The 57,043-nt window shown below is 45.0% G+C and carries 46 protein-coding genes and 2 pseudogenes (1 of these 48 running past the window's edge); 17 read left to right on the top strand and 31 right to left on the bottom strand.

From position 1 onward, the window contains the following. The 4 genes and pseudogenes from J5566_RS06135 to J5566_RS06120 all read right to left on the bottom strand — a co-directional run. Positions 1–1,173: pseudogene (locus J5566_RS06135) on the bottom strand (hypothetical protein); the annotation flags it as partial. 19 nt (positions 1,174–1,192) lie between these two features. Beyond that, positions 1,193–1,735 carry a hypothetical protein gene (locus tag J5566_RS06130; RefSeq protein ID WP_153048448.1) on the bottom strand — a complete coding sequence of 181 codons (543 nt, stop codon included), beginning with the start codon at positions 1,733–1,735 and terminating at the stop codon, positions 1,193–1,195. Positions 1,736–1,817: 82 nt separating this feature from the next. Then, positions 1,818–5,078: a DEAD/DEAH box helicase family protein gene (locus tag J5566_RS06125; protein ID WP_208562538.1), complete on the bottom strand. Its 3,261-nt coding sequence runs from the start codon at positions 5,076–5,078 to the stop codon at positions 1,818–1,820. Between the two features lie 65 nt (positions 5,079–5,143). Next, complete coding sequence (locus J5566_RS06120; protein ID WP_208562537.1) at positions 5,144–7,051, bottom strand: Eco57I restriction-modification methylase domain-containing protein; 1,908 nt, start codon at positions 7,049–7,051, stop codon at positions 5,144–5,146. A gap of 222 nt (positions 7,052–7,273) precedes the next feature. On the opposite strand from J5566_RS06120, the gene J5566_RS06115 reads away from it, so the two are divergent. Both J5566_RS06115 and J5566_RS06110 read left to right on the top strand, forming a co-directional pair. Beyond that, on the top strand, positions 7,274–7,798 hold the full coding sequence (locus J5566_RS06115; RefSeq protein ID WP_208562536.1) for a hypothetical protein: 525 nt from the start codon (positions 7,274–7,276) through the stop codon (positions 7,796–7,798). Between the two features lies 1 nt (position 7,799). Then, positions 7,800–8,015, top strand: coding sequence for a helix-turn-helix domain-containing protein (locus J5566_RS06110; RefSeq protein WP_172066947.1), 216 nt, complete (start codon positions 7,800–7,802; stop codon positions 8,013–8,015). 31 nt (positions 8,016–8,046) lie between these two features. Here J5566_RS06110 and J5566_RS06105 read toward each other — a convergent pair whose 3' ends face one another. The 11 genes from J5566_RS06105 to J5566_RS06055 form a co-directional block, all read right to left on the bottom strand. Next, the gene (locus J5566_RS06105) at positions 8,047–8,718 is read right to left on the bottom strand and encodes an amino acid ABC transporter permease (protein WP_208562535.1); all 672 of its coding nucleotides are present in this window, start codon (positions 8,716–8,718) and stop codon (positions 8,047–8,049) included. 58 nt (positions 8,719–8,776) lie between these two features. Further along, the gene (locus J5566_RS06100; protein WP_208562534.1) at positions 8,777–9,658 is read right to left on the bottom strand and encodes a transporter substrate-binding domain-containing protein; all 882 of its coding nucleotides are present in this window, start codon (positions 9,656–9,658) and stop codon (positions 8,777–8,779) included. A gap of 95 nt (positions 9,659–9,753) precedes the next feature. After that, positions 9,754–11,202: an amidase gene (locus J5566_RS06095; RefSeq protein WP_208562533.1), complete on the bottom strand. Its 1,449-nt coding sequence runs from the start codon at positions 11,200–11,202 to the stop codon at positions 9,754–9,756. An 8-nt stretch (positions 11,203–11,210) separates the two neighbouring features. Continuing rightward, complete coding sequence (locus J5566_RS06090; RefSeq protein WP_208562532.1) at positions 11,211–12,038, bottom strand: lipoate--protein ligase family protein; 828 nt, start codon at positions 12,036–12,038, stop codon at positions 11,211–11,213. 116 nt (positions 12,039–12,154) lie between these two features. Further along, complete coding sequence (gene dnaJ / locus J5566_RS06085) at positions 12,155–13,291, bottom strand: molecular chaperone DnaJ (protein WP_208562531.1); 1,137 nt, start codon at positions 13,289–13,291, stop codon at positions 12,155–12,157. A gap of 541 nt (positions 13,292–13,832) precedes the next feature. Continuing rightward, a complete protein-coding gene (gene dnaK, locus J5566_RS06080; RefSeq protein WP_002943084.1) occupies positions 13,833–15,656 on the bottom strand; it encodes a molecular chaperone DnaK in 1,824 nt (607 codons plus the stop codon). Positions 15,657–15,913: 257 nt separating this feature from the next. After that, positions 15,914–16,426, bottom strand: a complete 513-nt coding sequence (grpE, locus tag J5566_RS06075) for a nucleotide exchange factor GrpE (protein ID WP_208562530.1) — start codon at positions 16,424–16,426, stop codon at positions 15,914–15,916. A 12-nt stretch (positions 16,427–16,438) separates the two neighbouring features. Next, a complete protein-coding gene (gene hrcA / locus J5566_RS06070; protein ID WP_208562529.1) occupies positions 16,439–17,473 on the bottom strand; it encodes a heat-inducible transcriptional repressor HrcA in 1,035 nt (344 codons plus the stop codon). 316 nt (positions 17,474–17,789) lie between these two features. Further along, complete coding sequence (locus J5566_RS06065) at positions 17,790–18,485, bottom strand: histidine phosphatase family protein (protein ID WP_053867451.1); 696 nt, start codon at positions 18,483–18,485, stop codon at positions 17,790–17,792. A 73-nt stretch (positions 18,486–18,558) separates the two neighbouring features. Further along, entirely contained in the window at positions 18,559–19,896 is a 1,338-nt protein-coding gene (locus J5566_RS06060; RefSeq protein WP_208562528.1) for a PFL family protein, read from the bottom strand. Between the two features lie 11 nt (positions 19,897–19,907). Next, the gene (locus J5566_RS06055; RefSeq protein ID WP_002941251.1) at positions 19,908–20,174 is read right to left on the bottom strand and encodes an ACT domain-containing protein; all 267 of its coding nucleotides are present in this window, start codon (positions 20,172–20,174) and stop codon (positions 19,908–19,910) included. A gap of 254 nt (positions 20,175–20,428) precedes the next feature. On the opposite strand from J5566_RS06055, the gene J5566_RS06050 reads away from it, so the two are divergent. Together J5566_RS06050 and J5566_RS06045 are read left to right on the top strand one after the other, a co-directional pair. Continuing rightward, the gene (locus J5566_RS06050) at positions 20,429–22,171 is read left to right on the top strand and encodes an ABC transporter ATP-binding protein (RefSeq protein ID WP_208562527.1); all 1,743 of its coding nucleotides are present in this window, start codon (positions 20,429–20,431) and stop codon (positions 22,169–22,171) included. Further along, positions 22,161–23,909: an ABC transporter ATP-binding protein gene (locus tag J5566_RS06045; protein WP_208562526.1), complete on the top strand. Its 1,749-nt coding sequence runs from the start codon at positions 22,161–22,163 to the stop codon at positions 23,907–23,909. Before J5566_RS06050 ends, J5566_RS06045 begins: the two co-directional genes overlap by 11 nt. A 136-nt stretch (positions 23,910–24,045) precedes the next feature. Here J5566_RS06045 and fni read toward each other — a convergent pair whose 3' ends face one another. From fni to thrC, 6 genes are all read right to left on the bottom strand, one after another. After that, on the bottom strand, positions 24,046–25,143 hold the full coding sequence (gene fni / locus J5566_RS06040; protein WP_208562525.1) for a type 2 isopentenyl-diphosphate Delta-isomerase: 1,098 nt from the start codon (positions 25,141–25,143) through the stop codon (positions 24,046–24,048). Continuing rightward, entirely contained in the window at positions 25,115–26,233 is a 1,119-nt protein-coding gene (locus J5566_RS06035) for a phosphomevalonate kinase (protein ID WP_208562524.1), read from the bottom strand. The genes fni and J5566_RS06035 overlap by 29 nt, the downstream gene beginning before the upstream one ends. After that, positions 26,223–27,260: a diphosphomevalonate decarboxylase gene (mvaD, locus tag J5566_RS06030; protein ID WP_208562523.1), complete on the bottom strand. Its 1,038-nt coding sequence runs from the start codon at positions 27,258–27,260 to the stop codon at positions 26,223–26,225. The genes J5566_RS06035 and mvaD overlap by 11 nt, the downstream gene beginning before the upstream one ends. Position 27,261: 1 nt before the next feature. Continuing rightward, on the bottom strand, positions 27,262–28,188 hold the full coding sequence (gene mvk, locus J5566_RS06025; protein WP_208562522.1) for a mevalonate kinase: 927 nt from the start codon (positions 28,186–28,188) through the stop codon (positions 27,262–27,264). 93 nt (positions 28,189–28,281) lie between these two features. After that, positions 28,282–29,568, bottom strand: a complete 1,287-nt coding sequence (locus J5566_RS06020) for an MATE family efflux transporter (protein WP_348002280.1) — start codon at positions 29,566–29,568, stop codon at positions 28,282–28,284. Positions 29,569–29,597: 29 nt separating this feature from the next. Next, positions 29,598–31,082 (bottom strand): threonine synthase, encoded by a 1,485-nt coding sequence (gene thrC / locus J5566_RS06015; protein ID WP_208562520.1) that lies wholly within the window; start codon positions 31,080–31,082, stop codon positions 29,598–29,600. A 306-nt stretch (positions 31,083–31,388) separates the two neighbouring features. Here thrC and J5566_RS06010 point away from each other — a divergent pair, with 306 nt between their 5' ends. Next, a complete protein-coding gene (locus J5566_RS06010; protein WP_208562519.1) occupies positions 31,389–32,189 on the top strand; it encodes a hypothetical protein in 801 nt (266 codons plus the stop codon). Between the two features lie 42 nt (positions 32,190–32,231). On the opposite strand, the gene adhE is transcribed toward J5566_RS06010, so the two are convergent. The 3 genes from adhE to J5566_RS05995 all read right to left on the bottom strand — a co-directional run bounded on the left by adhE (position 32,232) and on the right by J5566_RS05995 (position 37,301). Further along, entirely contained in the window at positions 32,232–34,883 is a 2,652-nt protein-coding gene (adhE, locus tag J5566_RS06005) for a bifunctional acetaldehyde-CoA/alcohol dehydrogenase (RefSeq protein WP_208562518.1), read from the bottom strand. Positions 34,884–35,204: 321 nt separating this feature from the next. Then, positions 35,205–36,488 (bottom strand): histidine--tRNA ligase, encoded by a 1,284-nt coding sequence (gene hisS, locus J5566_RS06000; protein WP_208562517.1) that lies wholly within the window; start codon positions 36,486–36,488, stop codon positions 35,205–35,207. Between the two features lie 111 nt (positions 36,489–36,599). Next, positions 36,600–37,301 carry a hypothetical protein gene (locus tag J5566_RS05995; RefSeq protein ID WP_208562516.1) on the bottom strand — a complete coding sequence of 234 codons (702 nt, stop codon included), beginning with the start codon at positions 37,299–37,301 and terminating at the stop codon, positions 36,600–36,602. Between the two features lie 287 nt (positions 37,302–37,588). On the opposite strand from J5566_RS05995, the gene rpmF reads away from it, so the two are divergent. Then, the gene (gene rpmF, locus J5566_RS05990) at positions 37,589–37,771 is read left to right on the top strand and encodes a 50S ribosomal protein L32 (RefSeq protein ID WP_002937589.1); all 183 of its coding nucleotides are present in this window, start codon (positions 37,589–37,591) and stop codon (positions 37,769–37,771) included. 15 nt (positions 37,772–37,786) lie between these two features. Next, positions 37,787–37,936 (top strand): 50S ribosomal protein L33, encoded by a 150-nt coding sequence (rpmG, locus tag J5566_RS05985; protein ID WP_002262412.1) that lies wholly within the window; start codon positions 37,787–37,789, stop codon positions 37,934–37,936. A gap of 40 nt (positions 37,937–37,976) precedes the next feature. Here the strand turns inward: rpmG and J5566_RS10525 are convergent, their stop codons facing one another. Beyond that, a complete protein-coding gene (locus tag J5566_RS10525) occupies positions 37,977–38,189 on the bottom strand; it encodes a FanG protein (RefSeq protein ID WP_432215589.1) in 213 nt (70 codons plus the stop codon). Positions 38,190–38,217: 28 nt separating this feature from the next. Here J5566_RS10525 and J5566_RS05980 point away from each other — a divergent pair, with 28 nt between their 5' ends. After that, positions 38,218–38,832, top strand: a complete 615-nt coding sequence (locus J5566_RS05980) for a CadD family cadmium resistance transporter (RefSeq protein ID WP_348002279.1) — start codon at positions 38,218–38,220, stop codon at positions 38,830–38,832. Positions 38,833–38,843: 11 nt separating this feature from the next. Then, positions 38,844–39,182 carry a Cd(II)/Zn(II)-sensing metalloregulatory transcriptional regulator CadX gene (gene cadX, locus J5566_RS05975; protein ID WP_000711078.1) on the top strand — a complete coding sequence of 113 codons (339 nt, stop codon included), beginning with the start codon at positions 38,844–38,846 and terminating at the stop codon, positions 39,180–39,182. 179 nt (positions 39,183–39,361) lie between these two features. Here the strand turns inward: cadX and J5566_RS05970 are convergent, their stop codons facing one another. After that, positions 39,362–39,949: an NUDIX hydrolase gene (locus J5566_RS05970; RefSeq protein ID WP_432215588.1), complete on the bottom strand. Its 588-nt coding sequence runs from the start codon at positions 39,947–39,949 to the stop codon at positions 39,362–39,364. A gap of 132 nt (positions 39,950–40,081) precedes the next feature. After that, complete coding sequence (locus J5566_RS05965) at positions 40,082–41,614, bottom strand: helicase HerA-like domain-containing protein (RefSeq protein WP_208562513.1); 1,533 nt, start codon at positions 41,612–41,614, stop codon at positions 40,082–40,084. Between the two features lie 254 nt (positions 41,615–41,868). On the opposite strand from J5566_RS05965, the gene J5566_RS05960 reads away from it, so the two are divergent. From J5566_RS05960 to J5566_RS05945, 4 genes are all read left to right on the top strand, one after another. Next, a complete protein-coding gene (locus J5566_RS05960) occupies positions 41,869–42,675 on the top strand; it encodes a formate/nitrite transporter family protein (protein WP_205031073.1) in 807 nt (268 codons plus the stop codon). Positions 42,676–42,854: 179 nt separating this feature from the next. Next, positions 42,855–43,181 (top strand): PadR family transcriptional regulator, encoded by a 327-nt coding sequence (locus J5566_RS05955; RefSeq protein ID WP_105111503.1) that lies wholly within the window; start codon positions 42,855–42,857, stop codon positions 43,179–43,181. Beyond that, entirely contained in the window at positions 43,168–43,923 is a 756-nt protein-coding gene (locus tag J5566_RS05950) for a DUF1700 domain-containing protein (RefSeq protein ID WP_208562512.1), read from the top strand. The genes J5566_RS05955 and J5566_RS05950 overlap by 14 nt, the downstream gene beginning before the upstream one ends. Continuing rightward, positions 43,920–44,990: a DUF4097 family beta strand repeat-containing protein gene (locus J5566_RS05945; protein ID WP_172023551.1), complete on the top strand. Its 1,071-nt coding sequence runs from the start codon at positions 43,920–43,922 to the stop codon at positions 44,988–44,990. The genes J5566_RS05950 and J5566_RS05945 overlap by 4 nt, the downstream gene beginning before the upstream one ends. Positions 44,991–45,060: 70 nt before the next feature. Here the strand turns inward: J5566_RS05945 and J5566_RS05940 are convergent, their stop codons facing one another. The 3 genes from J5566_RS05940 to J5566_RS05930 form a co-directional block, all read right to left on the bottom strand. Continuing rightward, positions 45,061–46,278 carry an ABC transporter permease gene (locus J5566_RS05940; protein WP_208562511.1) on the bottom strand — a complete coding sequence of 406 codons (1,218 nt, stop codon included), beginning with the start codon at positions 46,276–46,278 and terminating at the stop codon, positions 45,061–45,063. Continuing rightward, positions 46,275–47,168, bottom strand: coding sequence for an ABC transporter ATP-binding protein (locus J5566_RS05935; RefSeq protein ID WP_208562510.1), 894 nt, complete (start codon positions 47,166–47,168; stop codon positions 46,275–46,277). The genes J5566_RS05940 and J5566_RS05935 overlap by 4 nt, the downstream gene beginning before the upstream one ends. A 111-nt stretch (positions 47,169–47,279) precedes the next feature. Beyond that, on the bottom strand, positions 47,280–49,739 hold the full coding sequence (locus tag J5566_RS05930; protein WP_208562509.1) for a YhgE/Pip family protein: 2,460 nt from the start codon (positions 49,737–49,739) through the stop codon (positions 47,280–47,282). A 125-nt stretch (positions 49,740–49,864) separates the two neighbouring features. Here J5566_RS05930 and J5566_RS05925 point away from each other — a divergent pair. From J5566_RS05925 to J5566_RS05910, 4 genes and pseudogenes are all read left to right on the top strand, one after another. After that, positions 49,865–50,399: pseudogene (locus tag J5566_RS05925) on the top strand (TetR/AcrR family transcriptional regulator). Positions 50,400–50,484: 85 nt separating this feature from the next. Next, positions 50,485–51,468: an ABC transporter ATP-binding protein gene (locus J5566_RS05920; RefSeq protein ID WP_208562508.1), complete on the top strand. Its 984-nt coding sequence runs from the start codon at positions 50,485–50,487 to the stop codon at positions 51,466–51,468. After that, positions 51,461–52,240 (top strand): ABC transporter permease, encoded by a 780-nt coding sequence (locus J5566_RS05915; RefSeq protein WP_208562507.1) that lies wholly within the window; start codon positions 51,461–51,463, stop codon positions 52,238–52,240. The genes J5566_RS05920 and J5566_RS05915 overlap by 8 nt, the downstream gene beginning before the upstream one ends. Before the next feature lies 1 nt (position 52,241). Then, a complete protein-coding gene (locus J5566_RS05910; RefSeq protein ID WP_208562506.1) occupies positions 52,242–53,024 on the top strand; it encodes an ABC transporter permease in 783 nt (260 codons plus the stop codon). A gap of 46 nt (positions 53,025–53,070) precedes the next feature. Here J5566_RS05910 and J5566_RS05905 read toward each other — a convergent pair whose 3' ends face one another. Continuing rightward, positions 53,071–57,043, bottom strand: the 3' portion of a protein-coding gene (locus tag J5566_RS05905) for a discoidin domain-containing protein (RefSeq protein WP_208562505.1). The gene runs 1,328 nt beyond the window's last position; the window shows 3,973 of its 5,301 coding nt (coding positions 1,329–5,301); its start codon lies beyond the right edge, outside the window — the gene reads right to left on this strand; the stop codon is at positions 53,071–53,073.

Here is a 57,043-nt window from a genome sequence, read left to right as displayed (position 1 = left end):
TTCCGACCACTCTCTTGATTTTCCTAGTACGGTTTTTATTTTATCCAAAGGATAGGGAGGACGGTCTGCTGGAGCGGTAATGATAGCCACTACTGGAACATCTTTTTTTACAGCTTGCTTGCCAACTAAAACTTCCACCCAGTCTCCCCTTTCTATCGTTTGGTCAGGACAATAGTAGGTATAGGGTTTGCCGTCAACTGAAAATTGTACCTGGCAAAATCGTAGCATTTTATTCGGTTTCCATAAGAGAGCCGGCTCAAGAGGTCGTTTTTCAAAGTAGTGTACCTCATCTCTATCCCACCAGTCCTCCGTCATCCAGCTATTGCAATAAGGACAAAAATGTTCGTCATAATCATCTAAATAACATGGGGCTATACCACAAGATGGACAAGGCTTCCCATCCTCATCGATAAAACCATCTAATTCAACACCATTGATATAGAGACCATAGTCATCCTCCGGTTCATACACATGCGTTTCAACAGAATGCGGTACACAACTCAACCAGTCATCCAAAGGCAAAGAAAGAATACTATAAATCTTGACCTCACTCCATCTCTCCTTGAGAGATTGACCATCATAGATTTTTGCCTCAAAGAGCTCCTGAGCTGTATTAAATCTACCTCCATCTGGTAGATCTGACAAACCTGCCCAGTAGGGAGCTTCATTTCCTGAATATCCAATATATCGAAGAGTATCCTGATTATCTGTCTCAAAACGAAAAGCAGTCTCATCAACATTCATCCCCGCCTCAAATTCTTGCAAGAAATAATCATACTGCAAACGAGTAATGGCTGGATGCCCTACTGTAGTCGGTTTATGGGGAATTCCCAACTTAAAACTTTCTGCCGAGAAGGAAAAATAGCCATTTACAAGCTGAAATTGACAAGTAGTGCCATCATATAAAACTTCATAAATCCACCACCTCGAAAGTCCCTCCATGTCTTGCATTCTAAAATCTGTCACTCCCTGGCATTCCAAATCCCAAACCAAGGCTGGCGCATTAGAAGGACTTTCTGCTAAACAATCCTCCTCAATGGTTAAACGTAGACTAGCTGACTGACTATCATAGGAAAAAGAACCAATCAAATAATCATGAAACTGTCCAACAGATAAGAAATAATCAACCAATTTCCCAGGTTCGGTAATGTACCCTATTCTCTTTGTCCACATGATATTCTCCTCTCACAAATCACTCCTCATAATATCTCGGTAGGTCAAGCAAGGTAGCCCTGTCGAGCCAGTTATTCTTATTCTCCAATAAATAATACCAGACAATATGATCTGAGTCGGCCAGTGCTTCTTCAAACTCATATCTAGCCTCTACCCATCTTCCAAAGTCATCATCATCATCTAGTAAATAAATCTCTTCTTGGACACCATGATTCCAATAAAAGCGAGAAACATAGATACAATTTTCTTCAACCGCATACCACTCCAAGCTATGGTCCAGTTGAATAGCGGCTCTAATCGCAGCGATAGGAACATCACGTTTTGTCGCAAACTTTAGGACCATCAAGCCATCTGACCGTATCTTATGAGTGAAGCCATAACCATAATAGATGTATTCACCGAATTGTTCCCTATATTCACCAATATTTTTCACACAGACAAGTTTATTAAAACTAATATACGGTGGATCAATCCTTTTTTCGTCTATCGGGTAGTAATCTAAAAAGTAGGTTTCAAAAAAATCTTTGGAACAAATGACCTGTTGATAAACATAATTTGCCATAACATATCCACCCTCCATTCCTAGTTTTAGTATAGCACCTTATCTGAAAAAACTTGCCAAAAATGACAAGTTTTCCTTCAATTTACCCAAAAGATTTATCTATCAACTCCTGCATCCTGCCTTCTTTGGCATATGGAACAGTATCCACTTGTAAGAAGTTTTTCCGACTGATGGTGTCAGGTAGGGTGCCAAAGATGAACTCCAAAGCGATCTTATGGATAATAGCCGTTGGCGCAAAGCCATATACTTGCTCTTCCAAGATATGCTTGAGCCGATCATGCCTTTCTGGAAAGGCTGCTTGTAAGCCTTGGCTATTATAGAGGCGTTTGACCAACTCTGTGATATAGAGGCCTGACTTCATATAGAGGTCAATAAAGTTTTTGGATGGGTCGTCGAAGATACCAGGATTTTCCTTTTCCAACTCATCCACCATTTTCTGAACAAGCTTCTTCGGTGTGAAGATTTGGTTGGTCTTTTGAGGTGGAATATAGTCAAAGATGTCTTCTGTCCTATCTTCAAAATAGTTTGCCAGCTCTGCTTTTTTCCGTAAAAATTCTTGGATGGCCTGATCAAAGGTCGGCTGGTCAAAGAGGTGGCCGGCAAATTCAGGTCCACCATCACGCAAATAACGGAACTGGTTAAGGTTGATGCCCGTTACCTCGATAAAGACTTCATCTGGTACGTAGCTATCGAAGTTTGCTAGGGTCAGATGTTCATCGCCATAAGCCATGATGAAGCTTGGAATGGTGCGTGCAAAACCACGTAAGTGACCGCGAATCTCGTCCTCAGCCTGAGCCTTGGTGCGTTCTCGCTGTTTGACTTCCTGTTGTTTGACCAGATCATGCGGCAAATCCTGCACTTTTTCTGCCAGCCGTTGCCGTAACTCTGCTTGATGGGCTTGGTGCGCTTCTATCTTCTTGACTTGATAGGCCTGCTCCAGTTCCTCTTGTTGCTGACTATCCACCGTTTCCTTCAAGGCTTCTTGGTATTCATTTTCGAGATGAGCCTGCTGAATATCAAATTCTTTTTCGCTACGCTGGATGAGGGTCTCAATCTCCGTATGAATCTGTTTCTCAATTTGCTTACTTTCCCGATTGGTCAAGTCATAGCCAGCAGTTAGGTCTGCCACCAAGGTAGAAGATATTTCTTTCTGAACAGTTTTTACAAAAGCCTTGTCAACGGTTTCCACCTGGTCAACCATCTCTTCCACCGTATCCAACAAGTCATAAACTTTTGTCCCAAAAAGGACTTCCTGACGGTTGATGACCAAGTCTTCTGCCACCTGAACCTGTCCTTCTTCATCCACCTCAATATCTGGAAATTCAAGTGTGTCAGGTGCATGACTGATTTTCCCTTGTTGCTCAACAGGCAGTTCATCCAAGATGTCCAAGACCAGCTGACTAGCACGGAAAATACCAGCAATATTGTCAAATAGGAAGTTGGACATAAAGCCACGCTTGATGACTTCTGCTGCACGTATCTGGCTTGGAATGGTCATGACTGCCTGAGCGTCAATTTCCACCATCTTGCCTTCCCTATCTTCTGCGATAACTGGGAAGAAGTTGAGCAGGTTGCGGATATTTTCTTCTCTGGTTTGACTGGTTCCTGCACCGCCAGCAGTCGCTAGACTGAGATTGTTGGCAAAGTCACTAAAGAGTGACAGGGTTCGCTCAGGAGCAAAATCAAAGACATAGGCCCGCTCTTTGCGGTAAACCTTGTCTCCTTCCACCCAACTGTAAGGGTTTTGGGCACGAAAGGCAGCCTGCATATAGAGGGCTGGAGATTGAAGATTGCTCAGCATCAAGACTGCTGTCCACTCTGGAATGGTCACACCAGTCGTCAACTGACCGACAGATAGGGTGATGGTATAGTCATGTTCAGCAATGGCCTTCCTAACCATATCGAGTGATTTGCCATTTGCTTCAGTATCCTCAACTTCTCGTTGACTGGCAGAACCTGCAGCCAGCACAATCTTATACCGGTCAAAGGTTGGATGGTCTTCCAACAAGTCTTTCAAGGCCTTGGCAGAGGCCACTCGGTCTAATAGCCAAAAGCTGTGCTTGATTTCTCGGCGTAGCTCCCTAGTTGAAAATGGGTATTTTTCACTAGAGGTCAAGGTGTTCAGCCATTCTTTGACTTCTCTCTCATGGATAAAGCTACCTGATTCATTGGTCGCAAAAAATTCATTCAAGTCAAAGGCAAAATCAACCGTTTCACTACCAAAATCTGCACCATCTCGAACCCTGTCCGTGATCATCTTGGACATCTGGTAGGTAAACATGTTGAGCTGGGGAAGGTTTTCATAGGGATTTTCTTGCTCGGAGCTTGAGAGCCAATCTTGCTTGGCAGCCTGCTCATCCGCATAAGACCAGTTGTAAATCTGGTTTTCCGCAAACTTGCCCTTGGCTAGAGCCTTAAAGGGAGTCCCAGACAGGTGGAGGGTAAAGTTGCGCTGGATTTGGTGAAAGGCAACATCTGTTTTTTCCGTATCCACTCCTTCATGGGCCTCGTCAATGACCAAGAGATCCCACTGGGTCTTGGCAACCCACTGCAATTTATCATAAGCGCCGCCGAAGTATTTGGACCCTTTCAGATCCTGAAGGCTTAAAAAGGCGATTTCCTTAGCGTCTTCCTCGGTAAAGAGGAGTTTATGGAAGTCCTCTCGTGATAGAGCTGGTCTGCCCTTGAGGGAATCCGACTCCGAAACAAACTTATAGGAGGTCGATCCAGCTATAAACTGATGAAAATCATCAAACCAGGAATTGGCGATGGCTGGGCGGTTAGTCACAATCAAGACTCGGTCACAGTTGAGTCGTTTGACCAAGTCATAGGTGGCCAGGGTCTTGCCAAAGCGTGGCTTGGCATTCCAGAGAAACTCTTTCTTACGCGCGTCCTGATTGGTCTGGATATAGGTCAAGGTTTGCTGGACAGCTTCTTCCTGCTCCTGTCTGAGCTGGTAGTCTACCTGCTCCCCAGGCTGGTAACCTGAAACATCATGACGGACAAACCTGTCAAACAGGAGGTTGGCCTGTTCTGGATGGCCATTGAAATAAAACCACTCGGTCTTGGAACGGCGTTCGATGGCATGGAAGTTCAAAAACTGGTGGAAGTCATGGTCTTTGAAAGGCTTGCCTTTGTCAGGCTCTTCGATGTACCTAGCCTCTTGCTGCCACAAAATAGACGGCTCAATCCCCGCCGTGTGGGTCTGCTCCTTAATCCTCTGCTCCACCTGACGCTCGGTATAACCAATCTTGATCCAGCCGTCATTGGTCGTCACATGGGGTGTGGTATAGGCGTAGATTTTTGGAGAAATCTCTTCTGAAGTTTTAATCAAAACGGACATAGATTACCTACTTCTCTTTTATATATCTTACTCACTTCTCTTCGAAAATTTCAACATTCAAAAACTTAGTCCATTGGTCTGATGTTGGTTTCAAAGAAATCAATAACCTCTTGAGGGAAGTTAAACAAGGCATATAGCTGTGCGTCAATCTCCGCCACCGACTGGGACCAGTCAATGACTGAGCTTGACGCAAAATCAAACAGCGGTACATACTGCCAAGTTGAAGGAGGATTGTGTTGCGTAATCTTTTTAATTCCCAAAAATCCCCTAGCAAACCTTGTTTTTATATACTTCATACATGCTTCAGCCTCTTCTTTGGTTTGAAACTGACCAATAGATACAAACGTTTGGGAATACCCGATTAGGGGTTCCCCGATTAGGGGTTCCCCGATTAGGGGTGTACTTAACACTTCTCCTAAAGCTCCGCTACCATTTGATTCCGGAACAAGTATTTTATAGCATCTTAGATTTGGATGTTCCCTTAAGTAAGTACTTTTTATATATTTTGCTGTACGATTGTTTTTTATTCTACCGTATATTTGACAATATTCTTCATTAGTGTCAGGTTTTTCATCGAAAAATATCTCAGGATATCGATCAAAAATCGTAGAAGACACTGCCTTTCTATGTGATTCATCTGTTCTTGAGAGTAACTCCGGATTCTCTTCGAACATGACATCTGTTAGCTTATGACTATCTGCACCGTACATAATTTGATCCAAGGTTTGATTCAAATAACCAGATTTTTTCACAATTCGATAGGCTAAATCCAAAAGCGGAGATGAAATAAAGGTATCAATCGGTTCAAAAAAGCTGTCATTATCATGGTAAGTAATCACAACACCACCTTTAATATCGGTTCCAGGAAATACATTGCCACTTTTTAACTCATAGTAGCAAATTTTTAAATGCTCATCTTCAAGCATTTTCTTATTCCATTTTTTTGGAGTGGCTCCTGTATTTGCTAAAAAACGTGCCGGTGTGATAAGAACAGCCTTGTCCCCAATTTTATAGGATTCTTCCATGAATAAATTATAAATCGGTCTTGCTTGGGTATTGGCTCCTTCAATTTCCTCCTGATACGGTGGGTTTCCAATGACAACATCAAATTTCATAGGGCTTTCTCCTTGTGATAGACGCTTAAAATCTATCAACTCATTTGTTTTCCAATCTTTGATTTGTGCCTTTTGTGGCTGGCTGGTCTGCTCTGCTATTTCCTCAAAAAGGCTGAGTTGAACAGCTTCCTTTGCTTGCTGGGAGTAGGGGCTGGTATAGGTCAGGCCGTCCATCTGCAGGACATTGTAGGAAATAATCTGGGCAATGGTCTGTTTCTGGCTGGGGCTGGGTTCCTGGGCAAACTTGGCTTGGTAGTAGTCGATGAAGCTGGCTAGGAGGTTTTCACGCGCCAAGAGTAGGGAGTCTCCTTGATACTCATAACCGTAGGCGTTCTGGTAGGCGGTCACCGCCCCTTGGAACCAGACTTCTTCCTCATGGACTTCCTCAGATAGACGGTGGAGCTTGCGGTCCAAAAAACCGACCCGCTCCTCAAGGTCGAGGGCCTGTCCAGTCACCGTATCGTAGCGGGAGACCATGTAAGGGGCTTCCCCGCAGGTGATTTCCAACCATTTGAGGTTGAGGTAGGCCTCTAGGTCTAGATCTTGGAAGTCTTGGTCCACGGCATCAATCTGCTGTCTGACCAACCAAGTTGGGGTAAACACCTCTGCTCGGACCTTGGTGCGGTCTTTTTGCTCGTACTTGGACTTTTCTGAACGTGGCTGGATGAGGTTGGCATAGGGACCCGTCACTCTAGTAGGAGTGATTCGGTCATAAGCACCGAACCCTTTTCCCAGCAACTCATAGGAATGTGTAGCCCAAACAATGGACTTGTTGGTCGTTCGATCTTTCAAGAGGGTCCTAAGAAGACCAGAGGACTCTCTCGCTAATGTTTCTTCGCTAATATCTATGGTCGTCATAAGGCACCTTTTCTCTTTATTTAACTTCTATTATACCATTTCTTTACAAGTAATAAAATCGTTTTCAGGAAATATTGGATATATAAAATTCCTCGATCCAAATGTGTTATTAGTCGTTTTACTTTAATTCTTTTTAAAAAACGCTTGCATTTCAAAAATTATTGTTTTATAATAATCTTGAAGATAATATTATCATAAAACAATAATAATCGGAGGTTTGCTATGAAAACCAATCTACTCAAAACAGCTGGCATTGTGGCTGCTTGTGTTCGCTATTTCTTCTATTTCACCATTGCTCTTTATACCATCTTTACCTTGGCTGGTCTTGGAGGCGACTCCTTTGCGATAGACTCTTGGGAATACACCTTTAACAAACCCATTGACCAGATTGGTATCTGGCTCATCCTTTTAACAAGTGGACTAATCTTAATCGTCTTGGCGGCACTCAGTCACATTGCCCACTTGATTCAAAAGTTATGTAAATTGCTTCTGGAAGAAGATTATTTCGCTTCAGCTAGTCTGGAACTTTATCAGAAACTCTTCATCAGTTTGCTCGTCTTGACTGCTGGGCAATTTTGCCTAACCAGCTTGATTGCCTTGACAAATGCTACTGGTCCAAACAACTTCCTCAATCTTCGCTGGTCAGACTTTATCCTCAATGCCCTCTTCCTCTTCGCAACTTATTTTGTCTGGAGATTGGTTCAAAAAGGGCAACAATTAGCAACTGAGAACAGTGAGTTTATCTGATATGGACATGATTCGCGTAAACCTAGACAAGATTCTCAAGGACCGGCAAATGACCTCCAAGGACTTGGCAGAGCAAGTCGGCATTACAGAGGCCAACCTGTCCATTCTCAAGACAGGCAAGGCCAAAGGCATTCGTTTCAATACCCTGATGAGTATCTGCCGAATCCTAGACTGCCAACCAGGTGATATTTTGGAATATGTCCATAAAGACAACTAAAAAAAGAAAAAGCCTTAGGCTTTTTCTTTTTTTAGTAAGTCGCCAAGCGTTTTTCTAGCTTGAGTTGACTAAATGCATAAAGAGTACAGATGACCCAATAAATAAGGGCAACACAGATATAAACGGTCATGTAGTCAGACTTGGCTCCACCGACTATCTTGGCCTTATTGAAAATCTCTGGCACCGTAATCATAGCTGTCAGAGAGGTACTTTTTACCATATCTAAGAGAACATTACTCAATGGGGGGAGAGCAATTCGAAAGGCTTGGGGAATAATGATTTTTCGGTAAATCACATTGGTTCGCAAGCCCAGGGAACGCGCCGCCTCCCACTGTCCCTTATCAATGGCTGAAAGAGATGCACGAATAATTTCAGAAATATAGGCACTGGACATGGAAGTAAAAGCAATGATGGAAGCCGAAATAGCGTCAAGCTGTAGCCCCATGAAAGGCAAGCCAAAATAGATGAAAAAGAGGAGAACCATGAGAGGAATGCCCCTCATGAGAGAAATGTGAGTCATGGCCAGCCAACGTAATGGACCAATCTTAGACATACGCATCAGAGCTACAAAGAAACCGCAAAAGGTCCCAAGTGCAAACCCAAGTAAAGACAAGGCAAGGGTGTAAGGAAGCCCCTCTAAAATAAGCGGGATTGCTTCTACTGCCATTTCCGAATCAAATATTGCATTCCAATTTATCGTCATCTTTTCTCTTTCTTTTCAATTGAAAGAAAAGACTGCAGTGCAATCTTTTCTTCAGCTATTAATCGATTTCTACAACTGGTAATTTATCTGAACCTTCTGCAGGTGCTGTTAAATCTTGTCCTGCATAGTGTTTTTCAGAGATAGCTTTCAAGCTACCATCTTCTTTCATCTCCTTGATAACCTTATCCAGCTCTTTTTTCAGACTATCATCTTCCTTGCTCATAACAATCACAGATTCATTTGGATTGTATTTTACATCACCCATTTTTACTTTAATATCAGGGAATTTAGCAGTAATCACTTGAACCGCGATAACTTGTGTATAGTAGTCATTTGGAATAAAGTCTGTACGACCTGTTGATACATCACGTAGGTAGACATCATTCGTTACGTTGTCATAGATCACTGGCTCTGCACCTAGCTTTTCTGCAATTTTCATAAAGGTTGTACCAGCACCACCACCTGCTTTTTTACCTTCCCAGTCTGAAAGGTCTGCTGCAGTGATGTTTGAAGAACCATCCGCACGGACAATCATACCACTTACTGAGTACTTGTAGGCTTCTGACAAGTTGTATTTTTCTTTACGATCCGCAGTTGGTTGCAAATTGTTTACAGATACATCTACTTTTCCTGAATCAACAGATGTCAAAGCTTCCGCAACCCCGACTTCTTGAAATTCGATTTCAACACCCAATCGCTTACCGATTTCATTCATCATATCGACTTCATATCCGACCAATTCTTTCTGATCGTTGTAGTATGAAGTTGGAAATAGTGTCCCTGGAGTTGCAACCTTTAATACACCAGCTTCTTTAATCTTTTCCCACTGGGTTTGGGTTGCAGATGAAGACTCAGTCGTAGAACTGGTACTTGTGTTCGAGCACGCAACAAGGGCAACTGAAGACATCAAGAGAGCTGATGCTAGCAACTTTTTCAACATAAAAACAAATCTCCTTTTTTGTTACATTACTAACATTAAAAGGGTAACATATCCATCTCTATTTGGCAAGTATTTTATCTGAAAAATGTATTCCCTTACAAATTGAGTAAACCTGCAGCCTCCAAATGGTCCGCCAACTGCAAGAGAATATCCTCTCTTCCTTTGGCTGCTGTAAATTGAACACCGATCGGCAGGCCTTGTGGAGTCTTATAAGTTGGCAGACTGATAGATGGTTGTCCGGTGATGTTTGCCTGCTGGGTAAAGGGTGTCCAGGCCAGACTATCTGCAAACATCTCCCAAATCAAACGCTGCTGCTCTGCCATTGTCAAATCCTGTGTGTGCAACAAGCGGTACAACATCTCTTGCGAGTGAGTGAACTGGTCTAGCTTGGGAGCCACATCTGCCACTGTCGGTGTCAGAAGGAGATCGTAATGTTGGTGAAAGTCCGCCATGGTGGCACTATAGCGGTCCCAATCCTGTAAAACCTTTGAATAGAGCTTGGCGGGAACCGTTTGTCCACTCTGGTAAATGGCCCAGGTCATAACTTCCATGTCATCAACTGTCATTGGACGACCCATCTTCGCCTCAATCTCATCAAACATCTGAGCTGTTTCAACACTGTTCATCAGGTAATAGGCCTGCATGACTTCGACACCGTCCAAAATAGGACTTGTTAGCTCGGTAATCTGGTGCCCCAGTGCTTCTAAGTGAGGCAGAAGGGACAAGACAGCCTGTTTGGCATGAGCGGAAACCTGACTGCCAATCGGCGATTCCAAACTGTAGGCAATTTTCAAAGATTTATGTCGTGGTGCAAAGAGACTTTGCTCAGATAGGAGAGCCAGAGGAAAGGGAGCTTCCACCTGATAAGTCTGCATATGATAGAGGAGGCGTTTGGTATCGCGAACCGACTTGGTCAAGGCAAAGTTGCTGGAAGCTCCCTGCCAGCCACGATAGGAACTTGGTCCAACAGGGATGCGGCCTCGACTGGGTTTCAACCCAATCAAACCGTTGAAGGAGGCGGGAATACGGATAGAGCCGCCACCATCCGAAGCCGCCGCCAAGGGGATCATGCCAGAAGCCACCGCAGCTGCCGCACCTCCACCGGACCCACCTGCATTGCGGCTCAGATCTAGAGGCAACTTGACCGGACCATGTAGACTGGAGTCTGATATGTTCTTAAACCCAAACTCTGGCGTATTGGTCCGTCCCAAGATGATGAAACCAAGGTCCTTGAAAGCCTGCACCAATTTGTCTGTATGTCCTGCTCGGTAGTTTTGAAACAGCCGAGAACCTGCTGTTGACAAGTGCCCCGCTTCATTTTGCCCCAAGTCTTTCAACAAAAGAGGAACACCACCAAAGGGCTTGTCTTGAAAGTTCCCCATTTCTGCTTCTTGTAGGGCTTGCTCGTATTGCTTGCTGACGACAGCATTGAGTGCCGGATTGAGTTGCTCTATCTTGGCAATCGTTTCCTGTACCAGTTCCTTGGCAGATACTTGTTTTTGGTTGACAGCCTGAGCCATGGCTGTCGCATCTATCCACTCCATACTAACTCCTATATACCATATTTTTCCATAGACTGCTTAATAGTCTTTCCGAGCGCCATAAAATCAGCCATGTTGTCCGATGAGGGATAAAAGGTGGACAGACTAGCCCCGTTTTCAACCAAGACCTGCTCAATCCGTGTTTTCATCTCCTCCACCGTCACATCCTTACCGACCAGGTCTGACAGATTGGCCATCGAAGCTGGATTTACTTGCGGAAATCTGTCCGATACTTCTTGCGGAGCAAAACTTGCTGCATAAAAATTAGCCACCACTTGCCCACGCTTGACTTGATTGCCTGATAGGCTGATATAGGCAGAAATGGCAATGGCTTCTTGGTAAATCCGCTGGGCCAAACCAGCAAACTTCCGCCCCTTGATACTAAGGTCGTAGGTTCCAGGGCAGTAGGAAGTTGCCACCTCACCACTGGCCACCTCAAAGGGAAAATCTGAAAGCGCCTGGGTAATCAGGTCCACCATGACCTGATAAGACTCCCTCAAATCAACCTTGTGACCAGAAGGATTGGGTAAAATAAGAGAGACATTTAATATCCCCTCATCTGCTACAACCGCCAGACCGCCCAAACTCCGAATAATCGAACTGTATCCCGCCTGACCAATACTGGCTAAGCCCTTGTCCAGCTGAGCCACCTGACTGTCCATCATCCCCAGAATCACAGTTTGAGTCATAGGCCAAAAATGTAAGATGCCTGTATCCGACCGGCGATTGATCTCTCGCAAAAACACCTCGGTCCACACCAGTGGTCCTTGTTTCAAACCCGTCAAGCCAGATCGATCCTCATATTTTTTTATGGCTACATTCTCAACCCAAGCTTTCATGCCAACCTCGTCCACTTTTTCTATTTGTTATTGTATCACAATTATTTAATCCTGCAGAAAAACTCATCTACTTTTATGAACGAAAAAAGACTGGAAAAACCAGTCTATTCATGTGCTTACAATTCATCAAAGGCATCTTTTACCTTGTCGAAAAAGCCCTTTTTATGCGGTTTGACATCAATATTTCCTGCTGCCGCAAATTCTTTAAGAGCTGAACGTTGGCGGTCATTTAAACCCGTAGGAGTAACAATATTGACCGTCACATACTGATCACCGATAGCCCCGCCACGAACACTTGGCGCCCCCTTGCCTTTGAGACGGAAGGTCTTACCTGTCTGGGTCCCTTCCGGAATAACCATATCCACATCACCGTGAACAGTTGGTACATGGACTGTATCACCCAAGGCCGCCTGAACAAAGTTGAGGTTTAATTTATAATAAATTGTTGTCCCCTCACGCTCAAACTTATCTGAAGCCTGGACTTGAATGACCACATAGAGATCTCCGTAAGGACCTCCATTAAAGCCTGCTTCCCCCTGACCTGCTAGACGGATTTTTTGACCAGTTTCCACTCCTGCTGGCACTTTAACCGTAACCGTATGGGCTTGTTTTTCATGACCTGTTCCATGACAAGTTGTACATGGGTCTTTGATTTGTTTTCCACGACCATGACAGACATCACAGGTCATCTGACGGCGCATGGTTCCAAGTGGCGTTTGGGTGTCCACATTGATAATACCAGAACCATGACAACGGCCACAAGTTACTGGACTAGTACCAGGCTTGGCACCTGAACCTGTACAGGTTCGGCAGGTCGCTTCACGGTTATAGGACACTTCACGTTCCACACCAAATACTGCCTCTTCAAATTTGAGATTGACACGGTATTGGAGGTCATCCCCTTGACGTGGAGCATTTGGATTGCGGGTCGCACCGCCACCACCAAAGAAGCTTGAGAAGATGTCTTCAAAGCCACCGAAACCAGCTCCATCAAAACCACCAAAGCCACCAGCTCCTCCGCCGAAGCCTCCATTGGCACTCGCAGGACCAAATTGGTCATAGGCAGATCGTTTTTGAGGGTCGCTCAGAGTCTCATAAGCCTCTTGGACCTCCTTGTATTTATCCTCCGCACCCGGATCCTTGTTAATATCTGGATGGTATTTCTTTGAAAGCTTCCGATAAGCCTTCTTAATCTCGTCTGGCGAAGCATTCTTAGAAACCCCCAGACGATCGTAAAATTCAGTATTGTTCATAGTTTATGATACAAAAGGCGTTCAGAAAACCGTATGAAAATAGGAAACTGACGCAGTGTGTAAAACACACTAGGAAGTTTATCTTTTTCACTAGGTTTTTAGCCTGTGTTCGAATAAACGAACTTGTATTCCTTTCTTTGAAATATTGAAAGTAGCCCGTGTTCAGTTACGAACACTTTCCTTTCTGTAAAAGTTAGAAGGCTATTTACCCAAAAACAGAGGCTGGGTTGCAACCTCTGTGATTGGTATTTTTATAGACGAATGATTTCTTTTCTCAGGAAGATGAGAGCTGAGTTCGGGCTAAGAACCTTAGCCGCTCGCTTCTGGTTTTCAATCTCACGGGCTAAAACAGTCTCCCAAACCATTTACGACGTGAGAAAACAAAGTCGATAATACTTTGTTTTCGAGCCAGTAAGACACCTAGGTTAGCCGCAATAGCGGTAACCGTTAACTGATGAGCTACTTTTAGTAGCCATCAGCTTTGGTATCCTCGCTTCCGAATCTCTCGGCTCGGGCTAAAAACGTTCCCCGAACGTTTTTACTACTTCTCAGTAAACTCGCCGTCTACGACATCATCGCCTGCGTTGTTAGCTGTTTGAGCACCTTCTTGGCCTGCGGCTGCTTGTTGTGCTGCTGCAGCTTGTTCGTAGAGTTTCACTGCAAGGGCTTGAGCTTTTTCGTTGAGGTTTTCAAGCTTGGCTTTCATGTCATCCAAGTTGTTAGCTTCTTGAGCTGCTTTCAACTCATCAAGAGCTGCTTGAGCTTGGTCGCGTTCTGCGTCGAAGCCTTTGCCTTCCGTTTCTTTCAACGTTTTCTCAGTCGCAAAGATTGCTTGGTCAACATCGTTACGAAGGTCCACTTCTTCCTTACGTTTCTTGTCTGCTTCAGCGTTTGCTTCTGCATCTTTCATCATGCGGTCGATTTCTTCGTCTGTCAAACCTGAGTTAGACTGGATAACGATGGTTTGCTCTTTTTGCGTACCAAGGTCTTTGGCTTTTACAGAAACGATACCGTTCTTGTCGATGTCGAATGTTACTTCGATTTGTGGAATACCACGAGGTGCTGCAGGGATGTCTGTCAATTGGAAACGACCAAGAGTCTTGTTGTCTGCTGCCATTGGACGCTCACCTTGAAGCACGTGGATATCAACAGCTGGCTGGTTGTCCGCCGCAGTTGAGAAGACTTGTGATTTAGAAGTTGGGATTGTTGTGTTACGGTCGATGAGTTTTGTAAATACACCACCCATTGTTTCGATACCAAGTGACAATGGCGTTACATCAAGAAGAACGACGTCTTTCACATCACCAGTGATCACACCACCTTGGATTGCCGCACCCATAGCAACCACTTCGTCAGGGTTTACAGATTTGTTTGGCTCTTTACCTGTTTCAGCTTTTACAGCTTCTACAACGGCAGGGATACGAGTTGAACCACCGACAAGGATGACTTCGTCAATTTCTGACAAGCTGAGACCTGCATCTGAAAGGGCTTGACGAACAGGAACTTTTGTACGTTCTACAAGATCGTAAGTCAATTCATCAAATTTCGCACGAGTCAATGTCATTTCCAAGTGGAGCGGACCTGCTGCACCTGCAGTGATGAACGGCAAGCTGATTTGAGTTGATGTTACACCAGAAAGGTCTTTCTTCGCTTTTTCAGCCGCATCTTTCAAACGTTGAAGGGCCATCTTGTCAGCTGACAAGTCGATACCGTTTTCTTTCTTGAACTCTGCTACCATGTGGTCGATAATCTTTTGGTCAAAGTCGTCACCGCCGAGCTTGTTATCACCTGCTGTTGCAAGTACATCAAAGACACCGTCACCTAGTTCAAGGATAGATACGTCGAAAGTACCACCACCAAGGTCGAATACCAAGATTTTTTCATCTTTGTCAGTCTTGTCCAAACCGTAAGCAAGGGCTGCTGCAGTTGGTTCGTTGACGATACGTTCTACTTCAAGACCAGCAATTTTACCAGCGTCTTTGGTTGCTTGACGTTGGGCATCATTGAAGTAAGCAGGAACCGTGATAACCGCTTTTGTTACTTTTTCACCAAGGTACTCTTCAGCGTAGCCTTTCAAGTATTGAAGAATCATTGCTGAGATTTCTTGTGGTGTGTATTCTTTGCCGTTTGCTGAAACTTTTTCAGAAGTTCCCATTTTTGATTTGATAGAGATGATGGTATCTGGGTTGGTTACTGCTTGGCGTTTTGCCGCGTCACCAACGATGATTTCACCATTTTTGAAAGATACAACAGACGGAGTTGTGCGGTTTCCTTCTGGGTTTGCGATGATTTTTGATTCAGTTCCTTCAAGAACTGCAACTGCTGAGTTTGTTGTACCTAAGTCAATACCGATAATTTTAGACATATGTGTTACCTCTTTTTTATTTCTTTTAGTGATACTCTCCTTAAGTGGCGACGCCGTCAGAGCCCGCTTTTGCGGTCTCTTTGACTAAAGTTTGAGCCTCTAGTCTCAAACTTTGCGTATTTACCGCCACGGCGGAGAGTATCGAATGAGCTCACGATGTTCGCCAGCCCACAAGCTCAAGGCTTGTCTTTTTTTTACAATTTCATAGTTTTATGACATTTCGGTCAAGTTTTCTTTTTGGGGAAATAGTAGAGCGACTACTCCGACACTACCACCATAGCCGGTCTCAGCAAGCGTTCATGCAACTTGTAACCTTTTTGGAAGACTTGTGCAATGTGTTCTGCTGGGCAGTCGTCTGTGGCTGGAACTGTTTGAATGGCCATGTGAAGATTTGGGTCAAAGACATCGGTTGCGACTTCCTCCACCCCTTCTTCTTTGAGGGCTTGAATCAAGCTTTCCTGTACCATTTCCAAGCCTTTTTTGACATCTTCTGTCAAGCCTTCGACTTGAAGGGCACGCTCCAAGTTATCCAAACTTGGCAAGATTTTCTTGGCCAAGTCTTGTGAACGGTAACGCTGAATGGTTTGGCGTTCCTCGTTGGCACGGCGTTGGATATTTTGCATTTCAGCGTGGGCACGAAGGTACTTGTTTTCAAATTCCTCTGCACGCTCATTTGCCAAATCCAATTCCGATTTTTCAAGGGTTTCCACAACTTCTTCTGTTGCTTCAACCTCTTCTACGATTTCTTCGTTTTTGATTTCTTCTGACAAAGCATTCTCCTTCTAATTTACCTCATAATGATTACTACTTAGATAACGGTAGTAATCGGTTAATTTCATAAATAGGACGCGGCTGATGATATTGATCAAACTCATCTGCCTACGGTAATCCATGTCAACAGGACCAAGCAAACTCATCTGAGCCATGCCCCGATAGGGGATTGGAAAGCGATGATGAATGACTGTCACATCTGCTAGGGCAGGATCCCTGTGTTCTGCCACGGAAATGCTGGTCTGCTGAGCGGGAGCCAAACCCTGCCGCAACTCTGGTGCTAATAGCTGTGCGCTATCCAAGAGTTGGTAGGTAGCTAGATTGCCATAGGTCAGCGAGGCGACCTTTCCACTTATGAAGACCGATTCTTGGAAAAGATTGGAAAAGATGTAATCCATGAGATCCAAGACATTGTCCGTCGTGGTGAAGTAACGTTGCACCACCTGGGGAATCTCCGTCCGCAGCTTGTAATGGATTGCCAAGACCGTCTGTCCAACGAAGCGTTCATCCACCAGGCGTTTGAGGACTTCCAAATCCCTGATCAAAAAATTCTTGGGAATGGCAAACTGGACGGTGACTGGTTTGGACTGGTCCAAAGTCAAGACTGCCAGGGCATCGTGGCTACTGAGCTGCACGATGTCAAAGGAAGTCAGCTGCTGACTGGTAGGCTCCACATCTAAAATGACCGAAGTGTAGCCTGTCAAATTCGCTAGGACCTGACTGGCCCGCTCCAGGATGTCCTCCAGCTTGAAGGCTTCAAAGTCGAAGGCCTTAACCACCTGATAAACATCTTCTTCATTGATATGTTCCAGATTGAGCGAGTGGTTGACAAAGTATTGAAAACCAGCCCGACTAGGCATCCGACCACTTGATGTATGAGCCTTTTCTAGCAAGCCCAACTGCTCTAGCTTGGCCATATCATTACGAATGGTAGCCGAACTAGAAGCAATCATTTCCTGCAAGGCCTTGGAACCAACTGGCTCATGATGGCGCGTAAATAATTCAACAATCAGATTCAAAATATCATTTTGACGTTGGGTAATCATCTTCGCTCCTTTCATGAACACTGTTTTAGTTACGCTCAATGAAAATCGACAGTAGCCTAGGAAGCGAGGCCGAATGTAGAACTGTGGTTCACAAAGGCAAGCTGACAACGGATAGTGTTGATTTTTGAAGAGCGTTAGCACTCTATGATGTCGAGTGCTAACCTATATACTCCCATTATACGCCGAAAAAATGGATTGTCAAGAGAAAAAGACAAAAAATTAGCACTCTTTTACCTAGAGTGCTAAAAATCGGTCTGGAGACCTAGTAAAGTGATCTTCCAACAAAAAATCAGAGAAACCTCCCTGATTTTATATCTTATTTCCCTTGGGCAATCAATTCTGCTCCGCGTTTACGGTAGGAAAGATCCCCAACCGCCTCAATCAAGAGCTTGCCATTTTCATATTTGAGGACGGTGATTGAGCCGTTATCGAGAAAGACATTGGCACCACGCTCTGGCTCCAACAGATGAGCCAAGGTGGCAATGGTCATGCCGTGGCTGACCACAAGGGCATTGCCTCCGCCTTGTTTTTCCAAGTCTTGGGCGATGGATTCAAAACCTGTTAAGATACGGTTGCTCAAGACCTCCCACGATTCCGCCCAGCCAGCTGTGTCTGCTTCTTGGATACCTGCTGCGATTTCCGCAAAGGACATGCCTGTCGCATCGACTGTCCCTTTCAAACGAGGCAGGACACCTTGGAAAAGCTCGGCATCGTACATACCTTCAAAACTACCGAAACACCATTCACGGATACGCTTGTCTTGGTAGTAAGGGATTTTTCCTAAAATTCCCAACTCACGCTGGGCAATTGTCATGGTCTGAACGGTTCGCCCCAGATCACTAGATACAGCAAGTTTAAAATCAATACCCGCATCCTTTAGCCCCAAGCCCAGTTCACGAATCCCTTCCTCACCTGCCTTGGTCAGCGGTGTGTCACACCAGCCCTGCACGCGCCCAATGGTATTAAACATGGTTTTCCCGTGACGAGAAATATATAATCTTACATCTGCCATATCATTCTCCTTGTCTTTTCTTACTATTAGTATAGCAAAAAACCGACTGCTTTTGGCAATCGGTTTACGATTTTTAGTTCTTAAAGCTATGAATCGGTGCTGGAATCTGTCCACCACGGTTGATAAAATCCACAGAAGAGGCCTGATTGACCTTCATGACAGGAGCTGTACCAAGTAGACCGCCAAATTCAATCATGTCTCCTTCTTTTCCAAGTGGAATAATACGGACCGCAGTCGTTTTCTGGTTGATAACCCCAATAGCCGCTTCATCCGCAATCATAGCCGCAATGGTTTCAGCAGGCGTTGTTTCTGGAATGGCAATCATGTCCAAACCAACAGAACAGATAGCCGTCATGGCTTCCAATTTTTCAAGGTTAAGCGAGCCATTTTGCACCGCAGCAATCATGCCCTCGTCCTCAGAAACAGGGATGAAGGCACCTGACAAACCGCCAACTTGGTTGCAGGCCATGACTCCACCCTTTTTCACTGCGTCATTGAGCAAAGCCAGGGCAGCAGTCGTTCCGTGCGTACCTACGGTTTCCAAGCCCATTTCCTCCAAAACCCGTGCCACTGAGTCGCCAACCGCTGGCGTTGGAGCAAGCGACAGGTCCACGATACCGAACTTGACACCCAGGCGTTCACTGGCCATATTACCGACCAACTGACCGATACGGGTAATCTTGAAGGCCGTCTTCTTGACGGTCTCCGCCACCACATCAAAGCTCTCACCACGTACTTTTTCAAGAGCACGCTTGACCACACCAGGACCAGACACGCCGACATTGATGACCACATCCGCCTCACCGACACCATGGAAGGCACCCGCCATAAAAGGATTGTCCTCAACTGCATTGGCAAAGACCACCAGCTTGGCCGCACCCATTTCAGAAGCTGCCGCCGTTTCCTTGATAATCCGCCCCATGTCCCGCACAGCCGTCATGTTGATGCCTGTCTTGGTCGATCCGATGTTGACCGACGAGCAGACCTTAGAGGTTTGGGCCAATGCCTGCGGTATAGAGTTGATGAGGATTTCATCTCCTTTTTGGTAGCCCTTTTGAACCAGAGCTGAAAAACCGCCGATAAAATCGATACCGATCTCATGAGCCGCCTTGTCCAAGGCATGAGCCAGGGGAAGATAATCCGTCGCATCCGTTGCTGCACCAATCAAAGCAATAGGCGTCACCGATACCCGTTTGTTGACAATAGGGATACCAAGCTCTGCCGCAATCTCATCGCCGACCGCTACCAAGTTCTTGGCCTTGTTTACGATTTTAGTGTAAACTTTCTCCGCAGCCCTGTCGATATCTGGGTCGATACAGTCCAAGAGGGAAATTCCCATGGTAATGGTCCGAATATCGAAGTGCTGCTCCTCAATCATTTCAATGGTTTCTCTAACCTGTCTAATATCCATGAAATTTCTCCTTACAGGTTGTGCATAGCATCAAAAATGGCCGCACTTTGAATATTGATTTTCACGTTCAAATTTTGACCAAAGGCATCCAACTCCGAACGCAACTGAGTGAAATCTTTCTTCTCATCTGATGATACCACCGCCATCATGGTAAAATATTCATCCAAAACTGTCTGGGAAATATCATCAATATTCAAACCCAATTCCGCAATCTTGGTCGCAACACCCGCAACAATTCCTGACTTGTCCTTACCGACAACTGTAACAATAGCTTTCATCCGAACACCTCTTCTAAATTTTCATTTATTTTATCATAAATATACAGAAAAAGGTAGAAATCATTTAGTTTCTACCCCTATTATACGTATTTATCGTTTACTTGTTCTTCTTGCAAGTCACAGCCATGTTTGACTATTATTTGACATAACAAACTTTCTATTTCTACCAGTCTATGATACACTAGTATTAAGGAATTTTACTAATGTTGGCGGTAACAAGCTGCCAACCTTTCTTTTGTTCAGAAAGGATACTTATGAAGATTATCAAGCAATTGTGGTGGTTCTTTTCCCTTGAGAAAAAGGCCTATCTGATTGGGATTTTATCACTCTGTTTGGTCAGCCTCCTCAATCTCCTTCCCGCTTCTATCATGGGGCAGTTGATTGACCAGATTGCCAGCGGACAGTTGACTGAGCACCGCTTGCTACTCGGGGTAGCCGGGCTCATCTTGTCAGCCTTGGCCATGTACGGCCTCCGCTATCTTTGGCGAATGAACATTCTGGCAACATCTTATCGTCTAGGAAAAATCATGAGGGCTCGGCTGTTTGACCACTTTATGCACCTATCTCCATCCTTTTTTCAGCAACATCGAACTGGGGATTTAATGGCCCATGCGACCAATGACATCAATGCCTTGACCCGACTAGCAGGTGGTGGCGTCATGTCCTTTGTTGATGCTACCGTTACTGCTTTGGTTACACTGGTCACCATGAGTGTGAGCATTTCCTGGCAAATGACCTTGGTTGCAATCTTGCCCCTGCCCTTCATGACTTTAACCACTAATTTTTTAGGTCGTCGTACCCATGAAAATTTCAAGGCTTCACAAGCAGCCTTTTCAGAGCTTAACAACAAGGTCCAGGAAGCTGTTTCTGGTATAACGGTCACTAAATCCTTTGGCTACCAAGAACAAGAAACGGCGGCTTTTCAGGAAGTCAACCAAGCAGCCTTCTTGCAGAATATCAAAACCATGCGTTACGATGCCCTGTTCAACCCTGCCGTCCTCTTTTTTATTGGCCTGTCCTACCTGCTGACCCTTCTGGTCGGCTCTCACTTCATCTCGCAGGGTCAGGTCAGTCTGGGCCAACTAGTAACTTTCATGACCTATTTAGATCTCCTAGTCTGGCCTCTCATGGCCATCGGTTTCTTGGTCAATATGAGCCAGCGTGGTGATGTATCCTACAATCGAATTCAGACTCTTCTCAGCATTTCCTCAGAGGTCGTTGAAACAGGCCAACCGCTGCCTGCACCAAGCAATGGAGAGATTGTCTATGAGATTAGCGAATTTGCCTATGGCAACATACCAGTCCTCCAAGACATCCAGTTTCAGATCAAAAAAGGGCAGACGATTGGCCTGGTGGGTCCAACAGGTTCTGGGAAAACCAGTCTGCTCAAGCTCCTGATGCGAGAATACGATGTGACACAAGGGCAGATTTTGCTCAATCAAGAAAATATCAAGCACTACAAGCTAGCTGACCTGCGACGCTTAATTGGCTATGTACCCCAAGACCAGTTCCTCTTTGCAACCAGCGTGGCTGAGAATATCCGCTTTGGCAATCCAGATCTGTCTCTAGAACAGGTGGAAGAGGCTGCCAAAGCTGTCCATGTCTATGAGGATATCCAGGATATGCCAGATCGCTTTGACACCATGGTTGGCGAGAAGGGGATTTCCCTTTCTGGCGGACAAAAGCAACGGTTGGCTATGGCCCGTGCTATGATTCTCAATCCAGATATTCTACTCTTGGACGATTCGCTCTCAGCAGTGGACGCCAAGACAGAGCACGCTATTCTTGAAACCATTAAGCAAGAACGCCTCGATAAGACCACCATTATCACCGCCCACCGTTTGTCAGCCATTGTCCATGCGGATTTGATTTTGGTCCTTGAAGACGGGAAAATCGTAGAGCGAGGTCGTCATCAAGGCCTACTGGATGAAAAAGGTTGGTACTACGATACCTATATGATGCAGCAACTCGAAAAGGAGGAAAGTAATGCTCTCTAAGACCAAACAAGCCAGTGTTTTCTGGCGACTTTTGTCCTATCTCAAAGCCTATCGACTGCTGACAGTCCTTGCCCTGAGCTTCTTGTTGCTGACGACTCTTGTTCGCAGTTTGATTCCCCTTCTGGCTTCTTACTTTATCGACCACTATATTTCTTCAATTTCTGAGACAGCTGTGGCTATTCTAGCCGCCTACTTTGCTCTCTACCTGCTTCAAATACTGCTCCAATATTTTGGAAATCTCTGGTTTGCCAAGGTTTCCTATAGCATTGTCAGAGACATTCGTCGGGATGCTTTTGGGAGAATGGAAAAGCTGGGAATGGCTTACTTTGACCAGACTCCTAGTGGCTCTATCGTCTCTCGGATTACCAATGATACCGAGAGCATTTCAGAGATGTTTTCAGGAATTTTATCCAGTTTTATCTCCGCTCTCTTTATTATCATCACGACTCTTTCGACCATGTTTGCTCTGGATTGGAAATTGACCAGTCTAATCGTTCTCTTTCTGCCCGTGATTTTCGTCCTGGTTGATCAATACCGAAAGCGGTCAGCTCCCATTGTGGCCAAGACTAGAAGTCTGTTGAGTGCCATCAACAGCAAACTGGCAGAGAGCATTGAGGGGATTCGGATTATCCAGGCCTTTTCTCAAGAAGAGAGGCTAAAGGAAGAGTTTGAGGCTATCAACCAGGAACATCTGGATTATGCCAGTCGTTCCATGGCCTTGGACAGTCTCTTTCTCCGCCCTGCCCTATCACTTGTTAAGATTTTGGCCTATGCGCTTCTCATGACCTACTTTGGTTTGGATTGGTCACAGGCTGGGATTTCTGCTGGTCTGATCTACGCTTTCATCCAGTATGTCAATCGTCTTTTCGATCCCTTACTGGATGTCACGCAGCATTTTTCCACCCTTCAAACCTCTATGGTATCTGCCGGACGAGTCTTTACGCTCATGGACCAGACTATCGAGGAGCCACTGCAGATTGACCGAGGGGCCAAGATTGGCAAGGGGCACATTGTCTTTGAGGACATTTGCTTTTCCTATGACGGTAAGCGGCAAATTCTGGACAAGGTTTCCTTTGAAGTGAGACAGGGGCAGACCATCGCCTTTGTGGGTGCTACAGGGTCAGGCAAGTCTTCTATCATCAATGTCTTTATGCGTTTCTATGAGTTCCAATCTGGACGGATTTTGATTGACGGTCAGGATATTCGTAGCTTTTCGCAAGAAGAATTGCGGTCAGCCATTGGCTTGGTCCTACAAGACCCTTTCCTCTTTCATGGAACCATTGCATCCAATATCCAGATGTATCAGGATATTTCCCGAGAGGAGATTGAAGAAGCGGCTCGATTTGTGGATGCTGCTCCCTTTATTGAGAAACTTCCTGAGAGATATGACCACCTAGTCACTGAGCGGGGTACCGCCTTTTCGACAGGTCAACGGCAACTACTGGCCTTTGCACGCACCATGGCCAGTCAGCCTAAAATCCTCATTTTAGACGAAGCAACCGCCAATATCGATTCGGAGACGGAGCAGACGGTCCAGACCTCTCTTGAAAAAATGCGAAAAGGGCGGACAACCATTGCCATCGCCCACCGCCTATCAACTATTCAAGATGCCGACTGTATTTATGTCTTGGATAAGGGAAAGATCATCGAGTCAGGCAATCACGAAGAACTTCTAGCCCTCAAGGGTCACTACCACCGCATGTACCAATTACAAGCAGGGCAGTTGGCAGCGACCTAGAAACCACACCGCAACAAAAGCCAAGTTCACAAAGAACTTGGCTTTTTTCGTGTTTATAGTTTTCAGAGTCTTTGTTGATTGCTGACTGCTTTCTATTTGCATTTCTTGTAATCAGTCACCGTCATGCCTGTTCAATTTATTGTACACCTCGTGACCGATTGGCATAGGCTTTCCAATCAATCCCACGCGCTTCACACCAGTTTTGGACCTTTGGAGCCAAAATCAGATCTTTGGTGCGTAATTCAGTCAGGTTTTTGGCACCAAGCATACCTATAATAGCCCGAATTTCTTCCTTCATCTTGTCCATTTCCAGGCAAGCAGTCTGAAGATGTTCACCATCTCCATCTTTCACCAATTGGAGAATACGGTTTGACATCCCAACAGCATCAGCACCAACCGCCAAGAGTTTGACGATATCAAGAGAGGTTTTGACACCTCCTGACGCCAAAATCGATAGCTCCGTCTGCCCCCTTGCTTCAAGAGCTTCCAGCGTAGATACCAAGGTAGATTGTCCCCAACCCTCCAGAAAATCGAGTTTGTTCTGACTGCGTCTTGCATTTTCAATCTTGGCAAAGTCTGTGCCACCAGTCCCAGAAATATCAATCGTTTTGACGCCGACAGACAGCAGTTGTGAAACGGTCTCCCGACTCATACCAAAACCGACTTCCTTGACAATTACAGGCACTTCTAATTCTCTCACCAAGATTTCGATATTTGTCAACCACATGGAAAAATCCCTATCCCCTTCTGGCATAACGATCTCTTGAGGAGCATTAACATGAATTTGAAGAGCATCCGCCTCCAAGGCAGCAACTGCTCGCTTGGCATTATCCAAACCATGGTGGGCACCTAGGTTAGCAAAAATTAACCCCTTGGGATTTTCCTTGCGCAAGACCGAAAAAGTATCCAATAGATCCGAATCCTTCATAGCCGCACTCAAAGAACCAGCCGCAATGGGAACTCCTGTATAATGCGCCAAAATACCCAAGGCACGATTGATTTCTCCGGTCTTAGCACTCCCACCTGTCATGGCATTGATGTAAAAAGGATGGGCTAGTTCAAAACCTGCAAAACAGGTCCTCACATCCACCTGATCCAGGGACAACTCTGGCAAAGACTGATGAACAAAGCGTGTCTCTGTCAAATCACTCGGCGACTCTTCATTGTATTGGAGACTAGCCAGTCCAACATGTTGGTCCTTTCGATCACTCCCAAATTCTTGCTGATGCATCATCACGCTTGTTTACCTCACACATTTCTATATCCAGCGGCAATAAGCCCGCTGCCAACCAATTTTTTTTGACTTCATTTGCAATGGTCACAGAGTCTGCAAAAGCAATCCCGCAATCACCACCACCTGCTCCAGATGTCTTGGCTACAGCGCCAACTTCCACTGCTCTGTCAATCAGAGTTTTAAGAGCAAGAGTCTCGATATCGACTCCAAGGACAGCCGAAGCCTCCTTCAAGAGGCGACGATTCTCACGAATTCCTTGCAAAAAGGCAGAGCAATCATCTGATTGACAGGCGTGAACCAAGCCTTTTACACAGGCTAAACTATCTCGTAAGAAACCATCATATCCAGCTTGTGACCACTGCCTACTTGCTTTTTGGACACGATCCAAGGAAGCATCTGTCGAGGCAACTGTCCCAGTCCATGCCACCATAAATTGCACATCTGCTGGCAATTCTAACAACTGGATGCCCAAATCCTTCCAGTCGGATTCCAGTAACGAATGAAGACTTTGCCGACTCACTTCTTCAGTCAACCAAGACCGATCCACAGACTGATAAGCAACCAAGCCTGCAAAACTGGAAGCCGCCAAGTCCCCAAAGGACCCCTTCATTTCCAATCTGGTCTGTACCAAGGCAGCCAACTTAAAAACAAGTAAATCCTTCTCTTCTAGTTTGACATAACGCAAAAACGCCCTCACAAGTGCTACGGTCAAGGCACCTGAGGAGCCCAGACCATACTTCCGACCTGTCTCTCTATCATCCAAGTCAGAAGTAATCTTCAAATGAAAAGGACTAGAAAGCTGGCAACCAATTGCTCGACCATAGTCAAGAACCAGTTGTAAGGCAGTTGTGATCAAAGGATAGACTTCTGGCTGGGACACCCAAACTTGCCCCTCTTCCAGTCGCCAAGTCAACACAGTTTCAGGATCTTGCTCGGACCAGATGGTTCCTTCTTGGCCCTCCAAAACAGGTTCCAGACCAACCCTCAAAAAACGATTGACGCCCGCTACGAGCGCCAGTTGCCCTGGCTGGACGATAGCATATTCCCCCGCTATGAATAGTTTTCCAGGAACAGCGACCTCAACCCTCATAGCCAACCTCTTTCTGGAAGCGACTGTGAGACTGCTGCCATTCTTCTTCTGTCAACTGACTGGCTCCCTGGCCTGGCAAACTTTCTATCAACTGAAACTCCGGCAACAAGACACTCAGCTTTCTCTTCAGTTCTTCCATCTGACTGGCACGACAGAGCACTTTTACATTCGGACCTGCATCCATGGTCATGTAGGCAGCAAGACCTGATTCCTCCCGCACCTGTCGCACAGCTTCCTGAGCCCGCACACTCGCTGCAGACCAGTAGGTAAAAGGTGGGTTGGCAGACAGGGTTGTCGCATGCATCTTCATCCCATTGTGCTCGGCCAACTGACCCAATTTCTCGAAATCTCGCTCAGCAATTGCTTCCTTGATCGCTGCTAAATCCTGGGCTGCAGTCTCTACCCAAGCCTGATAGAAAGGAGAAGTTGCCACCGTCAGGTCCATCCCCTCTCGACTAGCCACTTTTTTCTTGGCTTTATCAACTGCAATGACGAGCATACCGATATCCCAGTCCGCCTCATCAATCGGACGAGCAAGCGAATCCTCGGAACAAGTCCCCATATCCCACTCAACAAAGCCCCCAAACAGACTCCGAGTACTAGACCCTGAACCCCGGCGAGCAAAGGTCGAGAGAGCCTGACGAGACAAGTCGATATTCAAGGCCGTGGCTGTCGCCAAAGCTAGCGCCGCAAAGGCAGATGCCGAGCTGGCCAAACCAGCTGCAGTTGGAACGAAGTTGAGACTCTCAACCACCGCAAAACGATCTTCACCTATATATTCGCGAAACAAATCCAAAAAACGCGAAATTTTTCGAATTTCTTTCTCATCCTGCTCGAGACCATTTAAAATAAACCGATCTTCTGTAAAAGCTGTATCAAAAACCACCTTTGTATCGGTATAAAAGGCATCCAAAGTCAAGGATAGACTGGAATTCATTGGCAAGAAAAGTTCCTTGTCCCGCTTGCCCCAGTATTTAATCAGAGCAATATTGGTATGGGCACGCGCAATGCCGACTGATTGTGTCATCTTATTCTCCTAAATATTGTATCCATGTTTGTCGAGCGCCAGCTTGAGAAAGAACTGCTACCAGCTGCTGGGCCACTTCTTCTGTTTTGGCTAAGGCAATCATACAGCCACCCCTGCCGCCACCTGTTAGTTTAGCTCCCAAGGCTCCCTTGTCCATGGCCTGCTCAACCAACTGGTCCAGGCTAGGGTCTGACACCCCTAATTCTTTCAGATGGCAATGGGCTTGGCTCATCTTTTGGCCTAGAAGCTCTGCCCTGTTGAAGGCCAAGTCTTCTCGAGCTCCATCTGTCAACTCACCCAAAGCTCGAATATGGTCATTCACCTCTGGTTTTTCCCTAAGCAGCGCCGCTAGATCCGCGATAGCTTCCAAAGTGTTGCCTGTCTTGCCTGTGTCTGCCACCACCAAAAAGGCATCCAAGTGCAGGGCCAGGGGCTGGATAGGCTGATCTTTTTTGAAATAGATAGGGGTGGTGCCACTGGTCGTCGCCGCATCAATGCCTGAAGGATTTCCATGTGCAATCTTCTCCGATGACTGGACGATGTCCCAGAGCTCGCTTTCGCTCAGTTCTTTTTGGTAGTAGGCAAAGAGGGCTCTTGCCACCGCAACAGCCACTGCTGCACTGGACCCCATGCCCCGCTCTGCTGGAATGGTGGATGTGATGGTGATATGAATAGCAGGATCGGTCGGTGCACCAATGCGATAGAGGGAAAAGCGAATGGCGTGCTTGAGACTTTCCCAGATCTTAGGCATCTGGTGGACCAACCCTTGATAAAACTCACATGTCACCGCTAAGGCCTGACCCTCGGATCGAACGGTGGCCGTGATTTCAACAGCAGAAAATGGCATGGCAATGGCCGCTTGTCCGTAAACCACCGCATGCTCTCCCATCAAAATGATTTTTCCAGTTGATTTTCCTACTGCTTCCATCTTTTTCTCCTTCTGCAATCATTCTATTATACCATTTTCCAGATATTTATTCTTTTTCTCTACAAAAAAACCAGCACAGGACGTACTGGTTTTTCAATTATCGTTTATTTTACTTCTATAAGACCAAGTCAGAAGTCCTGCACGAAAGACATTGTCCAGCACTGTCCCAATCCAAATGGCCGCAAAACCAACTTCTGTAAAGGTAAGCAACAGATAGGCAACTAGAATCCGCACGCACCACATGCCCAGACTGGTGGCATAAAAGGGCAGTTTGGCATTGCCCAAACCCTGCCAAATAGCTGTGTAAATTAAGGTCCCTGCCGTAAAAGGCACACCAATCAAGGAAAAGGTCAAAACTAGCATACTGGCCTGACTGGCTACCGCATCCTGCGTATAGAGTCCAATCAAGTGCGGACCCAAGAGATAAACGGTCACTGCCACACCGTACATAAAAATAAGACTCAAGACCAGACTAGCTTTGCGAATGGCATCGATTTTTTCGCTCTGCCCTTGGGCTTTGGCCGTTAGAATGACCGTCGCCGTTGCCAGCCCCAAAGCCGGCATATAGTTGAACTGAGTCAGGGTTTCACCTATGGCATTGCCCGCCAAAACCGCCGTCCCCAAGCCCGTAATCAAGCCCACGACCACCACATCTCCCGCCCGCATCATCAACCGCTCGCCCGTAGCAGGCAGGGCCAACTGCAGCAACTTCCTATCGATTGTCAAGATCATCGGCGGCAGGGACATCCCCAAGGATCGCCAGAGGATAAGGCAAGCAATCAAGCGAGACAAAACGGTGCCGATAGCTACTCCTGCAATTCCCAAATCCAAGACGAAAACCGCTAGAGCAGACAGAACGGCGTTGAGAAAATTGGACAGGAGGCTGACATACATAGGCAACTGAGTCCTGTCAGTCGCCCGCAAAATCGCACCCAAGCTGGTCATGAGCCCAAGGAATAAAATACCTCCACCGACTATGGCCAAGTAGAGCCCTCCTGCGTCGGCAACTGCAGGCTCCGTCCCTAACAAATTAAGCAAGCTCCGACCAAACACAGTAGACAGCAAGCCCAAGATGCCACTCAGCAAGACCGTCAACTTCAAGGCCTCTCCAGCTGCCCTACTGATTTTCTCTTGGTCACCTTGACCGACAGCCTGGGCCAAGAGTGAGGCCACCGCAGCCGCCAAGGCAATGAAAATAGCCTGATATATGGCCATGATATTGCTGGCAACTGACACACCTGACAGGGCGACCAGGCCCAAAAAGGCCACCAAGTAAGAATCTACCATGCCCATGACCATTTGAAGCATATTTTCCGTCATGGCTGGTAGGGCGATTTTTAATAAGTCTTTATAGGTTTCTTTCATCTTTCTCCAATTCACAGAAAAAGGGGCTTTCGCCCCTCATTTCATTAAACACCCAAATAGCGTTCCACCTCAGCCTGCATATCCGCAGCTGCAACCACGGTATTGTGGCGGACAGGTGCGGTTTCCAAGCCATCCACAGCTGGTGGCAGGGCTACACCTGAAATCTCATGTAGTTTGGCTAGGGCTTCAAAGTCGGTCAAGCCTGACTGGCCTGTCACCGCTTCAACCGCAACCACTGGGAACTTGTATGGACTGGCTGTAGAAGCAATCACTGTCGGAGTCTGGTCCCCTGTTTGCTCCACATACTGTTTATAGACAGCTGAGGCAACAGCCGTATGTGGATCTTCAATGTAGTCTGACTCGTCATAGACACGCTTGATTTCCGCAGCAGTTTCTTCTTCTGTCGCAAAGGCGGCAGCAAAGAGAGAAAAGATATCCGCGTCAGCCCCTTGAATATCATACTGACCAGCTGAGTTCAAGGCTTCCATGAGCTCCGCTGTTTTTGCAGCGTCATTACCAAAGAGGTGGAAAATCAAACGTTCCAAGTTAGAAGACACCAAGATGTCCATGGATGGACTAGTGGTCACGCGGAAGGTGCGGTTCTTGTCGTAAACGCCTGTCGAGAAGAAGTCGGTCAGAACGTTGTTATCGTTGGAAGCACAGATAAGCTTGCCAACTGGCAGACCGATTTGTTTAGAGTAATAAGCCGCCAAGATGTTCCCGAAGTTACCTGTTGGAACAGTGAAGTTGACCTTGTCGCCCGCCGCAATCTCGCCAGTCTTAACCAGCTGAGCGTAGGCATAGACATAGTACACAATCTGTGGCACCAAGCGGCCGATGTTCATGGAGTTGGCTGATGAAAACTGGAGTTTCTTAGCTGCCAACTTGGCACGGAGGGCCTCATCATTGAACATATGTTTAACATTTGTCTGGGCATCGTCGAAGTTACCATCAATAGCCACCACGTGCGTGTTGGCACCTGTCTGCGTGGTCATCTGCAATTCTTGGACCTTAGACACCCCGTCGCGTGGATAGAAGACGATAATTTGCGTGCCAGGGACATCCGCAAAGCCAGCCATAGCCGCCTTGCCAGTATCGCCTGAAGTTGCTGTCAAGATGACAATCTCGTTTTCCAAACCATGCTTTTTCGCCGCAGTCGTCATCAAGTAAGGTAGGATAGACAGTGCCATATCCTTAAAGGCAATGGTTGACCCACGGAAAAGCTCCAAGTTGTACTGACCATTGAGCTTTACAACCGGGGCAATAACTGGCGTGTCAAACTTGCTGTCGTAGGCGTTGTTGATACAGTAGTCCAGTTCATCTGCCGTGAAATCATCCAAGAAAGCCGACAAAATCAGCTTGGCAACTTCTTGATAGGAAGCGTCTTTGAGAACAGAAAAATCCAAATCTACAGCTGGAATCGAAATCGGTGTGAATAAACCACCGTCTGTCGCCAAGCCCTGCAAAATCGCCTGACTAGCAGATACAGTATTTTTGGCATCGCGTGTTGATTGATAAACTAGTGTCATAATATTCCCCGTAAAAATCTATTTTTTCTATTCTACCATAAATTGACAGAAAATTCCCAAGATATTATCAAAAACCCTTTACCTAAAATAAACAGGTTTTATTCTTTACAAATTTATTACATTTTCACAAAAAATTGCGAATAGATAAGATGAGACAAGAATAAGGCCTTTTTCAAATTGTTTCATTGTTACAAAAAAATTACTTTTGTTACAAAAAAATTACGTTTTTTACAAAATTCTATTGACTTGTAACAAACTTTCTCCTATAATGATGATAGAAAACATCAAATAAATGAGGTGATATCCATGAAATTCCCAATCAAACCAGTGACACTTAGCCTCTGCAGCCTCCTTCTTCTGACAGCTTGCAGCCAAGAAACTAGTCAAACTAGCCCAGCATTTGCACAGACTTCTTCATCCCAAGAAAAAGTCATTGCAACTGCTAAGACACCTACAAACAACACAACAGCTCCCATTCAAGCTGAACAGACATCAACCCCAATTGTGACAAACAGCCAACCAACGGCACAAGCTCTTCCAATCCAGACGCAAGTCCAAACAAACCAAGCCAGCATCCTCCCCACAAAAGAAGTCCAAATACAGGCGGCAACCCAAGAGAGCAAGCCAGAAGAAGCAGCTAGTCCTCTTGAAGCCAATCAGAAAACAAACGAACAAACCCGTCCAGCCAACCCTCTATCTGAACCAGTCTATCAAGCAGGTATTCCACAAGCCTTTGTCGGTACCTGGGTTGGAAAAAGCGAACAAGCAGACTTTATTCAAGTCACTATCGCAGCTGATGGCGGTGTTGAAACAAGTGTTCGTTACAACCATAACCCTGAACAGACAGAAATTTTTTCTGCACGAATCGACCAAAGCCAACTCTTAACTGATTCAGCCATTATCCTCAATCAATACCAAGGCGATTATGCTGCCCTGATTGCTGGGACAAATGGACTTGGTGGCTGGTTAGTTCAATACCCTGTTGGTTATCTGTTAGAAGCGGGCACTCTCCAAATCAACCTATGGAATCTTTCTATATTTGATAGCTTAGATCCTCAACAACCAGCTCTTCTTACCATTCAACTTAGCCCACAAGAGGCAGCATAAAAAAATCTCCTTCTTTGAAGGAGATTTTTTTGACTGCCTAAATTATTTGATACGACCTGGACGTTCTTTGTAACCATAGTAAGCATCTTCAATGATTTCTTGCATATGGTCAACCATCGCCAAGCGTGGGTTAGCAGGTGTACATTGGTCTTCATAAGCAAGAAGGGCCAATTCACGAGAGTATTCTTTGAGTTCTTTCTCATCAACACCTTGAGCTTTCAAGTTCATCTGGATACCGATGCGTTCACCAAGATCGTAGACAGCTTGTGCGTAGGCTGCAACTGCTTCCTCTGGTGTTGAGCATGGCAAACCGAGCATACGAGCGATATCTTGGTATTTCTCATCTGCCTTGTAGTAGTTGTACTTAGGCCATGTTGCTGTCTTAGCTGGACGAGTTCCATTGTAACGGATGACATATGGAAGTAAGATAGCATTGGTACGGCCATGAACTGTGTGGAAACGACCACCAATCTTATGGGCCATTGAGTGAGAAATCCCCAAGAAGGCGTTGGCAAAAGCCATACCTGCAATAGTTGAAGCATTATGCATCTTCTCACGTGCTGCCCAATCTGCTTCTTTAACAGATTTTTCAAGGTTTTCAAAGACCAACTTGATAGCTTGCAGTGCCAAACCGTCTGTATAATCGTTGGCAACAGTAGAAACATATGCTTCTGTTGCGTGTGTCAAGACGTCCATACCTGTGTCTGCTGTTACAAAGTCTGGAACAGTCATAACAAGTGCTGGGTCAACGATTGCCACAGTTGGTGTCAAGGCATAGTCAGCTATTGGGTACTTGCGGTTGTTTTTCTTATCAGAGATAACAGCAAACGGTGTTACTTCTGAACCAGTACCAGATGTTGTTGGAATCGCAACAAACTTAGCTTTTTCGCCCAATGAAGGGAATTTGAAGGCACGTTTACGAATGTCCATGAATTTCTGAACGAGATCACGGAAATCGATTTCTGGTTGCTCGTAGAACATCCACATAATCTTAGCCGCATCCATTGGTGATCCACCACCTAGAGCGATAATGGTATCTGGCTCGAAGTCTTTCATGAGTGCAGCACCGCGTTCAACAGTTGTGATATCTGGATCTGGCTCAACATCTGAGAAGACAGTGTAAAGCACCTTATTGCTACGCAAGTGGAGCTGTTCAATGATACGTTGCACAAAGCCAAGTTTTTCCATAGCCTTATCGGTAACAATCATAACTTTTTCTACACCACGCATTTTTTGCAAGTATTGAATTGAATCACGTTCAAAGTAAATTTTTGATGGAACTTTAAACCATTGCATATTATTTCTCCGTCTTCCTACTTTCTTAATGTTGAGCAAGTTTAGGGCACTTACGTTGTCACTGATTGAGTTGCGTCCGTAAGAACCACATCCCAAAGTAAGAGAAGGAAGGAAGGCGTTGTAAACGTCACCGATACCACCGAAGGTTGATGGTGAGTTCCAGATAACGCGGATAGCTTTCACGCGTGTACCGAATTCTTTAGCCAAGTCAGCGTCAGATGTGTGGATAGCAGCTGAGTGTCCAAGACCATGGAATTCAACCATTTGACGTGCTGCTTCAAGACCTTCTTCACGGCCTTCTACTTTCAAGACAGCAATTACTGGTGACAATTTCTCACGAGTCAATGGCTCTTTTTCACCAATTTCTGTTACTTCTGCCGCCAAGATGTTGGTACCTTCTGGTACTTTGAAGCCAGCTTGTTCCGCAATCCATGCTGCTGGTTTACCAACGATGTCTGCATTCAATTTGCCTTCTGCACAGTTTTTGCTGTTGGCTTTCACGCCAAAGCAGTATTCCTCAAGAAGGGCTTTTTCTTTCTTATTCACAAAGTAAGTGTGATAAGACTTAAATTCTTCTACAAATTCGTCATAGATGTCCTTGTCAACAATAACAGCTTGCTCAGATGCACAGACCATGCCATTGTCAAATGACTTAGACATAACGATATCGTGAGCTGCTTGACGAATGTTAGCAGATTTTTCAACATATGCTGGTACGTTACCTGCACCTACTCCAAGGGCTGGTTTACCACAAGAATAAGCTGCACGCACCATTGCGTTACCACCTGTCGCAAGGATTGTTGCAATGCCATCGTGCTTCATCAACTCTGAAGTTGCTTCCATAGATGGTTTTGTAATCCATTGGATACAGTTTTCAGGAGCGCCTGCTGCTACGGCTGCTTCATAAACGATGCGAGCTGCGTGAGCAGAGGATTCTTGAGCTGAAGGGTGGAAGGCAAAAACGATTGGGTTACGTGTCTTAAGGGAAATTAAAGCTTTGAAAATGGCTGTTGAAGTTGGGTTAGTTGTTGGTGTAACACCACAGATAACACCTACTGGCTCTGCAATCAAGGTCAAACCAGTTACTTCATCTTCACCAATGACGCCTACTGTCTTAGTATGACGCATATTGTTGACAACGTGTTCGCAGGCAAAGAGGTTTTTAGTCGCCTTGTCTTCAAAGACTCCGCGACCAGTTTCTTCATGAGCGTGCATGGCCAAGACACCGTGTTGATCCAAAGCAGCAACAGATGCTTTTGCCACAATGTAGTCCACTTGTTCTTGATTCAAAAGACGGAACTCTTCAAGGGCAACGAGACCTTTCTGCACCAACTCATCAACGTGAGTGCGAGCTTCAGCTAGTTTTTCTTCTGGTGATACAACTTTTTTATCAGCCATTGGGATTCCTCCAAATTGTTCTTTTTTATGTCAACTTTGTTTGTTAACTTTTTCACAAATATATTCTACACCATCTTTTTGAATTTGTAAAGAGTTTGTTAAAAATTTCACAATATTTTTCAGTTGCTTGTGAAATTTTCTGCAAGATTCCCTTTATTTTAGGATTTTCAATCCTGGTTTGTGAAAGAGATTTTGCAGAATTATTGGATTTCACAAGACTTTTTTTAAAGTATCAAAAATGATAGCGCTTACTATTAGTATATCAAATCCGCTCTGTCTTTTCAATCTGTTTTTTCGAACAGAAAAAAGCAGCGCCTTAGGCTACTGCTTCTCCAATTCTTCTAAAATACTTGCGAAATCTGTTTTTAAGATTTCCAGGCTTGTTTCAACTTGACTTCTAGTCTGGTTATTTTTTACCACAACCTGTCCGCTTTCTAGCTCGCTTCCACCAAGTGTGATAATGGTCTTGGCTCCAAAGATATCTGCTGACTTAAACTGGGCCTTGAGCTTGCGGTCCAGATAGTCACGCTCTGCTCGGAAACCTTGTTTGCGGATGGCTTGAACCAAGTCTAGCGCTCCGCCATTTGCTTCCTGACCCAAAACTGCGATGTAGACATCCAACTGGGTGTCGAGAGGAAGGTCAATGCCTTGCTTTTCAAGGACGAGGATGAGGCGCTCAATCCCCATACCAAAGCCAAAAGCTGGCGTTTCTGGTCCGCCAAAGTAGGTCACCAATCCATCATAACGTCCACCGGCACAGATGGTCAGGTCGTTGCCGCCCACCTCTGTCATAAACTCGAAAATGGTGTGGTTGTAGTAGTCCAGACCGCGTACCATGTTGGTGTCAATGGTGTAAGCAATGCCTAGGCTGTCCAGCATGGACTTGACTGCTTCAAAGTGGGCGGTACTTTCTTCGTCCAGATAGTCCAGGATAGACGGTGCGTTTTCCACAGCGACCTTGTCTTCTTTTTCTTTTGAGTCCAGAACACGCAGGGGATTTTCTTCCAAACGGCGTTGGCTGTCCTTAGAAAGCTGGTCCTTGAGCGGTGTCAGGTAGTCAATCAAGGCCTGACGGTAGGCAGCACGGCTCTCAGGATTACCCAAACTATTTAGGTGGAGGCGGATACCTCTGATACCCAACTCTCCAAAGAAGTGATAAGCCATGGCAATGGTTTCCACATCTGTTGCTGGGTTGCTAGAGCCAAAGCACTCTACACCAATCTGGTGGAACTGGCGCAGACGACCGGCTTGTGGGCGCTCGTAACGGAACATTGGGCCCATGTAGTAGAACTTAGCAGGTTTTTGCACTTCTGGGGCAAAGAGCTTGTTTTCTACATAGGAGCGAACAACCGGTGCCGTCCCTTCTGGACGAAGAGTGATATGGCGGTCCCCTTTATCATAGAAATCATACATCTCCTTGGTCACAATATCCGTGGTGTCGCCAACCGAACGACTGATGACCTCGTAATGCTCGAAGATCGGTGTGCGAATTTCTGCATAATTGTATTGCTTGAAAATGCTGCGGGTGAAGTTTTCCACATACTGCCACTTGGCAGAATCCTGTGGTAGTAAATCCTGGGTTCCTTTTGGTTTTTGAAGTTTCATGGGCTTTCTCATTTCTCTAGAACTTTTCCTTATTTTATCATATTTTAATCTTTTTTGGAAATGGCAGAGCAGACAAAAAGCCGTGCCTACTGACACGACCTTGTTTAAAAACTATTTCTTATCCACAATCTGGAAATTCAAGTCGCTCACTTCTATCTCAACCTCAAGTTTTTCTTCGGAGTTGAGATTGAGGAGGTTTTCTAAAGCCGTTTCTGCAAAAGCCGCGACTTTTTCCTTACGTTCTGCATCATTCAAGACATCCTCACTTGTCTTGTATATGGCTTCTTGGGATTTATCATTTAAAAATTCCTGAGCCTTTTGCCCTGCAGTAAATACATCCACCGCCTTATCGACAAGACCATTGCTATTATTGCTGATTTTGATTTGACCATGCTGTTGAGAATCAACTTCGACAAGGACAGGCTGCTTGAATGTCAAGGTATTGTTTTGAATGTGAACATCTGACTGCTCAATTCCTTCCAAGACCAGTTTGAACTCCGTCTGCACAGGAATGTCTACAGACATTTCCCGCCCAACAAAGAGCTTGGTAAGGGGCTCTGTCCAGTCTGGCCATTCCTTTAATTTATTGTTTTCAAAGGTCTGGTTGGCAGTGGTTGCTACCTCAGCTCCTGCCACAACTAGCTTGCTTTCCGCTTCAAACTTCTTGATAACAAATTCATACTGAACCTTGTGGGTCCCTTGAAACCAGGCAAAAATACTATTTCTAAGCCAAAAGATACCTAGACCTAAAACCAGCAATAAGACCAAAAGGCTAGCCAACTTTTTCGCGAAAAACTTCCCAACTGTTTTCATACAGTTCTCCTTCGTATTTGAATTATCGGAACTTGTCCTACAACCATTATATATATATATATATATATATGCTGTCAAGTATTTTTTGCATTTTTTTGACTATTTTAACAAAGTTCGGAGAATTCTGCTCACAGGAAGTATTCGAGGCAAAAATTTTTAAAAAAATCTGTCAAGTAACTTTACTTTACAAAAAACTTTTGTTATACTGTTAAAGTTGACGAAAGTCATACGCACTATTTTAGATTGAAAAAGGGCTTGTCCCTTATATTTAACGGAGGAAAAAAGAAATGGCAGTACCTGCACGTCGCACTTCAAAAGCGAAGAAAAACAAACGTCGTACTCACTATAAAGTAGCAGCTCCAACTGTGAAATTTGATGAAACTACTGGAGATTACTCACGTTCTCACCGTGTATCTTTGAAAGGATACTACAAAGGACGTAAAATCGCTAAGGCTGCTTCAGCTGAATAATAGAAGGGAGATACCATGCGCGTAAATATTACACTTGAACACAAAGAATCTGGTGAGCGTTTGTACCTTACTTCAAAAAACAAACGTAACACTCCAGACCGTCTTCAATTGAAAAAATACTCACCAAAATTGCGTAAGCACGTTATTTTTACTGAGGTTAAGTAAGGGTTTCAGTACACGTCAATAGACGGTAGAAACCTTGATTTTAAGCGATTTTTGAAAGATGAACTTTCATTACATTGCAGTACAAATCAATAAAAACTCTACCTTTTTTAGATAAATATATCATCTGGATATTGAAGTTAAGCCCTGCTATCATTTCGATGGCAGGGCTTTTTAATATTTGGTACACTAACTTCTTATCTATATTTTGGTGGATTTTAAGTTGACATCTACAAAGTTTAATGTTAAAATACATTCAAAAATGTATTTGAATGAGGTGTTTTATGATTCAAAATGTTGTTACTTCAATAATCCTGTATTCTGGGACAGCCGTAGACTTACTTATTATCCTAATGTTATTTTTTGCCAAAAGAAAAAGCAGAAAAGACATCATTAACATCTATTTAGGACAATTTCTAGGCTCTGTTAGTCTAATATTGCTAAGTTTGCTTTTTGCATTTGTCTTAAATTATATTCCTAGTAAAGAGATTTTAGGTTTACTCGGTTTGATTCCAATTTTCCTAGGCCTCAAAGTTTTGCTTTTAGGAGATTCTGATGGAGAAGCTATTGCAAAAGATGGTTTGCGAAAAGACAATAAAAACTTGATTTTTCTAGTCGCTATGATTACTTTTGCAAGTTGTGGCGCTGACAATATTGGTGTCTTTGTCCCATATTTTACCACCTTAAATTTAGCGAATTTGATAGTGACTTTACTTACTTTTCTAGTCATGATTTATCTCTTGGTTTTTTCTGCCCAAAAATTGGCACAAGTCCCTTCTGTTGGAGAAACTTTGGAAAAATATAGCAGATGGTTTATTGCCGTTGTTTATTTAGGATTGGGGATATATATCCTGATTGAAAACAACAGCTTTGACATGCTACGGGCTGTGTTAGGCTAGGAGAAAAAATTATGAAAAAAGATAGTATCTGTCAAGTGGATGTTATTAATCAACAAAATGTTACAACCGCAACGAACTACCTTGAAAAGGAAAAAGTCCAAAAATCACTTCGCATTTTATCAAAATTTACCGATAATAAACAGATAAATATCATCTTTTATCTCCTTGCCGTCGAAGAACTCTGTGTCTGCGATATAGCCTGTTTACTAAATCTCAGTATGGCATCTGCCTCCCACCATCTTCGTAAACTAGCCAATCAAAACATCTTGGACACTAGAAGAGAGGGGAAAATTATATATTATTTTATAAAAGATGAGGAAATCAGAGATTTTTTTAACCAACTAGGATAACAACTATTTTTACTACTTTTCTATGTTTATATAGAGCTTATACTAGCTAAAATAGAAAATACTTAACCTTTACTGAAGTAAAATAATTGAATTGAAAAAGCACTTGAAATCAATGATTTCAAGTGCTTTTTTTGCTTTTATCAAGTCTTCATGTCTACATTTTTAGATAAAAATCATCCTCATAGGCGCTCTTTCATAATCTCCACAAAGCGATGGGTAAATTGGGCTGTCATGCCCCAGATATTTTCTGGAAGACCTTCGTAAAAGGGTACAGACCGTTGATAGTGACTAAAGGGATAATCAACACCTCCCCGTAAGCGGTCAAAGGGAAAATCGCAATCCGGCAGGACTTTGGAGGTCAAATCATAATATATCGGACTTGTTTGCAGTAGATAGTCTAACGGAACGGTGAACAAGCGGGCTACTTCTTCATTGGGTTGGAGGCTCTGCCAATCCAGATGTAAACGACCAACATAGCAACGAATGGTTGACTGGGCAAAGACCAAGTAATCAATCTCTCCCAGTAATTCCACCTGTGCAGGCTTTATATTCAGCTCTTCTACTGCTTCACGCACTGCTGCTTCCTTAGCACTTTCACCAACTTCAACCCTACCCCCTGGAAAAGATACCTCTCCTGGCTGGGAAATTCCTTCACTACGGACTTGATAAAGGACCTGCCACTGATTGTCTGACCATACTAATGGCAACAAGACAGCGTACTCGCTTTTTTGTCCCAAAGGTTGGGGCTGATAATCCTTCAAGATCATTCTACTCTCATCAATCATCTCTCTATTCCTTACTAATTAGTGATGCACACCCACTATCTTAACCAATTTCTACCAATCCTACAAGTATCTTGACCCAAAAAAACTGAGAAGTTGCCTTCCCAGTTCATCACCTTATTTTCCTTTTAGCATGCCCATAATACCACGTGTCACCACGCGCCCAACTTCCCGTCCGACCTGACTCATCAGGTTCTTGGTAAAGCGATCCATCATGGAATCTGTTTTACGACTGGCTGGTTGGCTGGCTTTTTGAGTCGCCTTAGCCGCTTCTTTCTGGGCTTTCTCTTCCATTTTTGCGGCTGCCTTAGCTTCTTTTTCTGCCTGTTTTTCCGCTTCGGCCTGCTCTGCTTTTTGGATAAGTTCGGCTTCTTTTGCCTCTGTCATGGCTAAAATCTGTTCGTGGGCTGATTCACGGTTAACCGCGTCAGCATATTTTTCCATCAAAGGAGAATTATTGATAACTGACAAGAGGGCGCTTGGCTCCACGGTTCCTAGCATACTCTTTGGAGGATAAATGGTCACCCGGTCCGCAAAGCTAGGTGTTCCGTCGGCTTGCAAGGTGGACACAACTGCTTCACCTACTTGCAACTCCTGAATAACCTTGGCCAAGTCCTCACCGCCTTCTTGACGGAAGGTTTCAGCAACTGTCGCAACTGTTTTGAGCTCTTTTGGTGTGAAGGCACGAAGACCATGCTGGATACGATTACCCAACTGGGCTGCGATGCTATCAGGAATATCCGTTGGATTCTGGGTGACAAAGAAAACCCCTACACCTTTTGAACGAATCAAACGAACAATTAGCTCAATCTTTTCAAGAAGAACTTTTGGTGCGTCTTTGAAGAGAACATGGGCCTCATCAAAGAAGAAGACCATCTTAGGCTTGTCCAAATCGCCCACCTCAGGCAAGACTTCATAGAGTTCTGATAAGAGGCTGAGAAGAACCGTTGAATACAATGTCGGCTGATTAAACAGCTGAGTAGCTTGGAGAACGTTGATAACCCCACGACCATCTGGACTGGTTCGCATCAAGTCAGCAATTTCCAAACTTGGTTCACCAAAGAATTGATTGCCACCTTCTTGTTCCAAAACCACCAGGCTACGAAGAATGGCTCCAACTGAGCGAGCTGGGATATTACCATAATACTTGCTGAGCTCTTCAGCTTTTTCAGCCACGTAGTTAAGCATAGCCCGCAAGTCCATCAAATCAAGCAAGAGTAGACCTTCCTGATCTGCTACACTAAAGACGATGTTCAAAATGCTTTCCTGGGTTTCGTTTAGTCCCAAAATCCTGGTCAACAAGACAGGGCCCATCTCTGAAATCGTCATGCGAACAGGAATCCCTTCCTGGCCCAAGACATCCCACAATTCAACTGGATAAGCTGCTGGCTGGTAGGCGCCATACTGCGTTGCTTCCAAACGGACTGGGGCAATCTCCTTGCTGTTTTCCGCCGCCAGACTAGTCAAGTCTCCCTTGATATCTGCTAGGAATACTGGAATCCCTGCATCACTCAACTGTTCTGCCAAGACTTTAAGAGTCACCGTTTTTCCCGTCCCTGTTGCTCCAGCGATAATCCCGTGCCGATTAAGTCGTTTCAAGGGAATTTCTGCGATTGTTTTACCGTAACCAAAGGCAATTGTTTGTGACATAGTGTCTCCTCTTTTCCGATCTTTTCTATCTATATTGTAGCATAGTTTCAAGAAATCAGAAGGAGAAAAGAGCCAGCTTCTTCTTGAAATTTCTCCTGTTTCCTTACTGGAGGGCTTTGAAATTTTCAGAAGAAAAATGAGAGCGGTTACTTTGTGTTTTTGCCGAAAAACACTTACTATTTTAGCCATTTTCTGTTATACTCGTTTATTGTGAGAAACTTTTCAATATCCGCTAACAAATAAAGGAGACTATTATGGCAGAAAATCAGGATACACTCATTTACAACATAGACAAGAGTATCAAGAAAAAGGCTGATTTGATTGAAAGCAACTTCTTTGCCTATGCGATTCGGGCAGCCATGGCCAGCGTTTATCTGGCAATTGGTTTGGCAATTTCAGCCTATGTCGCTGACAAGCTTAACCACATCGTGGATGGCTTGGGTAAATTTGGTTACGGACTTATGTTCGGTTGGTGCTTGGTCATGATTCTCTACATGAATGCCGAGCTCGGTACATCCAATATGATGTACATGACATCAGCCGTTCACCGCAAGGTCATTCCGACCAAGACTGCTCTGAAAATCTTAGCAACCTGTATCTTCTTCAACTTCGTTGGTGCAGTCATCGTCTGCTTCCTACTCTCTTACACCCAACCTTACCAAGTTGGTCACCTAGACGAGCATAGCTACTTGATCCAGGCTACGACTGCCAAACTGATGAAGACCCCATTGACCCAGTTTGTCGAAGGGATCTTTGCCAACATCGTGGTCAACATCGCTGTCTTCATTTCTATGCGGATGAAAGACGATGCTGGACGTGTGATTTCCCTCATCTTTATCATCTTCATCTTTGCCTTCCTCGGCTTTGAGCACGTAATTGCCAACTTCTCAACCTTCTCTCTTGCTTTCTTTGCAAATGGCGGAGCTGTCGAGGGAATGACGGTGATGAGCGTATTGACCAACTTCCTCTTCTCAGGTCTTGGAAACTTTGTCGGCGGTGGTATCCTGATCGGCTTCCTTTACAGCTGGCTCAGCAATAAATCAAAACTCTATGTGGACTAAACCACAAAATGGACTGGAATGCCAGTCCTATTTTTTTTTGAAAAAATTTCTCTCAAATGACTTGACAATTTATTTGAGTGGGTGTATATTTTATATATAGAGAATTTTGATATATATAAAAATCAGTATATAGCAAATATCAACTTAAAAGGCGATCATCATCGAAAGGAGTGAGCCGCATGCATTTTCCCGTACCTGCAGTGCTGACGGAATTTCTCATTATGGCCATTTTAGAATCCAATGATTCCTACGGCTATGAGATCTGTCAGACCATCAAGCTGATTTCCAACATAAAGGAATCCGCTCTCTATCCCATTCTGAAACGCCTGGAACAACAGGATCTCTTGACCACCTATTCTCAGGAATTTCAAGGACGGATGAGGAAATATTATAGTTTAACCCAGCTAGGCCATGAAGAATTGGTCCAACTCAAAGAAGATTGGGATATCTATACGACTACTATCAACGGCATCATAGAAGGGAGTGTCCGCCATGACAAGAACTGAGTACATGGAGCAACTTGAAAAACATTTGAAAAAGTTGCCCCACAAGGAATACTTGGAAGCCAAAAACTTTTTTGAAGAATACTTTGACGAGGCAGGTCCTGAACGTGAAGCCGAAATCATGGAAGAGCTGGGATCTCCTAAGGAAGCAGCCAATGAACTGATCAACAACATGCTCAACCGTCAATTAGAAGATACAGCTCCAACACAAGATGAGACCAATCCTCAAGACAAGCGCTTCTTGCTTACCCTAGCTTTTTTGAGCGCTGCCCTTCTCATTTCTACCTTCTTCCTCTTTGTTGAACCACTGCTTGGAATCATGGGGATCTTCCTGGTCACTATCAGCGCAGCTTTTTACATCGGTAAAAACTTAGAGCAATTGAAACATACACGGAAAACAGTTTGGTTGGCCAGTCTTGCTCTGATTACCCTTCCGATAACTATCCCTCTTCTTCTCTTGATGATCGGGGCCTTGTTGGGCTTGATATTATTAATTGTCGCCTTCATCATTGGTGCATTTGGTTTAGGAGTCGGCTTGATGGTTACTGGTGGTTCCTTGATTTGGGAAGGATTTACCTTGCTATCAAAAGGATTCAATGTCTTCATCATGGGTTTTGGTGCTGGCATATCCTTGTTTGGTGCGGCAATCCTACTCTACCTTTTGACCGGATTTTTCACCTATTGGGCATGGCGCTTGGTCAAAACCTTCTTCCAATGGATCTTGAAACGAGGTAAACGAGCATGAAAAAGAAACTTACGATCGCCCTCATCACGGGCTTTGTCAGCTTGATTTCTGGCTTGATTCTGGTTGGAATTGGATTTTTCTCTGGGGGTCTCAACCGCCTGGAAGAAATCGCAAAGCCAAATCAGGTTCAAACATCCTATACTTCCCTATCAGAAATCCAGATTAAAGATCTTCCGCATTCAGTTACGATCAAGGAATCAACCGATGGACTCTTCCATGTGTCCTATGCCAACTCAAAAAATAACACCCACAACACAGTTGAAGTCACTGAGAAAAATGGCATCCTGGCTCTCAGCTCAAAAAATCCCCAACTGTCCATTCAAGGTATCATGCAGTTTCTCGGGGAAAGATTAGCCGATGACACTATTGACATCTACTCTGTTACCATTGAAGTTCCAACAGGTAAGCAACTGGACAGACTCATTAGCAACAATACCTATAATCGCTACTACGATAGTCTCTACATTGAAAATGTCTATATCAAGGAAATGACCGTCGAGCAAGGCGGGATGCTCTATCTCAACAATGTCCAATTGGAATCAGGTACTGTAAGTAGTTACTATACAAATATCAGTAAATCAACGATTAAAAATACCACTATCTCTGCACAAGGTGACAATATCCATTTCTATCAGACCCAGCTCGAAAATGTTTCTGTTGAAAACTATGGCCAACTGGATTTGATTGAAGGAACTCTCCTAGGAGACAACAAATTCCTCCCACACGAAGACCGAGCTTATACCGTGACCAATATCGATCTGACTGACCAATCATTAGCAGACATCAACCTCCAGATTCAAAATAAGCTTGACTTGAGAAGTCTAGGCGAATTTATGGGCTACCACTACGAGTCAGATGAAGAGTGGGAAACTGCCCAAAGCGAATCAACTCTGATTGACGAAAGTCAGTTGAATGACATTGGTATTTTTACAAGAGACCAGTATGAAAAACTAGAGGTCAAGGAAACAGAAGATGCATTTAGCCTGACGGTTGAGAAAAAAGAAAGTAAAAACAAATTAACCGTTGAAGCAACCAACGCAACTATCAACCTCCGTGATCCAAAATAAATGACCGAACAGATAACAAAGACCAACTTAGGAATCCTAAGTTGGTCTTTTCGTTCTATTGTAGGCAGAATTACTTGCTCGTTAAGCCTTTTTTCAAGCTTCTCCAAAAGCCGATATCATCGGTCTGTAAAATCAAGCCTGCATAGGATTTGCCAATAAAGACGATTGCGCCAATCGTGGTCGCTGCGAGAATGAAGAAAGATAGCCAGGTCTCCCAATTACTTGCCCAGCCATTTATCTGGCGAATCGGCATAAAGAAGGAGGATAAAAATGGGATAAAAGATCCGATTTTCACCATCATATGTTCTTGTGCTTGTTGCCCAAAGGTCATGGCCCCTAAAAAGCCGATGATAATAGGATAAATAACAGGTTGAACAGCCTTGTTGACATCTTCTGGCCTCACCACAAGAGAGCCACACAAGGAAGCCAGGGTTACTCCCAGGAGCAGACCGAAAATAGCAAAGAGAATCATGGTCCAGTCCAGGTTGTCTAAAACAGCTTGCACCAAGACCTGGTTTGACTCAAAGATTTCCTTGGTCAATTCCAATTGTCCTGCTAGGTGATAGGCCAAGATGCCACCTACAAGATAGACACCCAAATGGGTCGCAATGACGAGGAAGATACCAAAGATACGGCCGTAGAAATAAGTCCAGGCTGGAACACTAGAGAAAATCACTTCCATAATTTTCGTTCCCTTTTCACTGGCTACTTCCTGGGCAGTTGTCGAAGCATAAACAATAGTCATGATGTACATGAGGAAAATCAAGCCAAAGAAGGTAATCATCTGTCCAATTTTTTCCAGCCCCTCTTGGTCACCAACTTCCTCCACATAGGAAGGCTGGATGGCTAGAAATTCCAGCTGAGTTGGTGTCAGTTGAGCATTTGCTTCATTGAGCTGCTGCTGCAAGCTCTCTAGAATAGACTGGAAGGTTTGCTGAACGGATTGAGAAGGGACCTCTTTTCCATGATAGGTTGCCTGGTATTGCTGATCCACTACCGCGACCTTGATATAGCCTTCCAACTCTTCTTCTGAAAGCTGCTGCTTGGCCTCTTCTTCTGTCACAAGAACCAAGTCTAAGTCAAGTGTCGCAAAGGCCATTTGGGCCATAAAGTCCTCACTTACGAGACCAATTTTTTCCGACCCAGCATCCATGCTAGAGCTTGTTAGATAGCCTGTTCCCAAAGATATGCCGAGAAAGAGGAAAGGGGATAGGACCATAAAAACAAAGGACCAGGATTTGACCTGCCGTAGGTAGGTCTCTTTTGCGACTAGGATAAAAGATTTCATTCTGCCACCCCCGATTTGATTTTAAAGATTTCATCAATGGTTGGCGCCTGCTGGTCAAAGGTTGCCAGATAGTGACCACCACTGATCAACTGGAAGAGCTCTGGACCTGCTGCTTCATCGTCTAGGACAAGGCGCCATTTATCGTGATTGGTCATTTGAACAGAGAGGACATGGGGCAGGTCTTCTAGCTGCTCTCTCGGAATTTCCGAGGAAACAAAGAGACGGGTCCGACCAAACTGGCGACGAATATCCTGAATGCCTCCATTGAGCACCAGTTGCCCGTCCTGGATCATCAAGAGTTGGTCACAGAGTTCCTCCACATTGGTCATGACATGATCTGAAAAGATGATGGTTGCCCCGCGCTCCTTTTCCTCTAAAATCACACGTTTTAGGAGGGCGGTGTTGACAGGGTCCAACCCAGAAAAGGGCTCATCCAAAATAATCAGGTCTGGTTCATGGAGCAAAGTTACAATCAACTGAATCTTTTGCTGGTTTCCTTTGGATAGGCTTTTAATCTTGTCGGTCACCTTGCCTTTGACTTCCAACTTTTCCATCCAAATAGGTAGTTTTTCCGCCACTTCCTTGCTGGTCATCCCCTTAAGGCTAGCCAAATACCGGACCTGTTCAAAAACAGAAAGCTTGGGCATGAGGCTCCGCTCTTCTGGTAGATAGCCGATTTTTGAAAACAAGTCTGGCGTGACAGCCTGCTGGTCGAGGGCAATCTCTCCCTCGTAGCTGACAAATCCTAGTAAGGAATGGAAGAAAGTAGTTTTTCCTGCACCATTTTTCCCTACCAAACCACAAATGGTTCCTGATGGAATAATAAAAGAAATGTCCTTCAAGACTTCCTTGGTCCCGTAACTTTTACATAAGTGACGAACTTCTAACATCTCAACCTCCTAAAAATTTCTTGTTTTTATTCTACTCCTTTTTTAGTGTTCTGTAAAGAATGCATTAAAATAACAGAGCAGGAAGCCTGCTCTGCTATTTTCCAAAAGAATCTAATCCTTTGTCGGTCGATAGATGATAAGCCCAAGCCCTATAAAGCCTATTAAGAAGAGGCTCAGCATCCAAACTTGATGACTACTATTTCCAACCATAGAAATGGTTTGACGAAGACCTGAAACAGAATAGGTCATTGGAAGATAGGGCTGAATGACTTGGAAGAAGCGTGGGCTGAGTTCAATTGGATAGGTACCGGCGCTTGAACCCAGTTGCAATAACAAGATAATTAAACTTGCAAAGGAACCGAACCGGTTATTCCAACCCACCAAGGCTGTAACGAGGGCCATGAAGGTCCAAGAGGCCAAAAGGATTAATCCCAAGGTTGCCATTGGATGAGCGGGATCAATCCCAATTAACAGAAGAACTCCATATAAAATCAGTGCCGCTAGGCTGGCAATTGCACCATTCAATAAGAGTTTCCCTTTAGCCCAATCCCAACGATTTTTGTAGGAACGATTATCAATGTGTTTGACAAAAATTACATTCGCTGATAAGGCTGCAACCATTAGGGCAACAGACACCATGTAAGGAGCCATGCCGACTCCGTTGGTCTTCACATCATCTTGGTCACTGTGTTCCAAGGTGACTGGTTGAGAAACTGCTTGTGCATTTTTGTCTTCTACAGAGACGACTGATAGTTGTTGACTGGCTGAGCTGAGTGAATTCGTTAGGGTTTCACTACCTGTGCGGAGGCTAGTAATACCACTTGTCAAGGTTTTCCCGCCACTAGCTAATTGATCGGCACCAGCAATTAATTGCTGACTACCAGAAGCCAGTTGTCCTGAACCGCTGACAAGTTGACTAGAGTTAGCAGCTAAAATTGCCAATCCTGATGTTAACTGGCTACCTCCTGATTGGATGCTACTATTATTCGCAACCAACTGAGCTCCGCCCTCTGCTAATTGGGCAACACCTGCGGTATAGGCTGTCACCCCTGACATAAGCTGACTTGCTCCACTTGATAATTGCGTTTGAAGTTGACTCACACCACTCGTCAAGGCTTGAGTTCCTGGTAGAACTTGTTGGTTCAAGGCGGTGTTGACCTGACTCAAGCCACTTGATAGGTTTTCAATGGCTGTTGTAGCCCCTGGCAATGCTTGATTGGCAGCCGTGTTGATCTGACCGACAGCTGATTGAAGCTGACTCATTTGTGCTGCCATGCCAGAAAGACTTTGTAAGCTTGATAAGGCTTGACTAAGTTGAGACAATTGACCCAAAATCGTTTGGGCTGCTGCCACTGTTGTAGAAGGCGAATTTTGGAGGGCTCCAACCAATTCAGCTTGCTGATCAGCTGTCAAGTTTTGATAGGTAGCCGTTGCTTGTAAGGCTTCAATGCTGGCTGTTTTATCAGCTTGGGCTGCAGTCAACAATCCTTGAGCCTGAGCCCCCATCTCTGTCAAGAGGCTAGATAGAGTAGAGGTATCTACTGCAAGTCCTCCGATACTTGATAGGCTCTCATTTAATTGATTGATGGCTGCTTGCAACTGAGGAAGTCCTGTCAATAAGGCCTGTATTTGACTAGACTGTTCAGCAGACAATCTAGTTGAACTAGCGAGTTGCTCCAAGCCTACCTGCAATTGATTGGCTCCTATTACCAGTTGTTCAACCTGACTTGCTCCTGTTTGCAATTGTCCCACCCCAGCGATGAGCTGAGAGGAATTGGCATTTAATTGCTCTGCACCTGAAGCAAGACTCGCTACCCCATTTGTGTAGGTTGTTAAGCCACTGGAAAGTGTTTGACTTCCTGAAGCAGCCTGATTGACTCCATCTGTATAAGACACAACTCCAGTAGCCAATTGGTTTGCTCCTGTCACCAGTGATTGACCTGATGAAGATAAGGTAGATAAGCCTGATGATAGAGTCTGACTTCCGGTTTCTAATTGACTAGCTCCATCTGTCAATTGTTGGCTTCCATCTGCTGCCTCAACCATGCCGTTTTGAATCTCTCCCATGCTGTCAAAAACAGCCGAGGTGTATGTTTCAGTAATCGTCTCTGAAACAGACGCTTTCAATTTTTCCATGGCTGATTCGCCCATCTTAGAAGCGACAAAGCTGTGACCTTTAGAGGTTTGGTAAGAAATTGTTAGTGGTTCAGGCTGATCCGTCAAGAGACTGGATGCTTTTTCCGATAAATCTTCTGGTAGGGTAATGACCATATAATAGTCCCCTTCTTCCAAGCCTTTTTCCGCATCTGTTTCTGATACAAAGTGGAAATCCAGGCTCTTGCTCTCTTTCATATTATCCACCATATCATCACCAATGGTGAGGGTTTTATCTTGAAAGCTCGCCGACTGGTCTTGATTGACAACTGCCACAGGCAACTGGTCTAGTCGGCCGTAAGGGTCCCACATAGAGGTTAGGAAACTAATGTTATATAAGGCTGGGACACAGGAAACACCGAGAATGGTGATCAAGGTCATTGGTTTTTTGAAAAAATTCTTTACTTTTTCCGACATAAGAACCTCCTTTAGACATCCTGTCCAAAAACTGATAAAATATATTATACAAGTATCATTTTCAAAATCAAGTAATATGAATCGTTTTTTGGACAATGTGTCTAAAAATGTATAAAAGGAGCAAAATGGGAACAGATAATCGGAAAGAACGAACTCGTCAAGCCATTTTAGAAGCAATGGGGACTTGCCTAGAAACTCAGCCCTTCAACGCCATTACAACAACTCACTTGGCGCATGAAGCAGGAATCAGTCGTTCTAGTTTTTATACGCATTACAAAGATAAATATGAGCTGATTGAATCCTATCAACAATCACTCTTTCAACAACTGGAATATATTTTTGATCATTATGGCCATCACCGAGAGCAAGTCTTTTTTGAAATCTTTGAGTTTCTCTATCGCGAGGATCTCCTATCTGCTCTGCTCAGCCACAATGGCACACAAGAAATTCAATATTTTTTTAATCAATAAAGTTCGACTATTAATCACCAAAGATTTAAAAGATTTCTTCCCAGAAACCTCCTCCTCCATGGAAGAGGAATATCGAAGCATCTACTTTTCACAGGCCTTTTTCGGTATTTTACAGGCTTGGGTTGTCAAAGGAAAACAAGAGTCTACCAAAGAGATGACCGACTTTTTCTTAAAAATGTTGCCGAAATAAGTAAATAGTCACTACGCACCAGCTTGTCATTTTCTATCTGGTTTGTTACAATGATACATGCAAACGTTTTCTTAAGGAGATCATTATGATAGAAGCGCAGCATTTATCCAAAACCTACTATGTCGTAGAGAAAGAAGTGGGGCTAAAAGGCTCGATAATGGCCTTCTTCAAGCCCAAGAAAAAAGCCATTCAGGCGGTGCAGGACATCTCCCTGTCCATTCAGAAGGGGGAGATTGTCGGTTATATCGGCTCCAACGGGTCCGGCAAGTCGACTACGATTAAAATGTTGACAGGGGTGCTGCACGCCGATGAAGGCACGGTCACCATTAACGGCCTGGTTCCCAAGGACAATCGCAAGGCGGTCAACAAGCAGATCGGTGTCCTTTTTGGGCAGAAATCACATCTGGATTGGAACCTGCCTGTGCAGGAGTCCTTTATTCTCCATGCCAAAATTTATGATGTGCCTGAGGCGGTTTTTCAGGAACGACTGGCACGCTTGATTGACTTGCTAGATTTGGCAGACATTATGAAACAGTCCATCCGCAATCTGTCTCTGGGACAGCGGGTCCGCTGTGAATTTGCGGCTATTTTTCTCCACCAGCCTTCCGTGGTCTTTCTGGACGAGCCAACCATTGGCCTGGATGCTAGTGTCAAGGAGACCATTCGTTCTTTTATTCGCTACATGAATGAAGAACACGGCACGACTTTCTTGATTACTTCCCACGATATGAAGGACATTGAAACCCTCTGTGAGCGGATTTTCATCATCGATAAGGGGAAAAAGGTCTATGATGGCTCACTCAGTCAGCTCAAGGAGCGATTTTCTCAAATCAAAACCATTAGTTTCTCTACCGAGCATCCACTGACCAAAGATATTCAGGTGGCTGGTCTGGAATTTGACCGCAAGGATGATTACCATTTCGATATTCACTATCAGGCTAACCAGTGGACCAGTGCCCAGGTCATTACCTTGGTCTTTGAGCAGATTGAGGTCGATGATGTGACCATGAAGGAGCTGGAAATTGAGTCCATTGTCCGTCAGATTTACGAGGAGGGCATTCATGCGTAAGTACCTCTACATGACGCGGCTGACTATGATGACAGCCCTGCAGTACAAGGCCTTTTTCCTGGCTTCCTTCGTGTCTGTGCTGGCACGGATTTTGGTGTCTCTCTTTGTCTGGAAAACTATTTTCTTCACACAGCCGGAGGTCAATGGTTACAACCTTCAGACTTTTACCACCTATATCATCTTCGCTAGCCTCTTGGCCAGCCTCAACTCCTTTTCAATCGGTGAAGATCTGTCTTATTCGATTTTGCAAGGGCAGATTGCGGGAGAATTTTTACGACCCTACTCTTTTATCCTCTCCCTCTTCTTCAAGGACTTGGGGACAAAATTGATTGAACTCTTCAAGTTTTTGGTGGTCTTTCTGCTGATTCTCTTGGTGCAGAGTGATTTTTACCTACCCGATGGAAAGACTATGCTGGTCTTTCTCCTGTCTGCTATCTTGGGGATGTTTATTGTGCAACTCTTAGATTTGGCTTTTGGTTTTGCGACTTTCTTCACGGTCAATGCTTGGGGAGTCATGCTGCTACGCATGGGCCTCTTCAACCTGTCATCCGGAGCCCTCTTACCGCTCAGCTTTTACCCTGAAAAAGTCGAAAAAGTCCTGAGCTTCATGCCCTATAACTACGCAATCAATGTGCCTATTTCTATTCTCTTAGGCCGGGAAACAGACCTGTCCTTGCTAGGCTTGCAGTTGCTCTGGTTGCCTGTCCTTGCTGGCTTTATCGCGGCTCTATGGTCCCAAGCCAAGCGAAAAATTGTCATTTTTGGAGGCTAGGATGAAAAAGTATATCGGTCTTTATTTGTACAATGTCAAGGTCTTCATGATGGCCCAGATGTCTTTTCGGGTAGATTTTTTCATCGGTCTTGTCTCGTCCTTGGTGGAGCAGGTGGTCTATCTGATTTTCCTTAATGTCCTTTTTAGTAATATCAAGGAGATTGCAGGTTTTAGCTACGGGCAGATGCTATTTATCTATGGAATGGCGACGGTAGGGCGGTCCGTTCACTTGATTTTCTTTGATAATCTGTGGATGTTTGGCAGTCGCTACATTCGGCGGGGGGAGTTTGAACGCCTCTTGCTCTTGCCTGTCAATCCGCTTTTTCAGCTGATTTGCGAACGGATTCAGCCTCAGGGCATCGGGACCACCTTGATTGGTGGCGTGGCTCTCTGGCAGTCTTCGCAGATTTTGGGCTTGGAATGGTCGATTTGGAAGATTCTCTTGTTGGTTTTTATTGCCATTTGCATCGGTCTGCTCTATGCGGCAATTCAGCTGGGACCAACAGCTCTTGCCTTTTGGATCGTGGAATCCTTCCCTCTCACCATGGGGATTTTTGCCCTCAACCAAATGGCCCAATACCCTCTCAATATCTATCCAAAAGTCATTCAATTCCTGCTGATTTTTGTCTTTCCCTATGCCTTTACCGCCTACTTCCCAGCCCTCTACTTCCTAGACCTCTCCATATGGGGCCTCGCACTCCCCCTCGTTGTTGCCATCATCTTTACGATTAACTATAAGCTCTTCCGCTATGGTATGACCAAGTTTACGAGTGTTGGAAATTAAAAAAAAAAGAAAGTCCTAGGACTTTCTTTTTTTGTAGGGTATAAACCTAATCTCTCTTCTTATTCAGAAGGGTGCCGGCGAGGATACCTAGTCCTGCCAGTGGTAAAGTGATTCCGAAAATTGCGCCTGTGGCTGGAAGGATTTTTGCCTTAGTTCCCGATTTGCCTCCAGCTGTCTTTGTAGACTCTTCTGGGTAAACTAGGACAAAGTCTGATAGATGGTCTGTTTCAAAGGTCAAGCTTTCCTTATCCTTCTTGACAATCTTCATCTCAGTCAGTTTACCATCTGGTGATAGATAATAAACCTTCTCCACGCTATCTGCCTTGGCAGCGGGTACTTGCACCTGCAAGTGTCCCTTATAGGACACTGCTTGACCTGTTGCATCTAGGAGTTGAATATCCAGTACAATCAGCTGACGACCCTCCAAGTCTGCAATCTTTTTCTCTACTTGTTTGACTGCCAGTTTGTAGTTGCCCAAGTCCTGATCTGCTGTAATGATAACACCACTATCTAGGTCCTTGAGCTCATAGATTGGAGTTGGTAGAGTTGGAGTTAGGCTTCCTGAACTGCTTCCAGATGAATGACCAGTATTCGTTCCAGAAGAGCCTCCGGTTGTTGTTCCAGTTGTTGTTCCGGTCGAAGTTTCTGTCGGCGGAGTAACTGGTGTGGATTCTTTCCCATCAAGGGCTTCCTTGGACTTGGTCACTGCAGCTTCTAGGCTAGCAAGGGTCTCCTTGCTATAATCCGCTTGCGCCAAGCCTTCTTTTGCAGCTTGCAGTGCCTGGTCATAGGCAGCACGTTTGTCTGCCTGACTAGCTGTGTAGCGCAAGCTTGCCTTGACGGTTCCCTCTTCATCTAGCTCCAATTTGAGAGCAAGAAGATGGTCTTTCAGATCCAAACCGTTTAATTGAGTTTGGTAGGTCGTCAAGGTTGCAAGCAACTGATCTACTTCTGTCTGACTGCCTGTGCCAGTTTCCAAAAGGGTTTGAGCTGCTAGAATAGCCTGGTTGTATTGGTCCTTGCGAACTGGCCCAGCAAAGAGATAAGCATCACTCTTTTGAACATCTGGTGCAAGGCTGAGAGCCTGTCTCAAGGCTTCCGTTTGCAGCTCTGCTTGTTCCGGAGTCGTATCTTCTGTCGGATCTGTCTCTTTGCCATCAAGGGCAGCTTGACTATTCAATAGGTTAGTGAAGGCTGCTTCTAAGTCTGCTTGAAGACCTGGTTGACTGAGTTTGGCTTGTGCCTGTGCTAGAGCTTGGTCATAAGCAGCTTGTTTTCCACTATCAGCTGCTAGGTAGAGCGGACTTGCCTTGACTGTCTGGCTGGCAGTCACTTTTTCTTGCAAGCGGCTCAAGAGGTCCAAGATAGCCTGGCCATTTAAGGCTTGAGCTGCCAATTCAAGTTCACGGCTTGCCTGATCAATAGCTTCTTGACTGACCTGTCCGGTCAGGAGTTGGCGACCCGCTTGAAGAGCCTGGTCATAGGCAGTCCGTTTTTCTTGGTCTGCAGCTTGATAGGCTGGACTTGCCTTGGTGGACTCTTCTTTAGCCAATTGGTTTTCCAAAGCGGTGCGATCAACTATGTTTGTAGCAGGATCTGCTTGCCCACCTTCACCATTTGGATCTTCTGGTTCAGTTGAGCTATTTGGATCCTCTGAACTGCCTGGCTCTTCTGATTCAGAAGGATGATCTGCTGCAACTAAACCTGTCTTGGCTGTTTCTAATGCAGTTTTCAAGGCTTCTAGACTAGCAACTGTTCGCTCTTCTGATTCCAGGCCAGTTTGGGCTGCCAAGATAGCCTGATCATAGGCTGTTTTGGTTTCTGCAGTTGCTCCCTGATAAGTTGGAGAAGCCTTAACTTGCTCCTCTTCTTCTAGGAGAGATAGGAGGGCTGCGGCAGCTGCCTCAATCGCCTGACCATCCAATTTTTCTCTTGCATCTTGCAAGGCTGCTACTGCTTGGTTAATCGCCTCTTGCTGGGCTGAAGTATCCGTTGCTACCGTATTCCCAGCTTCCAGCGCTTGGTCATAGGCTGCCTTCTTCTCTTGAGAAGCCAATTGGTAGGCGACTGACTCTTTGACACTTGATTCCCGGTCCAATTCTTCCTGCAAACCAGCACGATCGACACCAGTTACCGCTGCAGTAGGTGCTTGATCGGTATAGGTCAAAATTGGCGTTACATGGACAGAAAACTTGCTTGGACGTTCGATATTCAATGCTTCAAATCGGACACAATCCCCTTTTTGCACCGCGATAACACGACTGGCAATCGGTTGGGCTTCCAGGCTGGTTGTCAGGGTAACGCTGTCTAAACTTGTTCCATTATGGGTTAGGGACAATTTGACAGAGCCATTTTGGTTACCTGCTTGACGGAGATATGGCTCTCCATCCTTCAGACTAATTTGAAGGTAGCCATCTTTCGGAGCGCGATAGGTCATGGCATAACCTTGGCTTGAACCACCTGGTTCGAGAGAATCTGCTAGGAGCCCATGCGTCGCATCAGTAATGGCTGCCGAATGACCTGAACCATCAATTCCGACCGTGCCATAGTTTCCACCCTTCCAGTTTGGCCAAGTTGCATCATAGTCGGTCAAATTGTGGTAGGCATCACCTTCTTTTCGTTGGGCAAACCAAACATTTCCTTGCTTATTGTGCACATAGTCTAGGGCCCAATTGTAGGTATTTTTTACTTCAATCTGGTAGTCTTTGACCTGACCATTTTCTGCTGTAATCCGTAGTTTGTGACCTGTTTCAAGAGTGCTTGTAACAGGATTTCCTTCTGCATCAACTACCTTGGCAGTTGCTTTTTCTGGAAGGGCAAGTCCTGCTAATAGCTGGGCCTCATCAGTAGGATGGGTAGCAGTGCTCGGCACATAAAGTGTACTTCCATCCATTTGGTAGATGCTGGAGAGAATGGTATTTTGACCATCAAGATGGACTTCTCCCTCATCCAAAATTTCATAGCCAACTCGAACTTCTGCGGCAGCTGCAAAATTCTTGCCAGCCTCACGGCTGATACTGTTGATAGCCTTCAATTTGACATAATGGGCTTGGACTGGCGCAAACTCTGCAATCTTTGTAGCTGTGGTTGGTTCCCAGTCACCACTTGCAACGGTCTGCCATTCTTGTTTGTCCTGGCTGACGGAGATTTCATATGCTGTGATGACACCATTTCCAACCTGTGTACGTGGTACATACTTGAACATGGAAACATCTTTGACTTGACCCAAATCTAAACTGATCCAGAGGTTGTCTCGGCTGTCTCCTGCCCATTTACTGTGCCAAATGGTGGACAGCTGATTGTCCAAGGCTAGGGAACCATCTCCTTCGCGCTGGTTATTTGGTTGGAAACTGCCGACCTCAGCAGTCATGCTGGACGGATCGTATTCTTCAAAAGTCTTGCCAAATTCAATTTGGTATTCTTTTTCTAGAGCGCCTCTTGTCAGTTTCACCCGGTCACCAGCTTGTAAGCTGTCCTCATCCGCCCTAACCTTGCCATCTCTACCCAGTACTTCTAGGCTGGCACCTCGGCTAGCACGCAGATTTGCCTTAAAGTCCGCAACTTTGGTCCGTTTTGGTACTTCTGAGATACTAGTTTCTGTGACGGTATAAACCGCTGAAGCGACTGACAGTTCTTCGGCTGTATATGGACTTTCTGCTGCACCAAGGTCTGGCTTAGAGTCAACCACTTCACCAAAGAAATCTTGGTTTGGATGGTCTCCTTGTAAGACTCCGGCATCGATGGCTGGAGAGTCCTCTGCTAGTTTAAACATGGCAAAGGCAGAGCGATCATGAATTGTAGTTCCTGTCGTTGCACTTGTTGGAGCACTGGTAATGTCTCCTGCAAATTTTGGATCTGCCTGGATGGCATTAGCGTCATCGTTTGGAACATTGGCATAGTTATAATAGAGATTATTATTGTAGGTCGCACGCGCATTGCCCTTGGTCCAATTCTCCGTTTTTGGACTGGTCCCTGTGTAGTAGAAAATATTGTTTTCCACATTCATGGTGCCGCCTGTA

It is taken from the genome of Streptococcus suis, assembly GCF_017601095.1.
Lineage (GTDB): Bacteria > Bacillota > Bacilli > Lactobacillales > Streptococcaceae > Streptococcus > Streptococcus suis_Z.
Note: the sequence above shows the minus strand (reverse complement) of the source record. Positions and strands in the feature narration are given on the sequence as shown.

Excerpts from the sequence above, each read along its gene's own strand:
- J5566_RS05955 (WP_105111503.1), top strand. The coding sequence starts at position 42,855 with ATGCATTTTCCCGTACCTGCAGTGCTGACGGAATTTCTCATTATGGCC.
- J5566_RS05915 (WP_208562507.1), top strand. The coding sequence starts at position 51,461 with ATGCGTAAGTACCTCTACATGACGCGGCTGACTATGATGACAGCCCTG.
- J5566_RS06090 (WP_208562532.1), bottom strand. The coding sequence starts at position 12,038 with ATGAAAGCTTGGGTTGAGAATGTAGCCATAAAAAAATATGAGGATCGA.
- fni (WP_208562525.1), bottom strand. The coding sequence starts at position 25,143 with ATGATGCATCAGCAAGAATTTGGGAGTGATCGAAAGGACCAACATGTT.
- J5566_RS10525 (WP_432215589.1), bottom strand. The coding sequence starts at position 38,189 with ATGTATTTTAACATTAAACTTTGTAGATGTCAACTTAAAATCCACCAA.
- dnaJ (WP_208562531.1), bottom strand. The coding sequence starts at position 13,291 with ATGAACAATACTGAATTTTACGATCGTCTGGGGGTTTCTAAGAATGCT.
- mvaD (WP_208562523.1), bottom strand. The coding sequence starts at position 27,260 with ATGACACAATCAGTCGGCATTGCGCGTGCCCATACCAATATTGCTCTG.
- J5566_RS06050 (WP_208562527.1), top strand. The coding sequence starts at position 20,429 with ATGAAGATTATCAAGCAATTGTGGTGGTTCTTTTCCCTTGAGAAAAAG.
- J5566_RS06095 (WP_208562533.1), bottom strand. The coding sequence starts at position 11,202 with ATGGAGTGGATAGATGCGACAGCCATGGCTCAGGCTGTCAACCAAAAA.
- J5566_RS06060 (WP_208562528.1), bottom strand. The coding sequence starts at position 19,896 with ATGGATATTAGACAGGTTAGAGAAACCATTGAAATGATTGAGGAGCAG.
- J5566_RS05950 (WP_208562512.1), top strand. The coding sequence starts at position 43,168 with ATGACAAGAACTGAGTACATGGAGCAACTTGAAAAACATTTGAAAAAG.
- cadX (WP_000711078.1), top strand. The coding sequence starts at position 38,844 with ATGAAAAAAGATAGTATCTGTCAAGTGGATGTTATTAATCAACAAAAT.
- J5566_RS06130 (WP_153048448.1), bottom strand. The coding sequence starts at position 1,735 with ATGGCAAATTATGTTTATCAACAGGTCATTTGTTCCAAAGATTTTTTT.
- J5566_RS05910 (WP_208562506.1), top strand. The coding sequence starts at position 52,242 with ATGAAAAAGTATATCGGTCTTTATTTGTACAATGTCAAGGTCTTCATG.
- rpmG (WP_002262412.1), top strand. The coding sequence starts at position 37,787 with ATGCGCGTAAATATTACACTTGAACACAAAGAATCTGGTGAGCGTTTG.
- J5566_RS06125 (WP_208562538.1), bottom strand. The coding sequence starts at position 5,078 with ATGTCCGTTTTGATTAAAACTTCAGAAGAGATTTCTCCAAAAATCTAC.
- J5566_RS06100 (WP_208562534.1), bottom strand. The coding sequence starts at position 9,658 with ATGTTGAAAAAGTTGCTAGCATCAGCTCTCTTGATGTCTTCAGTTGCC.
- J5566_RS05940 (WP_208562511.1), bottom strand. The coding sequence starts at position 46,278 with ATGAAATCTTTTATCCTAGTCGCAAAAGAGACCTACCTACGGCAGGTC.
- J5566_RS06110 (WP_172066947.1), top strand. The coding sequence starts at position 7,800 with ATGGACATGATTCGCGTAAACCTAGACAAGATTCTCAAGGACCGGCAA.
- J5566_RS06010 (WP_208562519.1), top strand. The coding sequence starts at position 31,389 with ATGAAATTCCCAATCAAACCAGTGACACTTAGCCTCTGCAGCCTCCTT.
- J5566_RS06120 (WP_208562537.1), bottom strand. The coding sequence starts at position 7,051 with ATGACGACCATAGATATTAGCGAAGAAACATTAGCGAGAGAGTCCTCT.
- J5566_RS05935 (WP_208562510.1), bottom strand. The coding sequence starts at position 47,168 with ATGTTAGAAGTTCGTCACTTATGTAAAAGTTACGGGACCAAGGAAGTC.
- J5566_RS06115 (WP_208562536.1), top strand. The coding sequence starts at position 7,274 with ATGAAAACCAATCTACTCAAAACAGCTGGCATTGTGGCTGCTTGTGTT.
- mvk (WP_208562522.1), bottom strand. The coding sequence starts at position 28,188 with ATGGAAGCAGTAGGAAAATCAACTGGAAAAATCATTTTGATGGGAGAG.
- thrC (WP_208562520.1), bottom strand. The coding sequence starts at position 31,082 with ATGACACTAGTTTATCAATCAACACGCGATGCCAAAAATACTGTATCT.
- J5566_RS05980 (WP_348002279.1), top strand. The coding sequence starts at position 38,218 with ATGATTCAAAATGTTGTTACTTCAATAATCCTGTATTCTGGGACAGCC.
- J5566_RS05920 (WP_208562508.1), top strand. The coding sequence starts at position 50,485 with ATGATAGAAGCGCAGCATTTATCCAAAACCTACTATGTCGTAGAGAAA.
- J5566_RS05995 (WP_208562516.1), bottom strand. The coding sequence starts at position 37,301 with ATGAAAACAGTTGGGAAGTTTTTCGCGAAAAAGTTGGCTAGCCTTTTG.
- rpmF (WP_002937589.1), top strand. The coding sequence starts at position 37,589 with ATGGCAGTACCTGCACGTCGCACTTCAAAAGCGAAGAAAAACAAACGT.
- hrcA (WP_208562529.1), bottom strand. The coding sequence starts at position 17,473 with ATGATTACCCAACGTCAAAATGATATTTTGAATCTGATTGTTGAATTA.
- J5566_RS05965 (WP_208562513.1), bottom strand. The coding sequence starts at position 41,614 with ATGTCACAAACAATTGCCTTTGGTTACGGTAAAACAATCGCAGAAATT.
- J5566_RS06065 (WP_053867451.1), bottom strand. The coding sequence starts at position 18,485 with ATGGCAGATGTAAGATTATATATTTCTCGTCACGGGAAAACCATGTTT.
- J5566_RS05960 (WP_205031073.1), top strand. The coding sequence starts at position 41,869 with ATGGCAGAAAATCAGGATACACTCATTTACAACATAGACAAGAGTATC.
- hisS (WP_208562517.1), bottom strand. The coding sequence starts at position 36,488 with ATGAAACTTCAAAAACCAAAAGGAACCCAGGATTTACTACCACAGGAT.
- J5566_RS06045 (WP_208562526.1), top strand. The coding sequence starts at position 22,161 with ATGCTCTCTAAGACCAAACAAGCCAGTGTTTTCTGGCGACTTTTGTCC.
- dnaK (WP_002943084.1), bottom strand. The coding sequence starts at position 15,656 with ATGTCTAAAATTATCGGTATTGACTTAGGTACAACAAACTCAGCAGTT.
- J5566_RS05945 (WP_172023551.1), top strand. The coding sequence starts at position 43,920 with ATGAAAAAGAAACTTACGATCGCCCTCATCACGGGCTTTGTCAGCTTG.
- J5566_RS05970 (WP_432215588.1), bottom strand. The coding sequence starts at position 39,949 with ATGATCTTGAAGGATTATCAGCCCCAACCTTTGGGACAAAAAAGCGAG.
- adhE (WP_208562518.1), bottom strand. The coding sequence starts at position 34,883 with ATGGCTGATAAAAAAGTTGTATCACCAGAAGAAAAACTAGCTGAAGCT.
- J5566_RS06055 (WP_002941251.1), bottom strand. The coding sequence starts at position 20,174 with ATGAAAGCTATTGTTACAGTTGTCGGTAAGGACAAGTCAGGAATTGTT.
- J5566_RS06105 (WP_208562535.1), bottom strand. The coding sequence starts at position 8,718 with ATGACGATAAATTGGAATGCAATATTTGATTCGGAAATGGCAGTAGAA.
- J5566_RS06035 (WP_208562524.1), bottom strand. The coding sequence starts at position 26,233 with ATGAGGGTTGAGGTCGCTGTTCCTGGAAAACTATTCATAGCGGGGGAA.
- J5566_RS05930 (WP_208562509.1), bottom strand. The coding sequence starts at position 49,739 with ATGTCGGAAAAAGTAAAGAATTTTTTCAAAAAACCAATGACCTTGATC.